Raw genomic sequence first — 55205 nt, forward strand, 5'->3', positions numbered from 1 at the left:
AGAAGGAAGCATGATGAAGAAACTGACGCTGGCCGGACTCGCCGCGGCCGCCGCCCTGACCCTGGCCCCCATCGCGGGAGCCGATGCCACCGACGAATACCCCATCCCCAGCAAGATCCTCAAGACCCCGTGCACCGCCGAGCAGATCCTGGCCGCCACCCGCGACACCAACCCGGTCTACTACGAGCGCTACATGATCGACTACAACAACAAGTCCCCCGAAGTGCACCGCGCCGTGCAGGACCGCATCCACTGGTTCTTCGCCATGGACTACGCCGGACGCCGCCAGTACTCCGAGGACACCGCCACCAACGCCTTCTACGAACAACTGGCCTGGAACTGGCCGAACTGGGCCAAGATCTTCTTCAACAACAAGGGCGTCGTCGCCGCATCGACCGCGGTCTGCATGAACTACCCACCCCACGACATGTCCGTCTGGGTCTGGTAACCCGCACCTGCATGACTTCAGCCTGGTTGGCCGGCCCGCAGCCAGGCTGACACCAGGTAGGCCCCCGGACCGAATCCAGCTCCCTGACGTCAGCATGGCCGCACCTGCGGCAACCAGACTGCAACGACGTAGGTTTCGGCAAGCACCGACCGGTCGGCACGCCGAAGCCTCACGAACACCGCTGTGCGCCTTCGCCTTTGAGCCTGCGGCTGCAGCGGCGACATCGACCTCACGGGCCGGCCCGGCGGAGTTTGCGAGAACTCAAGATCAATGCACAGAACCAGCTGAATATCGGCTCCAAGCAAGGCCGTTCAGAAGGCGATTTGTGAACTGTGCTGGGCTTATATCGAGATGTGAAGGGAGTCACAGAATTTTGCCCCCTTACAAATCGCTCTGTTAACGTCCGTCCGCATGTTTGCTGCTGCTTCACTTCTGGCGCTGGTCACACAGGTGTCGGGAACGCCGTACATCTCCGGCGGAGACTCCCCCGCGGGAACCGATTGTTCGGGCCTGGCATCCTGGGTCAGCAACGCCGCGACCAACCGACCGGTCTTCGGTGACCGGTTCAACACCGGCAATCAGGAAAGCGCGCTGCTGGCGCGCGGCTTCAAGTACGGCACCCAGCCCGGCGCCCTCGTCATCGGGTGGAACAGCGGGCACACCGCCGTGACACTGCCCGACGGCACTGCGGTCTCCTCCGGCGAGGGCGGCGGCGTCAAGATCGGCGGTGGCGGTGCCTATCAGCCGCAGTTCACCAAGCACATGTATCTGCCGGTGCAGCAGGTCGCGCCCGCCCCGCAACCCGGCGCGCCCGTGCCGCCTCCGCCCGGTGCGCCGGTGCCACCGCCGGCCCCGGCCGGATTCGCACCGCCCCCGCCGGCCCAGCTGCCGCCGCCACCTGCCGGCATGGCACCCGTCGATGTTCCTCCGCCCGCACCGGGTGCGCCGGTCCCGCCACCGCCGGGCACCATCCCGGCCTGACGCTGCTCAGACGTACCTGGGCCGCCCGGCCAGGGCGCCCAGGACGATCTGCACCACGTAGACGCCCAAGAGCATGATCCACGGCACCGTCCAGCCGCCGCTGATTTCGTGCAGCAGACCGAATAGAAACGGTCCGACCCCGGCCAGCAGATAGCCCAGGCCCTGCACCATGCCGGACAACCGCGCGGTGTCGGCGGCGGTTCGCGAACGGAGTGCGATCACCGCAAGCGCTAGCGAGAAGACGCTCATGCCCAAACCGAGCAGCAATGTCCACAGCACCGGGGCCGCCATCGGCGCGAACGCCAGCCCCAGCGCGCCACTGAAGCCGAGGACGCCCAGGCCGACAATCCAGCCGCTCTGTCCGGGCCGGCGGGCCGCCATCGGCGCGACCACGATGCTGATGGGCACGGCGATGAGCGCGTTCAGACCCAAGAGCATGCCGGCGTCGCTCTTGCTCATGCCGTTGTCGATGAAAACCTGTGGCAGCCAGCCCATCACGATATAGGCCATACAGGACTGGCAGCCGAAGAATCCGGTCACGATCCAGGCCAGCCTGCTGCGCAGCATCGAGCGGGCTCGGGCTCCTTCGCCGGTCGGCGGCGCGGTCACCGAAGTCGTTGCGCGGCCGCGCATCGCGATCATCCAGAAGGCCAGGGCCGCCGCGGCCAGACCGGCCCATGCGCCCAGTGCCGGCCGCCAGCCGCCCAGCCACTCGTCCAGCGATGGGGTCACCGCCGAACCGGCGGCACCGCCGCCCTGCAACGCGGCGGTGTAGATACCGGTCATCAGCCCGATGCGCGCGGGGAAGGACTCCTTGATGACCACCGGGATGAGCACATTGATCAGCGCGATGCCCGCCGTGGCGATCAGCGTCCCGCCGATGACCACCGCCGGCCCGTCGACCACCCGGATCAGCAGGCCCGCCACCAGTACGACGAGTGCCGTCGCGATCGCACGCCCGAGACCGAGCCGGCGCGAGAGGAACGGTGCGGTCAATCCGGCACCGGCGAAGCACAGCCCCGGCAGGGTGGTCAGCACCCCGGCCCACAGCGCCGAGGTGCCGAGTTCCCCGCGCATGTCCCCGAGCATCGGTCCGACGCTGGTGATGGCGGGACGCAGATTGGCCGCGGTGAGCACCACGGCCAGCGTCAGCAGGACCCCGCCGGCGGCCACCTCGGCCGGACGCAGGTCCGGCCGGCTGTCGAAGCCGTCACCCAGCGGAGTCACTGCCCCGTCCAGGGTTCCGGTGTGGCGGCGACGATTCATCTGCACTAGCCTGCCATACATCCGATGATTGGATGAAAGGGGTGGCGCGTGCCACTGGCGTCGACGCGCCGCACCGGACTGGTGGAGCAGGTCATCGAGCAACTGCGGGATTCGGTAACCACCGGCGAATGGCCGGTCGACACCAAGATCCCTACCGAGCCGGTGTTGGCCGAGTCTCTTGGAGTAGGCCGAAACACGGTCCGCGAGGCGGTGCGCGCCCTGGCGCACAGCGGCATCTTCGAGGTCCGGCAAGGCGACGGCACCTACGTCCGGGCGACCAGCGAGGTGTCGGGCGCGCTGCGCCGGCTCTGCGGAACCGAACTGCGCGAAGTTCTCCAGGTGCGGCGGTGCCTCGAGGTGGAGGGCGCGCGGCTGTCGGCGACCGCACGAACCGATGCCGACCTGACCGAACTGTGGCGACTACTGGAGCGCAGTGATCAGCTGCGCGCCGCCGGCCTCGCCGAGGAGTTCGCGCGCGCCGATGCCGATCTGCATTTCGCGGTGGTGCGCAGCTCGCACAACGCCGTCCTGACCGAGTTGTACCGGGGTCTGACGGAAGTGGTGCTGGCGAGCATCGCGACCAGCACCGTCAGCAATCCCGTGAGCCTGGCCGACAGCCCGCGGCACCGCGGTCTGATCGAGGCGATCGCCGACCGCGACGACCGGCGCGCGGTCGAGGAGGCCGGTGGCTTCCTCGACGAACTCCTGGACCGGCTCCCCGGTCTCTGAACGGCTACTCCGGGGCGAGTGCGTCGGAGTCGACGAACGTCAGCGAGCCGCTGTCGAGCTGCACGGCCCAGCGGCGGGCCGGATCGGCGATGTGATGTTCGCCGATGTCCACGGATTGGCCTGCCGTGTCACCGAAGTCATCGACGACCAGTCCGGTCGCTTCGTTCTCGGTGCCGGGGTGAACGCGCACCCGAACATCGACGGCGATTCCTTGGTCCTGGTTGTCGGGGCCGGCACCGACGGTTCCCTGAGCAGTCACCCGAACTCCCTTGTCATCCGCGGCGACCGCAACTTGCGGTCGCGTTTCGTGCGAGCCAGGGGAACGAATTCCCGTGGCGATCTCACACTGCACGCCCAGCCCCCGACGAGCGTCGGCCGATCCTGTCGTACCGATCGGCGCTCGACCGAACACGCCGATCCTCATTTACCGAATACGGCATTGTCAATCCGCTTGCCGCAACGCCTCGAAACACCGCTGAACGCCCGTCACGACCTCGCTCGATCATCATATGCCCGAAGTCGGGAAAACCAATCCTGGAGGCACCGCGGAATTGCCGTCCGGCATTTGTGTACGGACCCTGGACGCGATTGCGCGGGCAACACCAAATGGCTTGGCAGGGTTGTATTGCGGTGTTTCTCGCCGCCGAAATCATCGGCACCGAATTCGGCGAATTCATCGAAAACAACTGACGGACCGCTATGAGCCGGTCACGAAACCAAGCGCTTGGTCGGCGCCGCGCCTCCGTTGCCGCCCGGCCGACGCTGCTGGGCTAACCTCTGTCGCGTGATCGTGCTGCTGCCGCCCTCGGAGACCAAACGCGCCGGCGGTGACGGTCCTCCGCTACGACTCGATCACCTCAGTTTCGCGGCGCTGACCGAGTTGCGCACGGAGCTCATCGACGAGCTCACCTCGCTGACGGCCGACGTTCCCGCGTGCCGACGCGCACTCGGGCTCAACCCGTCACAAGACGGCGAGATCCAGCGCAACGCCGATCTGACGACGGCACCCACACTGCCGGCGATCGATCGCTACACCGGGGTGCTCTACGACGCCCTGGACATCAACTCGCTGCGCGGGGCGAATGCTGCGCGGGCGCGTTCGCGGCTGGCCGTGGGCTCGGCCTTGTTCGGCCTGATCCGCGCCGATGACCCCATCCCCGCCTACCGGCTCTCGGCGACATCCAAGCTGCCCGGCAAACCGACGCTGGCCGCGCGCTGGCGTCCGGTGCTGGAACCGCAACTCGCTGAGATCGCCGCCGAAGAGTTGGTGGTCGACCTGCGATCGGGTTCCTATGCCGCACTGGGCCGACTACCCGGCGCGGTGCGGGTGAATGTGCTGGCCGAGCACGCCGACGGGCACCGCACAGTCGTCAGCCATTTCAACAAGGCGCACAAGGGTCGGCTGGCCCGCACACTGGCCACCAGCCGCGCCGAACCCGATGATGCGGCCAAGGTCGCGGCGGTCGCGCGCAGGGCCGGAATGCATGTCGAACGCGACGGTGACGATCTCACCATCGTCGTACCCGCGTGAGTCAAAACCGTGACATAACAACGCGATCACAGCGGGCGTCGCAACGGAGGACGGGCTTGCCGCGCTGTTAGCTTGCCGTGCATGAACCCATCGACGAGGGTGCGACGCTGGGCGCGCCGATGCGCATCCGTGCTTCTGACGACGGCGGTGTTGGGTTCGTTGGTCAGTGCACCGACCGCAACCGCTTTCTCCCGTGCGGGTCTGCCGATCGAGATGCTGGACATCCCTTCGCCGTCGATGGGGCGCAACATCCGTGTTCAGTTCCAGGGCGGCGGACCGCATGCGGTGTATCTGCTCGACGGCCTGCGTGCGCAGGACGACTTGAGCGGCTGGGACATCAACACCGCGGCATTCGAGTGGTATCACGACTCCGGGCTGTCGATGGTGATGCCCGTCGGCGGTCAGTCGAGCTTCTACACCGACTGGTACCAGCCGGCCACCGGCAGTGCGGGCACCCTGACCTACAAGTGGGAAACCTTCCTCACCCAGGAACTGCCCGGCTGGCTGGCGGCCAACCGCGGCATCAGCCCGGTGGGCAATGCCGTTGTGGGGCTGTCGATGTCGGGCGGGTCGGCGCTGACGTTGGCGGTCTGGCATCCCACCAAGTTCATCTTCGCGGCGTCACTGTCGGGATTCGTCAACCCGTCACTGGGACTGTGGCCCACCCTGATCGGGCTGGCCATGCGCGACGCGGGTGGCTTCAACGCCACCGATATGTGGGGTCAGACCAACGATCCGGCCTGGCGCCGCAATGATCCCATGGTGCACGTGGCCACCCTGGCCGCCAACCGCACCGCGATCTGGGTGTACTGCGGTGACGGAACGCCCTCGGAACTGGACACCGGTGGCGACTTCGGCGGGATGTTCAGCGCTCAGTTCCTGGAGAACATCACACTGAACACCAACAAGACCTTTCAGCAGCGCTATCTGGCCGCCGGCGGCCGCAACGGCGTCTTCAACTTCCCCAAGGACGGCACGCACAGCTGGGGTTACTGGGGCCAGCAGCTGCTGGCGATGAAGCCGGATCTGCAGCGCGTCTTGGGTGCGGCGCCGCCCGCGCCGCCGGCTCCCCCGGCCCCGCCGGGGGCTGTCCCGCCGGCCCCGGCAGTTGCGGCCCCGGCGCCTGCGGCCGGGGTGCCCGCGGTCGCCGTCGCACCCGCGGCGGTCCCGGCTGTGGTACCGCCCGCGGCCGCCGCTCCCGCCGCGGTCGTGCCCGGTGTCGCCGGTGCAGGTGCGCCGCGCGTCGCCGCCCCCGCGGGGGCGCCTCGCATCGCGGTCCCCCGCGTTGCCACGCCGATGCTTCCGGCCGCGGTACCGCGCGTCGCCCTCCCCCCGGCCTGAGCAATCGGCGACCGGGGTCGACGGCGGTCGGTAGTTTGACCACATGAAGCTGATCTCACCGACCGATGCACTGTTCCTCGTCGGCGAGTCCCGCGAGCATCCGATGCACGTCGGGGGTCTGCAGTTGTTCGAGCCGCCCGCCGATGCCGGGCCGGAGTTCGTGGCCGACCTCTACCACGCGATCACCGGGTTCGACGATTTTCAGCCGACCTTCCGGAAGCACCCGGCGACCCTGTTCGGTGGAATCAGCAATGTGGCATGGACTTTGGACGACGAGGTGGACGTCGACTACCACCTGCGCCGATCGGCGCTGCCACGGCCCGGCCGGGTGCGCGAGCTTCTGGAGCTGACCTCCCGCATCCACGGCAGCCTGCTCGACCGGCACCGCCCGCTGTGGGAGGCGTACTTCGTCGAAGGCCTGAGCGATGGCCGGTTCGCGGTGTACACCAAGATCCACCACTCCCTCATCGACGGTGTCTCAGCGCAGCGCCTGATGATCCGGACGCTGACCACCGACAAGGACGACCGTGAGGTGCGGGTGCCGTGGACGCTGGCTCCCCGCAAGCGCACGGCGTCGACGTCCAAGGGGGCCACCTCGCTGGTGCGGTCGGTGGCAGGCACCGCCGCGTCGGTGGCCGGGCTGGCACCCACCACGTTGGCGCTGGCGCGCGCGGCATTGCTGGAGCAGCAACTGACACTGCCGTTCGGCGCGCCGAGGACCATGTTCAACGTGCCGATCGGAGGCGCTCGACGCTGCGCAGCCCAATCGTGGCCGCTGGAGCGGATCAGGACGGTCAAGACCGCCACCGGCGCCACCGTCAACGACGTGGTGCTGGCCATGTGTGCCGGCGCCTTGCGCGCGTATCTGGAAGAGCAACACGCCCTGCCCGAAACCCCGCTGGTGGCAATGGTTCCGGTGAGCCTGCGCGGCGAGGACGAACAGGACGCCGGCGGCAACATGGTGGGCACCATCCTGTGCAATCTGGCCACCGACACCGCCGATCCCCTGCGCCGGTTGGAGATCATCAGCACCTCGATGCGCGACAACAAGAAGGTCTTCGCCGATCTCCCGCGCACCCAGGCCCTGGCCTTGTCGGGGTTTCTGATCGCCGGGCTCGGGCTGAGTCTGGTGCCCGGCTTCGTGTCCTCGGCTCCGCCACCGTTCAACATCGTGATCTCGAATGTGCCCGGCGCCCGCGAACCGATGTACTGGCACGGCGCCCGCCTGGACGGCAACTATCCGATGTCGATAGCCCTGGACGGGCAGGCGCTGAACATCACCCTGACCAACAACGCGGACAACCTGGACTTCGGCTTGGTCGGCTGCCGCCGCAGCGTGCCGCACCTGCAGAGGTTGCTGGTCCATCTCGAGGATTCGCTGGCGGCGCTGGAGAAGGCCGCGGCCGGATAGCGCCCGGCCGTCCGGGCGCGCGCACCGAAGAAAGCGTCTCCGGCACCGGTGTTTTCGGCGATCGGCGCTGTGCTGCCCCGCCAGGGTCACGGGACAGGCACCTGTTCGTATCGGATCGGTGTCGGCCAAAACCCGCATGTTGTGCAATGGCGGAACCGCGATAAGTTCCCCTCGTCGCCGCGCCACCAGCAGAATCAGGAAACCCATGCCACACACCACAAAACGACTTGCAGTGACGTCTGTTACCGCTGCCGGTCTGTACTGGAGTGTGTTGACACTGAGCCCCGCGGCGGTTGCTGAGCCCGAGATCAGCCCCGGCGTGCCGTGCCTGGACATGGTCACGCATCTGGCCGCCGCGCCGGAGATCATCCCGGAGGCGGTCGACAGCGGCGCAGCGGCGCTGGGCGATGCGCTGGCACCGCCTGCCCCGCCCGTCGAGGCGGCCGCACCGCTGATCGAGGCGGCGGCCGCACCGGTGGCGCCCGAACCGGTCGCGGCCCCGCCGGTGCCTGCTGCCCCGGTCGCACCACCGCCGCCGGCACCCGCGCCTCCGGCCGTGTCGGCACCGGCGCCCATCGCGCCGGCCGCGCCGGTGGCGACCGAAACATTGGATCTCATCTCCCCGGTGCTGGCCGGGCCGCCGGCAGCAGCGCCGGTCGGGGCCGCGCCGGCCGCCGTGCCCGTGGTACCTGTCCCACCGTTGCCCGCCGCGTTGCCGCCGGTGCCCGTACCAGTGCCGGCCGGACTGCCGCCCGCGGCACCGGCCGCCGCGCCCCTGATCCATGCCGCGAGCCCCGTCGCCGCACCGCCGACGGCGGCACCGCCGGTGGAGGCCCCACCGGCTCAAGCCGCGCTGCCGCCCCCGGTCGAGGCACCGCCCGCACCCCCCGCGCCCGCCGCACCGGTCGAGATACCTCCTGCGTCACCGGCTGTCGATGCGCCGCCGGTACCACCGGCGCCCGTGGACGCCGCGCCCACGGCACCGGCGCCCCTGGTCGAGGCCGCCGCGCCCATTCCGGTCCCGGCGGCCGCAGCGCCGCTGGAGGCGGCGGCCGTCGCTGCGCCGGTGGCGATATCCCCGCCCACGGCCGCGGCCCTGGCGGCCGACACCGTGCTACCCGCAATCGCTTCGGCGCCCGCGGTTTTGGCGGCCACCCCGCCACCGCCCATCGCGCTGCCCACCGTGCCCGGCCTGCCGGTCACCCTGCCCAGCGAGATCCCGTTTCCCAGTGATCTGGTCTGCGAGGGCACCGCCTGGTCGGCAGTACCGGAGAACGCACCGGCGCCGCGGGTCGATCCGGCGGCCCAGCGCGAACCCGAGTGGTGATCCGGGCGCTGTCGGCGCCCGCGCCTCAGGCGCTGGGTGCGCGCACCACCACCGGCACGGCCGGGAAGTAGATCGCCATCTCCGAGCGCGACTTGCGAAGCGCCGCAGTGCCGTAGCCCTTCTTCCGGAAGTCCGGCCGGATCCAGATCCGGACCTCGACCTCGTGATCGACGAGCTCGCCGAGAACCAGACCGACCTTGCTGTCGCCCTCCAGGGCGACGAACCATGCCGCTTCCTCGGCGTCGAGACGGTTGAGCGCCGAGGCGATCTCGTCGTCGAGGCTGCCCGCCGGGCCACCACGGCCGTCACCGGCGGTGTGCAGATCATCGAGACGGGCGGCGAAGATGTCGCGGTCGTGCTCGCCGGAGAACGCGCGCAGCACCAGCGTCTCGGCCGAGGACGCGGGCCGCTCGTTCAGCGTGAACGTGAGTTGGCTGTTCAGATCCTCCAACTCGGCGGCGATATTACGGCGGGAGTCCTTGGTCAGCTGGTCGAAGGACAGCCCGAAGACCGCCTCACTGCCGGCACGGGTGGTGCCGAGCAGGTCGGCGATGGCCTGCACGGCGGTATCGCGGTCGGCGGCGTCGACGATGATGTCGAGCACCTCGTGCCGACGGTCGAGCGCCTTCAGCAGGGCTTCGGTGATCTCACGACGGGCTGCGGCACGATCCAGATCGGTCATGCCCCAACCTTAGACCCGAACGAACCGCTTCTCGTCGTATAGCCGGGCCCATTCCTTGCGCGGTCGGATCGAGGTGTCGACGTCGGTCGCGGTGGCGCGTAAGGCGCCTACCGTTGCCTTTTCGCGGGGTGTCAGCTTGAACGGATCCCAGCCGAAGAAGCGGCAGGAGTTCTCCCAGGTGATCTTGTTGATGTCGCTGTCCGAGGCGCCGGCGGCGAGCAGTTCGGCGTGCACCTGTTCGGGGGCGTCGGGCCAGAAACAGTCCGAGTGCGGGTAGTCGCATTCCCAGGCGATGTTGTCGATACCGATCTCGTGCCGCAGCTTCAGCGAGGTCTTGTCGGTGACATAGCAGGCCAGCGAATGTTCGCGGAACACATCGCTGGGCAGCTTGTCGCCGAAGTCGCGACGCAGCCACTTCTGGTTGGTGTAGTGCCGGTCGGAGCGGTCCAGATAGAACGGGATCCAGCCGATTCCGCCCTCGGAGAACGCAAATTTCAGGTCGGGATAGTTGCGCATCGCCGGGCCCCACAGCAGATCCTGGGCACACATCGCCGAGACCTGAGTTGCCAGGATGATCAGGTTGTCGATCGGCGCGTTCGGGGCCATGCTGATGGCGCCGAAGCCGGTGCCGATGTGCAGGCACATCACCACCTGCTCGTCGGACAGCGTCTGGAACACCGGACCCCAGTAGTCCTCGTCGTGATAGCTCGGAAGTCCCTCCAGGTGTGGCAATTCAGGCATCGTCACCGCCCGGCAGCCCTTCGCGGCGACGCGCCGGATCTCCTTGCACATGGCCTCGGGATTCCAGGTCGGCAGCACCGCGATCGGGATGAACCGGTCCGGGTAGCTGCCCGCCCACTCATCGATGTGCCAGTCGTTGTAGGCCGACACCATGATCAGGGTGACGTCCTCGCGGTGCATGTTCAGGTGCCGGGCGGAGAATCCGGTGAAGGTCGGAAAGCACATCGAGGCCAGGATCCCGTTGCGGCTCATGTCCCGGACGCGCTCATGGACGTCGTAGACACCCGGACGCATCTCGGCGAACCCGGCCGGATCGCGGCCCCATTCCTCGGCGGGCCAGGACACCACGGCGTTGAGTCCGCTGACACCCTGCGGCCTGCCCTGGTACATCCACTGGTCCACGCCCTTGTCATCGGTGACGACGATGGGCGCGTCCGCCTTGTACTTGGCGGGCACGTGGTTGAGGAACATGTCGGGCGGCTCCACGACATGGTCGTCGATGCTCACCAGGATCAGGTCGTTGGTGTCCATGTCCTCAACTAGTACCCTCGGATCGCGTGACCGTCTCTGCGTTTTCGGACAGAGGTTTGTCCTTTTCGGCCAACATGGCCGGGCCGGTCGACGCCGCTCGGCCGGCCCGTCCCGTCATCGAGTTGCGCCGCGGTGGACAGGCTTCGGCCGGTAGCTACCTGTACGAGGGGCACGGCCTGATCACGGGTTGGCACTCCCATGAGGTGCACCAGATCGAATACGCCCTGCACGGCGTCGTCGAGGTCGAGACCGATGCGGGTCACCACCTGCTGCCGCCCCAGCAGGCCGCGTGGATTCCGGCGGGTCTGGAGCATCAGGCGGTGATGAACCCCGACGTGAAAACCGTCGCGGTGATGTTCGACGCGACCATGATCCCCGACGGCGGTGACCGGGCCCGCATCATCGCGGTGTCGCCGCTGGTGCGCGAGATGATGATCTACGGACTGCGTTGGCCGATCGACCGGGTGTCATGTGATGCCGAGGATGACCGGGTGTCGCGGGACTTCTTCCGGACGCTGGCCAACCTGGTGATCGAGGCGCTCGACCATGAGGCACCGCTGAGCCTGCCCACCTCCGATCACCCCATCGTGGCGGCCGCGCTCGCCTACACCCGGGCGCATCTCGATTCGGCCACCGCCGAGGATGTCAGCCGCGCGGTCGCGGTGTCGGAGCGCACGCTGCGGCGTCTGTTCGCCGAGACGCTGGGATTGTCGTGGCGCACCTATCTGTTACACGCCCGGATGTTGCGGGCCATGGCCCTGCTGGCGGCACCGGATCAGTCCGTGCAGGCGACATCGTCGGCGGTCGGTTTCGACAGTCTCAGTTCGTTCACCCGGAGCTTCGCCCAATTCTGCGGCGAGACGCCCACCGCGTACCGCAAAAGGGTTGCCGGAAAACAGGATTGACCGGCTAGGCCGGCGGGAAAAGACCCTCTCGCAGCAGGGTGTCGACCGAGTTCTGCCAGCGCTGCAGCTGGGCCGGCGCGGTGAATGGTTCGGGCAGGTGGCGCTCGATGTGCGAGCGCAGACTCACCGCCCCGAGGGCCAGCACCAGGGAGTTGATCGACGCCCACAGCACGTCGATGTCGGGGCGCGCCTCACCGCGGTCGGTGCGCAACTGCCAACGCGCCTGACCCACCTCGAAGAGCCGGTCGAAGACGGTGGCGCCCAGTTGGCTGCCGTCGACCACCGCGCGGCCCAGATAGGCCGCCACATCCGGGTGCTCGGCGATGATGCGGTTCACCCGGTCTCCCACCTCGGCGATCGAATCGGTGGCCCGTTCGGATATCGGCTGCGCCATCGGGGTGATGACGACCTCGATGACATAGTCGTCCACGGCCTTGATCAGACCGGCCTTGGTCGCGAAGTGGTGCTGGACCAACCCCAGCGAGACGCCGGCCGCGGCGGCGACGCCCCGCAGCGTGGTGGCCGCGGCACCGTGCTCGGCGAAGCTGCGCAGCGCAGCACGGCGGATTCGCTCGACGCTGCGGGGTTCTCCCCCGGCCGTTTCGCCTGCCACAGCAGCCACCGTAGTCAACATCACTCCCCGCGCGGTGCAGCGGTAAGGAAGAATTTACGATACAAACGTATTGTCGTGGAGAGAAGGGACGGGGGGACATGCATCCGATAACGACAGACGAAGAGTTCTGGACTGCACCGTGCACGCGCAATCCCGACCGCTGGACCACGATCGCCGACGAGGGCGCCAAGGCGCTGTGTCGCGCCTGCCCGCGACGGTGGCAATGCGCCAAGGAGGCGTGCGTGACCCCGGGCGCGGAGGGGCTGTGGGCCGGTATCGTCCTGCCGCCGGCGGGCCGTAGCCGTCAGTTCGCCCTCAAACAGCTGCGCTCGCTGGCCGAACGCAACGGCGTCGTGGTACGCCGCACCACGACCTGACCCCCGCCTCACCGCAGCGGGGCACCCGAGCAGTCGGGGTCCACCTGCACCGCGTACGACGTGATGGCCGCGATCTTGTCGTCGGCGAACTCGAAGATGTCGCAACCGGCCACCGCCGTCACCCCGTTGGGCCCGGTGTAGCGGGCCATCGTGTCCACGGCCACCACGTCACCCTGCGCCGCGACCACGCAGCGCTGGAGATCGGTCTGCGTCTCGGCCAGGCTCTCCCGCGTCTCCTGGCAGGTGCGCACGACGGCGTCGGCGCCCTCGAGCACCATGTAGCCGACGATCGTCCATCGCACATCCTTGGCCAGATGCGGCAGCGACTCCTCGAAGCGGTGGGTCGAGAACGCCAGCCCCACCTTGCCGCGGTCGAGCGATTCGTCCATGTGGTCCTCCTCGATCACGCGGATGGTGGACACCAAACTAATGCGCGTAAGCAACTTTGGTGGCGGACCCGCATGCGTGTCCCAGGGCAGCATGTTCGGAGCCTGTTCGCCATGACACACTCAGCAGATGGTTCCTCCCATCGCGCGCCCCAAGCTCGAGGGCAATGTCGCCGTCAGCGCTGACCGCCAACTCGGCTTCGCCGAGTTCGGCGATCCACAGGGGCGGGCGATCTTCTGGCTGCACGGCACGCCCGGGGCACGGCGCCAGATCCCGGCCGAGGCCAGGGCCTATGCCGAACTGGAGAAGGTCCGGCTGATCGGCGTGGACCGGCCCGGAATCGGGTCCTCGACACCGCATCAGTACCCGAACGTGCTGGCCTTCGCCGAGGATCTGCGCATCATCGCCGACACCCTGGGGATCGAGAACTTCGCGGTCGTCGGCCTGTCCGGCGGCGGGCCGTACACCCTGGCCGTGGCCGCGGCCATGCCCGAGCGGGTGGTCGCTGCCGGCGTGCTCGGCGGGGTGGCCCCATACGTGGGTCCCGACGGCATCTCCAGCGGACTGATGAATCTCGGATCGACCGTCGCGCCCGTACTGGAGATGGCGGGGGCACCGATCCGGCTGGCCGCCGCCACGCTGATCAAGCTGATCGCCCCGGTCGGCTCCCCCGCACTGGAGGTCTACGCCAGGATCTCCCCCGAGGGCGACCGGCGGCTGCTGGCCCGCCCCGAGTTCAAGGCGATGTTTCTCGACGATCTGCTCAACGGCAGCCGCAAACAGTTGGCGGCACCGTTCTACGACATCGTCGACTTCGTCCGCGACTGGGGTTTCCGCCTCGACGAGGTGAAGGTGCCGGTGCACTGGTGGCACGGCGACAAGGACCACATCGTGCCCTTCGCGCACGGCGCCCACGCGGTGTCCCGGCTGCCGGACGCGCACATGACGGTGCTGCCGGGAGAGAGTCACCTCGGGGGGCTCGGCTGCGCCGAAGAGATCCTCCGTACGATGCTGGATGTCTGGGATCGCGACGGGCGAGGCCCGCGCTGAAAGGAGTTCGGCAGGTGGAACTTTCGGGCACGGGAATCTGGAGCGCCGGTCTGCGCTATGGAGACGCCGGGCGGGCCGCCGAGGCGGCCGCCGAACTGGAGGAGCTCGGCTACCCCGCGTTGTGGATTCCCGACGTGGGCGGACCGGTGATCGACTCGGTCGAGAACCTGTTGACCGCCACCAGCCGGATCACCATCGCCACCGGCATCCTGAACCTCTGGATGCATGACCCGGCCGATGTCGCCGCCGCGCATGCCCGCCTGACGGCCGCGCACGGACGGCGCTTCCTGCTGGGCATCGGCGTCAGCCACGCACCCCTGATCGATTCGAAATCGCCCGGCACCTACCGCAAGCCGCTGGCCGCCACCGCCGCCTTCCTCGACGGTCTGGACGCAGCCGAGCAGCCCGTCGCCGCCGAGGACCGCGTGCTGGCCGCGCTCGGGCCCAAGATGCTGCAGCTGTCCGCCGACCGGTCACGCGGTGCGCATCCGTATCTGGTGACACCCGAGCACACCGCAACCGCGCGCGAGGTGCTGGGCGAAGGGCCGCTGCTGCTGCCCGAGCAGACCGCCGTGCTGACCGACGACGCCGAGCAGGCGCGCACCATCGCCCGCGAATGGGTGCGCAGCTACCTGGCAATGCCCAACTACGCGAACAACCTGCTGCGCTCGGGCTTCACCGAGGACGAGGTGCGCGACGTCAGCGACCGACTGGTCGACGCGATCGTCGTGTGGGGTGATGAGGAAGCCATCCTGGCGCGGGTGAACGAACACAAGTCCGCCGGCGCCGACCATGTCTGTGTGCAGGTGCTCGACGCCGATCCGTCGGCGCTGCCGCTGGAGCAGTGGCGGCGACTGGCGCCCGCGCTGAACTGAGGACGTCACCGGTGGCGAGCCTGGACATCGGCGTCTACGTGCCGCAGATGGCCTTCTCCTATGCGGAGGTGCTGCACCGGGCGGAGCGGTGCGAGGAACTGGGCATCGGATCGCTGTGGCTCTACGACCACCTCTACGGCCCGGGCATGCCGGAGGTCGACTCGCTGGAGGCCTGGACGCTGGCGACCGCGCTGCTGAGCCGGACGCAGCGGCTGCGTGTCGGGCATATGGTGCTGTGCAACCAGTTCCGGCATCCCGTGGTGCTGGCCAAGATGGCGGCCACGCTCGACCAGATCTCGGACGGACGCCTGCAGCTGGGGCTGGGCAGCGGGTCGATCGAGGACGAACACCGGCGCGCCGGCCTGGAATGGGGCAGCTTCGCCGACCGTTCGGCGCGACTGGGTGAGACGCTGGAGATCCTCGCCCAGGCCTTCGACACCGGCACCGTTTCGTTCACCGGTGAGCACTACACCGTGGGGGACATGGCGTTCCGGCCGCTGCCGGTCCAGCGGCCACGACCACCGATCGTGGTCGGCGGCGTCGGTGAGAGATACACGTTGCCGCTCGTCGCCCGCTTCGCCGATGTATGGAACGTACCCACCTACGCACTGGGCGAATTGGCCCACAAGCAGTCGGTGCTGCGCGGACTGTGCGACCAGATCGGCCGCGACCCCGACACGATCGTGATGTCGGTGGAGGCCGTCATGGCACTGGCGCCGGATGAGAAGTCCCTGCCGAGTGTCCGCACCTTCGCCGAGAAGCGGTTCGGCGGGCCGGGTTTCGGTCTACACGAGGGCGGGCTGATCGGAACCGCGCCGATGATCGTCGAGCGCCTGGAGCAGTGGCGGCAGATGGGGTTCGGGCAGGTGGTGTTGTTCACCCACGACCGCGCCTCGGATGAGACGTTGGAGAATCTGGCCGCCGGAGTGATATCCCGGTTCACCGACTAGGAGCGGCGCAGTTCCTGGCGCAGCAGGTGCATGGCGACCGTCGTCGACCGCTCGCGGACATCACTGCGGTTGCCCGGTAGCCGCAGTGTGCGCACCAGGGTGTCGCGACCGGCCACCGCCAGACCGAAACAGACTGTGCCGACCGGCTTTTCTTCCGATCCCCCGCCGGGCCCGGCGATGCCGGTGATCCCCACGGCGGTGTCGGCGCCGAACCGGCGCAACGCCCCTTCCGCCATCGCGCGCGCCACCGGTTCGGAGACCGCGCCGAACTGCTCGATCAGCGCCGCGTCGACCCCGAGCAGTTCGACCTTGGCCTCGTTCGAGTACGACACCACGCCACCGGCCAGATACGCCGATGATCCGGCCCGGTCGGCCAACCGCGCCGCGAGCAGGCCGGCGGTGCAGGATTCGGCGGTCGCGACCGTCCGGCCGGCGAGCAGTGCGGCGACCTGGTCGTCGATCAGCGAGCCGTCCTCGGAGAAGAGTTCGCGCGGATACCGGTCCCGCAGCATGTCGACCAGCGCGGCGTAGCTGTCGGCCGCGGCCGGCTCATAGCGCGTGACGATCTCCAGCTCGCCGCGGCGCAGGCAGGTGGTGATCTCCAGCTGCTGGAAACCGGTCACCCGAATCTCGGCCTCGCGCAGCGCTTCTGCCAGGCCCGACTCCGCCAGACCGAACATCCGCAGCGTCTCCTGGCGGTATACGGTGCGCCCGGCGATCGCCCGCTGCACGCCGGTGGTCGCCACGGCGGCCGTCCACATCGGTTGCAGCTCCCGGGGTGGGCCGGGCAGCACCACGACGGTCGGCAGGTTCTCGGTCGTCACGACGACCCCCGGCGCGGTGCCGACCGGGTCCAGGATCTCCGCACCCGCGGGCACCATCGCCTGTTTACGGTTGGCGGCCAGCACGGCGCCGAAGTCGACATCCGGTCTACCCGCGGTGAGCCTGCGCAAGATGTCGGCGATGCGCTGCTCCAGCTCCGCATCGAGGACGAGCTCGGCACCGCAGAAGTCGGCCACCGTGGCGACGGTCAGATCGTCGGCGGTGGGCCCGAGTCCGCCGCTGGTGATGATGAGGTCGACGCCCTGGCCGGCCAGAAAGCTCAGCTGCGCCGTGAGGTCGGCGGCCCGGTCGCCGCACTGCGTGATGTGCGCCAGTTCGACCCCCAGCTCCAGCAGGCGGTCGGCCAGCCACGGACCGTTGAGATCGCGCACGCGTCCGGTCAGTACCTCTGTCCCGGTCACCACGATGCCGGCGCGCACGCTCATGCCGTGAGCCTATGCAGCGGCGCGGTCAGTGCGACAGCCAGCCCTTCACCGTGGCCAGTTCGCGGGTGTACTGCTCCATGATGTCGTCCACGTAGCGCGAACTGCCCGACAGGGCGTCGCCGGCCCAGATCACCCGGATCCGGGTGGCGCCGCGCAGGTAGATGTCGACGCGGTCGGCCTGCCGCCGGTTCCATCCCTTGTCGGCGGTGAAGTCGGCGAGCGCCTGCCGTTCTGTTTCGTCGGGCGTCGTCTTGTCGGCCACTGTGTCCTCCTGTGCTGGGCTGCCCCCATCCTGCCCTGCCGCCGCACGCGGCCCGGCGACCGGTGCCGCCTAGAACAGATCCTTGTGCGGCACGTCGGTGACCAGGCCGCCGTCGACGACGAACTCGGCGCCGGTCGAGAACGAGGACTCATCGCTGGTCAGGAAGACGATGAAGGTCGCCACCTCTTCCGAGGTTCCCGGCCGGCCCAACGGCGAGGTGACCATGTCGTCGGGGAAGTGCTTGGTCATGGGTGTGCGGATGAAGCCGGGATGCACCGAGTTGATCCGGATGTTGAACTTGCCCAGTTCGATGGCCGCCGATTTCGCCAGCCCGCGGACGGCCCACTTGGAGGCCACGTATGGGTGCACCATGGGGGCACCGCGCAGACCCTCGATCGAGGACACGTTGATGATCGACCCGCCGCCGGCGGCCTTCATCTGCTCGACGACGGCCTGCATGCCCAGGAAGGTGCCGGTCAGATTGACGTCGATCACCTTCTGCCACTTGGCCATATCGAACTGGCCGATCTTGCCCAATGCCACGATGCCGGCGTTGTTCACCAGCGTGGTCAGCTTGCCGTAGGTGTCGACGGCCAGGTTCACCGCGGCCTCCCACTGGTCGGCCTGGGTGACGTCGAGCGCGATGTAGCGCGCCGAGTCACCGATCTCTTCGGCCAGCGCCTGTCCCTTCTCGTCCAGGATGTCGCCGATCACGACCTTGGCGCCCTCGGCCACCAACATCCGGGCGTGCGCCGCGCCCATTCCCTGTGCGCCGCCGCTGATCAGTACCACTTTGTCGTCCACGCGTCCCATGGGCGCACAGGCTACCGCACCCCGATCAGCGACTAGAACCTGTTCCAATTCGAGGTCGCAGCACGCATACTGCCAGCAGACCGAACACCGTGAGGAGACCCGTATGGCCATTCGCGTGGCACTCGTCGGCACCGGAAACTGCGGCCGACTGGCCCTGATCCAGCTCATCGAGGATCCTCGGTTCGAGCTGGTGGCCGTCGGCACCTCGACCGACGCGAAGATCGGTCAGGACGCCGGCGAACTGGCCGGTCTCGGCACCGTCACCGGTGTCGTCGCGACCGCGGGTATGGACGCCGTGCTGGCGAGCAAGCCGGACTGCCTGGTGTACTGCGCGATGGGCGACACCCGGCCGGTGGAGGCCACCCGCGATGTGATGGCGGCCCTGTCGGCGGGCATCGATGTGGTCGGATCGGCGCCCGGCGGGTTGCAGTTCCCCTGGGGAGCGATGCCGCAGAAGGCCATCGACCGCGTCGAAGAGGCTGCGCGCCTCGGCGACTCCAGCGTGTACATCACCGGCGTCGATCCCGGGTTCGCCACCGACCTGGTGCCGTTCGCGATCGCCAGCACCTGCCAGCGCATCGATCAGATCAAGACGATGGAGATCGCCGACTACGCCACCTACGACGGTACGGAGGTGATGTCGATCGTCATGGGCTTCGGCAACCCGATGGATCAGCCGGGCATGCTGTTCCTGCCCGGGATCCTGTCCGCCGCCTGGGGAACCGCCATCCGCATGCTGGCGGCCGGCCTCGGCGTGCAGGTCGACGAGATCACCGAGAGCTACGAGTTGGAGCCCGCGCCGGAGGACATCGAGACCGCCACCGGCGTCATCGCCGAGGGCACCGTGGCGGCCATGCGGTTCGAGATCAACGGCATGGTCGGCGGCCGGCCGGTGATCGTCGTCGAACACATCACCCGGGTGCGCGAGGACCTGCGGCCGGACTGGGCGCAGCCCGCCCAACCCGGGGGCTCGTATCGCGTCGAGATCATCGGCGAGCCCTCCTATGTCGTGGACATCTGCCCCACCAGCGATCGCGGCGACCACAACTACGCGGCGATTCTGGCCGCTGCCGGGCGCATCGTGAACGCCATCCCGGATGTGGTGGCCGCACCGGCGGGCATCCGCACCACCTTGGATCTGCCACTGGGCACCGGTAAGGGATTGGTCTATCGGACCTGATCGCGGTGTCGGCGCACAATGGTGGGGTGACCGACCCGCTAGCCGCCATCGCCGCGAGTCCGCCCGGCCCTCAGATCGCTGCGTTCTTCGACCTCGACGGCACCCTGGTGCGCGGGTTCACCGCGACCGTCCACGCCGGGCACCGGTTTCGCAACCGCCAGTCCGGGTTCGGCGAGCTGACCGGGATCCTGGAGGCCAGCGTCCGCTACAAGATCGGCCGGATGGAATTCGCGCGGCTGCTGCAACGGGCGGCCGGCTACCTCAAGGGTGACTCGCTGGCCGAACTCGAGGCCCTGGGCGAAGCCTTGTTCAACGAACGCATCATCGGCCGGTTGTTTCCGCTGATGACGAAGGTGGTTGCCGCACACCAGGAACACGGGCACACCGTCGCCATGAGCTCGTCGGCGCTGACCATGCACGCGGGGCCGGTGGCGCGCCATCTCGGCATCGAACACATGCTGTGCAACCACTTCGAGGTCGACGACGCCGGACGGCTCACCGGCCAGATCGTCCGCCCGATCATCTGGGGCCGCAACAAGGCTCGCGCGGTGACGGAGTTCAGCGTCGCCAACGACATCGAGCTGGGCCAGAGCTTCTGCTATGCCGACGGGACCGAGGACCTGCCGGTGCTGGGGGCGGTGGGGCATCCGAATGCGGTGAATCCGCGTCCCGGGCTGGCGGCGGCGGCCGCCCGCAACGGCTGGCCGGTGTTGCGGGTCAATTCCGAGGAGGAACGCCGTTGGTGGTCCCGCGGCCAGCGCCTCGGGACTCGATGATGGCGCGCACCGTGCGCCGACACCGTCCACAGTCCGCGCCGGCACCACAGGCCGCGGCCACCTGATTGGTGGTGCACGCGCCCGCGTCGACCGCGTCGAGCACCTGGTGGCTGGTGATGCCCTGGCACAGGCATACGAACATCAGCGTGGCTCGATGGTCATCATCTGCTGGAACTGACCGATGAACACCGGCGGATAGGCACCCACCCCGGCCTCTTCGAGCCATTCGGCGGCGTCATCGGAGTCGTGCAACCAGCGCCGCGCGCTGGCCTCGTCGTCGATCTGCTGCAGGATCAGCACCTCGTGCGGATCGTCGAAGGCCCGGAAGCTCCAGAACCGCTGCACCCCGGAGGCATGGAACGCGCGCGACTCCTCGCGCACCCGCGCGTTCAGGGCGGCGATATCGGCGACCGGGGTGATCATCGAGACCATGACCGGCGGGGCCGGGTGGGTGTCATGGTCGAAGTCGATGCGCTCGATGAGCGCACCGGCGAAGACGGCAGGCAGATCCTGCACACCGACGGCGTCGAACCAGTCGAAGAACACCCGCGACCGCAGCAGGTCCCGTACGGGTTCGTGAGCGCGGATCCCGAGGATCACCAGAACCCGCTCGGAATCCGTCGTCGAGGTGTAGACCAGTACGTGGTGCACTCCCATGTCCGCCAGGGCCTCGGTGCGGCGCTGCAGCAGCGGCCACACCTGGGTGGGATCGGGCACCCGGTAGTCCGACACGAGCACCAGTGAGTTCGCCAGCCAGTCCTTCATCGCGTCGGCTCCCCTGGGGTGATGACGGCTGCTAAAGCCATTTTCCTAAAACGGTAATGACATTCTCGCACGATGACGCTCTTCATGCCGACGAAAGTGGGCATGGCCATTGCGCAGATCAACGGCTGGGATACTAAACTAGAACACGTTTCAGTCTGCGATTCCGGATCGCCCAACCAAGGAGCATGTGTGCACACTCCCCTCTGCGACCAGCTCGGGATCGATCTCCCGATCTTCGCGTTCACCCATTGCCGCGACGTCGTGGTGGCGGTCAGCAAGGCCGGCGGGTTCGGCGTGCTGGGCGCCGTCGGATTCAGCCCGGAACAGCTCGAGATCGAGCTGAACTGGATCGATGAGCACATCGGCGACCACACCTACGGCGTGGACATCGTGATCCCGAACAAGTACGAGGGCATGGATTCCGTCGACATGGACCCCGAGGTCCTGAAAAAGACGCTCAACGACCTCGTCCCGCAGGAACACATCGACTTCGCCAAGAAGTTGCTGGCCGACCACGGTGTGCCGGTCGAGCACAGCGATGACGATGCTTTGCAGCTGCTCGGCTGGACCGAGGCCACCGCCACCCCCCAGGTCGAGATTGCGCTGAAACACCCCAAGATGACGTTGATCGCCAACGCACTGGGCACCCCGCCGAGGGACATGATCGAGCACATCCACGCCGAGGGCCGCAAGGTCGCCGCGCTGTGTGGATCTCCGTCGCAGGCCCGCAAGCACGCCGATGCCGGCGTCGACATCATCATCGCCCAGGGCGGTGAGGCCGGCGGTCACAGCGGTGAGATCGGCTCGATCGTGCTGTGGCCGCAGGTGGTCAAGGAGGTCGCCCCGGTGCCGGTGCTGGCCGCCGGCGGTATCGGCAGCGGCCAGCAGATCGCGGCCGCGCTGGCGTTGGGCGCCCAAGGCGCCTGGACGGGTTCGCAGTGGGTGATGGTCGAGGAATCCGAGCACACCGAGCAGCAGCACGCCGCCTACGCCAAGGCCACCAGCAAGGACACCGTGCGCAGCCGGTCCTTCACCGGCAAGCCCGCGCGCATGCTGCGCAACGAGTGGACCGAGGCGTGGGAGAAGCCGGAGAACCCGAAGCCGCTGGGCATGCCGCTGCAGTACATGGTCTCGGGCATGGCCGTGGCGGCCACGCACAAGTACCCGAACGAGTCCGTCGACGTCGCGTTCAACCCGGTCGGCCAGGTCGTCGGCCAGTTCGCCAAGGTCGAGAAGACCTCGGCCGTCATCGAGCGGTGGGTGCAGGAATACCTGGAGGCCACCAACACCCTCAATGAGCTCAACGAGGCGGCCAGCGTGTAAACGTGGCCGCCAAGTAGCAGACCAGCGAATCCCGCCGGCCTCCGTTCTCCCGGACCGGCGGGATTCGCGTTTTCCCGTGTTGACCGGCCCGCCTGCCCGTTATGTATGCTGCTCTACATAATTTCGGAAGGATGGCCCCTCATGCCGAGCCCCCGCGACCGCATGGTCGCCTCCGCCGCCCTGTTGATCCGCGAGCGCGGAGCGCATTCGACCGCCATCTCCGACGTGCTGGAGCACAGTGGCGCGCCGCGCGGATCGGCCTACCATTACTTCCCCGGCGGACGGACTCAATTACTCTGCGAAGCAGTTGATTTCGCCAGCGATCACATCTCCCGCCAGATATCGCAGGCGTCCGATGCCCTGGCCGCACTCGACATGGTGGCCGATGGTTTTCGTGGCCAGCTGTCGGCGACCGGGTTCCGGGCCGGTTGCCCGGTGGTGGCCGTGGCCGTGGAGGCCGACAACCCTGAGGTGACCGAGCGCGCCGGCGCGGCCTTCACCCGCTGGATCGGCCAGATCGAACAGTTGATGGTCGCGGACGGAGTCGACGCCGAGCGTGCCGCCGAATTGGCCGTGCTGGTCACCGCCTCCATCGAGGGCGCCATCCTGGTGTGCCGCACCACCGGCGCGACCACCGCACTGGATCTCGTCCATCGGCAGCTACGCGCCCTCGTCACTGCCGCAACCGGGGATGGAAAGGCCTGAGATGACCGATACGACCGACTGGCAACCGACCGCGTGCATCCTCTGCGAATGCAACTGCGGAATCGTGTTGCAGGTACAGGACCGCACGATCGCCAAGATCCGCGGCGACAAGGCCCATCCGGCCTCGCAGGGTTACACCTGCAACAAGGCTTTGCGACTGGACCACTATCAGAACAATCGTAACCGGCTGACCTCTCCCCTGCGCCGGCGCGACGACGGCACATACGAGCAGATCGACTGGGAAACCGCTATTTCCGAGATCGCGGCGAAGTTCGCCGGTATCCGCGACGAGTACGGCGGAGACAAGATCTTCTACTACGGCGGCGGGGGGCAGGGCAACCATCTGGGCGGCGCCTACAGCGGGGCATTCCTCAAGGCGATCGGATCGCGGTACCGCTCGAATGCGTTGGCGCAGGAGAAGACCGGGGAGTTCTGGGTCGACGCCCAGCTCTACGGAGGCCACACCCGCGGCGAGTTCGAACACGCCGAGGTGTCGGTGTTCATCGGCAAGAACCCGTGGATGTCGCAGAGCTTCCCGCGGGCGCGGGTGGTGCTCAACGAGATCGCCAAGGACCCGGCGCGCTCGATGATCGTCATCGACCCGGTGGTCACCGACACCGCCGACCTCGCCGACTTCCACCTGCGGGTCAGACCCGGTACCGACGCCTGGTGCCTGGCCGCGCTGGCCGCCGTGCTGGTGCAGGAGAACCTGTGCGACGAGGACTTCCTCGCCACCCACGTCACCGGCGTCGAGGCCGTGCGCGCCGTGCTCGCCGACGTGCCGATCGGCGAGTACGCCCGCAGGTGCGGTGTCGACGAGGCGCTCATCCGGGCGGCGTCCCGCAGGATGGCGGCGGCCCACAGCGTCTCGGTGTTCGAGGATCTGGGCATCCAGCAGGCGCCCAACAGCACGCTGTGCTCATACCTGAACAAGCTGTTGTGGATCCTGACCGGTAATTTCGCCAAACGCGGTGCCCAGCACCTGCACTCGTCGTTCGCACCGTTGTTCAGTGCCAGTGGTGTCGGCCGGACCCCGGTGACGGGAGCCCCGATCATCTCGGGTCTGGTGCCCTCGAACGTGGTGCCCGACGAGATCCTCACCGACCACCCCGACCGGTTACGCGCGATGATCGTCGAGAGCAGCAACCCGGCGCATTCGGTGGCGGACTCGGCGCGGGTCCGCGCTGCGCTGTCGGCGCTTGAGCTGGTGGTGGTCATCGACGTCGCGATGACCGAAACCGCGCGGCTGGCGCACTATGTGTTGCCCGCCGCCAGCCAGTTCGAGAAGCCGGAGGCGACGTTCTTCAATCTGGAATTCCCGCACAACACCTTTCACCTGCGCCATCCCGTGCTCGATCCGCTGCCCGGCACCCTGCCCGAACCGGAGATCTGGGCCCGGCTGGTGCGTGCGCTCGGTGTGGTCGGCGAGCAGGACCTGCATCCGCTGCGGGTGGCGGCGCGTCAGGGGCTGGAGGCCTACACGGCGACGTTCCTGGCGACGGTCGGCTCCAATCCCGCGCTGGGGCGGGTGCTTCCGTTCGTCCTGTACGACACGCTGGGACCGACCCTGCCCGACGGGCTGGCCGGTGCGGCAGCCCTGTGGGGCCTGGCACAGAAGACCGCGATGGCGTATCCGGATGCGGTGCGCCGGGCCGGTTACGCCGATGGCAACGCGCTGTTCCGCGCGATCCTGCAGAGCCGATCCGGAGTCACCTTCACCGAACACCGGTACGCCGATGACTTCGCACTGATCAGCCACGACGACAAGCGGATCGCGCTGGCCATCCCCGAGATGCTGGCAGACACGGCGGCGCTGGCTGCCGCGCCTTCCGCTTTGACCAGTGTGGAGTTCCCGCTCGTGCTGTCGGCCGGCGAACGTCGCGCCTACACCGCCAATGACATCCTGCGTGACCCGTCGTGGCGTAAACGCGACCCCGACGGCGCGTTGCGGATCAGCGTCGCCGATGCCGCATCGGCCGGGGTGGTCGCGGGCGACCGGGTGCGCATCACGACCGCGACCGGGTCGGCGGAGGCCGTCGTGGAGGTCAGCGCGGCCATGCAGGCCGGTCACATCTCACTGCCCAACGGGTTCGGGGTCGACCATGTGGGCGCCGATGGGCGCGCCGTCACCCCGGGTGTCGCGCCCAACGAACTCACCGCCTCGCAGTGGCGCGACGCCTATGCCGGTACCCCGTGGCACAAGCATGTGCCGGCCCGGGTGGAGCGGGTGGCGGTGTCCCAGACCGGCTAAGGCAGCGGCGCGGGGGCCGGCGGTAGCGGCGCGGCCGGTGGCAGCGGGGCCCCCGGCGGTACCGGAGTCGGCGCGGCCGCCGGATTACGCGGGTACTGGATCGGCACGTTCGGCCCCGGCGCCTGGGCCGGCATGGGGGTGTTCATACCGCGCTGCGAGAGGCCGAGGATCAGCGCTTCCTTGCCGCTGATCTCCTGATTCTGCACGGCTTGCCAGAGGTCACGCAGATAGCTCGTGTTGGGCGTCGCGTCGCGGTTGGCCAGGGCGGGGTCCATGGTGGTTCCCACCGGCAGCGCGTCCGGGCTCGGCAGATGCGGGGTGCCGTCCGGGCCGGGCGCTGCCACGACCGCGGGGCCGGCGGCCGGCGCGAGTGCCGCGACGGCGGGGCCGGGTGCGGGCGCGGGTGCGGCGACGACGGCCGGGCCGGGTGCCGGCGCGGCGGGAGCCGGAAGAACCGGTGCAGGGGCCGGGACGACGGGCGCCGGTGGTGCCGGTTCGGCGAGCGCGGTCGCCGGAGTCGCCAGCGCGATGATCGCGCCCGCGGCGCACAAACCCGTCGTGGTCAGAAACCGTCGGACATCGACACTCATCGCGGCTGCCTCTCACTGTTACCCAAGGGACTGTTGGTTCGCAGAAAATGTATCTCCAACTGGGGGGTGCGCGTTACTCGAGCGGAATGAGAACAGGTTCCTCTCAGGACTTTGTACGAGTTTGGGAAAGCTCCTCCGAGCAGGCCCGGGCGTGGTGTAGCAATGCGTTAGGCCACTAGACCACTTCGTCGTGAGGAGTGCCGACGCCATGACCGACACAGCACCAGCGCCCCGACCCAACCTGCCCGCGGGTTTCGATTTCACCGATCCGGACATCTACGCCGAGCGCCTGCCGGTCGAGGAATTCGCCGAGATGCGCCGCGTCGCGCCGATCTGGTGGAACGAGCAGCCCGCGGATGTCGGCGGCTTCGGCGACGGCGGGTACTGGGTGATCACCAAGCACAAGGACGTCAAGGAGGTGTCGCGGCGCAGCGATGTGTTCTCCAGCCTGGAGAAGACCGCGCTGCCCCGCTACGCCGACGGCACTGTCCAAAACCACATCGACACCGGCAAGTTCGTGCTGCTCAACATGGACGCTCCGCACCACACGCATCTGCGCAAGATCATCTCGCGGGCTTTCACCCCGCGGGCGATCGAGCTGCTGCGCGCCGACCTGGCCGACCGCGCCCGCGATATCGCCGAAAAGGCCGCCGCCGAGGGGTCCGGCGACTTCGTCGAGCAGGTTTCGTGTGAGCTGCCGCTGCAGGCGATCGCCGGGTTGATGGGCGTGCCGCAGGAAGACCGGATGAAGCTGTTCCACTGGTCGAATCAGATGGTCGGCGACATGGACCCGGAGTTCGCCGACAACGACGCCATCAGTGCGTCGGTGGAACTGATCGGCTACGGCATGAAACTGGCCGCCGAACGGGCCGACGCGCCCGGCGAGGATCTGGTGACCAAGTTGGTGCAGGCCGATGTGGAGGGCCACAAGCTCTCCGATGACGAGCTGGGGTTCTTCGTCGTACTGCTGGCCGTGGCCGGTAACGAGACGACGCGCAATTCGATCACCCAGGGCATGATGGCGTTCACCGATTTCCCGGATCAATGGGAGCTGTTCAAGCGCGAACGGCCGGCCACCACCGCCGACGAGATCGTCCGCTGGGCCACGCCGGTGACCTCGTTCCAGCGCACCGCCCTGCAGGACACCGAACTGTCCGGTGTCCAGATCAAGAAGGGTCAGCGCGTCGTGATGATGTACCGCGCAGCCAATTTCGACGAGGACGTGTTCGACGACCCGTACACGTTCAACATCCTGCGCGACCCAAATCCGCATGTCGGGTTCGGCGGCACCGGCGCGCACTACTGCATCGGCACCAACCTCGCCCGGATGACGATCGACCTGATGTTCAACGCGATCGCCGATGCGATGCCCGATATCACCTCGCTGGCTCAGCCCGAGCGACTGCGCTCGGGCTGGCTCAACGGCATCAAACACTGGCAGGTCGACTACCTGGGCGCATCGAAACAGAGGGCCGGTCAGTAACTCTCGCGTTGTCGCGATAGTCCAGGATCGAGCGCCAATAGTCCTCGTCGATCTCGCCGTTGCGTCGTAGCACCAACGCGAGGCCGGTGGCCATCGCGATGCCCAGCAGTCCCAGCCACAGACCTGCCAGCGCGATCAGCACCCACAGCACCGTGGTGACCGCCGGCCACGGCGACACCACCGCCAGCACCGGCGCGAAGAAGAATCCGGTACCGATGTACCAGGATGAGCCGGCCCGGTCACAGCGCAACACCAACCGCAACCACCGGGGAATCGTGGGATCCGAGGCGTATGTCGTTGTCATGTCTTCACCGTCCTCGCCACGGGTGCGCAGCTCAATTACCCGCAAGGTAATGGTGTGGCCGCAGGATCTGTCCGAGACTGAGCGGGTGACCGTCGTACAGGTACCGAACCCGCCGTTCGGCTCATTGATGAAGTCGTGGCGGCAGCGCCGACGCCTGAGCCAGCTCGATCTGGCCCTGGAGGCCGACGTGTCCGCGCGTCATGTCAGCTTCATCGAGACCGGGCGGTCGGCGCCCAGCCGCGCCATGGTGCTGCGGCTCGCCCAGGCGCTGGAGGTTCCCGCCCGCGAGCAGAACCAGCTGTTGCTGGCGGCCGGGCTGGCGCCGGCATACTCCGAGCGGAGTCTCGACGATCCGGGGATGTCGGCCGTGCGCACCGGCGTCGGACGCGTGCTGGACGCCTACAACCCGTATCCGTGCCTGGCCGTCGACCGGACCTGGAATGTGTTGCAGGTCAACACCGGTGCCGGAGTACTGATGGATCAGGTGGCGCCGCACCTGCTGGCCGAACCGAATGCACTGCGCATCTCCTTGCACCCCGATGGCCTGGCGCCGCGCATCCGCAATCTCGCGCAGTGGCGCCATCACGTGATCGGGCGGCTGCGCCGCGAAACCGCGCTGAGCGGATCGGAGGAGTCGGCGGCGCTGCTGGCCGAGATCGAGTCCTACCCGGGTGGCCAGGCCGAGACCACCGACCTCGGCGGCGTGGTCGTCCCACTGGAACTCGCCGGCCCCGACGAACAGGTGCTGACCTTCCTGAGCACCGTCACCACGTTCGGCACCGCGCTGGATCTGACGGCGGCCGAGCTCAGCATCGAGGCGTTTCTGCCCGCGGATCAGGCGACGGCCGACGCGCTGCGCTGAACGAACAGCTCCGGTGCCGACTGATGCCCTTGTTGCTCAGGCAACGTCGCGTAGGCCGATCCCTGCCGCGGCGGCCATCGAGGCGTAGCGGTCGGCGTCCGCGGTCAGGTGTGACAGCACATCATCGCCGGGGATCTCCATCGGTGTGAGGCTGTTGAGCTAGTTGAAGCGCTGGTAGGACCCGGTGGCGAAGGTGGCCTTCAGACCAGCGATGAGCGCGCCTTTGACCGCCTCCGACGTGCCCTTGGGCGCCGTGAGGAAGCGGTACTGCGACACCGTGACATCGAACCCGAGCTCGGTGGCCGTGGGCACCTCGGGCAGGTATCTGATCCGTTCCGGGCTGAACACCGCGAGCGGCATCAGCTTTGCCGACCTGATGTTCTCGATCGCCTCTCCGACATGGACGACGGCGACGTCGACATCATCGGCGAGCACTGCCGCGAGGTTGGGCGCTCCGCCGGCGAACGGCACCGGCTCTGCCGTGACGCCGGCCCCCTGCATGAGCAGCGCGCCGGCGAGCTGAGATCCGGTGCCGGCACCGGCCGTGCCGTACCTGACGGTCCGATCGGTGCGTTGGAGTTCGTCGATGGTGCGAAAGCCGTTGGCGGGGTTGGCGACCAGCACATAGTCCTCACTGGAGATGCCGTAGACCACGTCGACATCTGCGATGTGGCTGGCCTGGTCGGGGCCGACCGCCAGTGGTGTGAGGACATACAGCGATGCGTTCTCGATGGCGATCACCGATCCATCCGCCGGGGCGGCAGCCACCTGCGCGGCGGCGACCGCACCGTTGCCGCCCCCGCGATTGGAGACCCGAACCGGGACGTCGAGGTCGGCACTGAGCCCCTTGGCCACGGCGCGGCCGATCACATCGCTCGAGCCACCGACGGTATGGCCGACCAGCAGTTCGACAGTTTCCGCCGGCCACGTGCCCGACGCGTGGACAGAGGCATCGGCCCGGCTGCCATCGCAGGCAGTGAGCACCAATGCGGCGGCGGCCGCCAGTGCGGCCAGGGAACGGGTGGCCGACATCGCCATGAGAACTCTCCCTTGAGTCACCACCGCCGAGGTATTGACGGTTACGTCAGCAACGGTACGTCACCTACAGCAATGAACAAAGCTGTACTATGTGTGGCTTACAGCACGTTGACTCGCATCGCCCTACCGGATCAGCAAACTCGAACCTGTTGCCGACCTCAGCAGCCCACCGGTGTAGCCACTCCCCTGACCTGCGCAGTTGCGAGGCCCGCCGACCATCTCCCGATCCGGCGAAGTCATAAGATCGATCGCCCGCCAGCAGCGCCCGCCGGCTCGCGCGGACATGCTCGCGCATGACGAGTTCTGCGCTGTCACCGTCCTTAGCCAGGATCGGTTCCCGCACGTCATGGTGGTGTTCGCGGTCGGACTGCAGTGACCGCCCAGGCTGGCTCAGCGATGTGTGTACCAGCCGCGTATGCGCTAGTCGGTTCATCTGCGTCCGGTAGTGCGCCTTCAACTCGCTGTTGTCGGCCCCGATGATGAGCAGGTGTGGAACTCCTCGATCAGTTCGGCGTAGCGCGCGACACAGAACGTCCGCCCGCCACACGCCTCTGAGCGACAAGCGTCACGACGTTGCACGCGCTGAATGCGCTCTTCCAGTGACCGGTCCAGAGGATCTGAAAGTAGCTAATTGTGAGAACATCTCGACCGTCGTCGGCAAGCACAAGGGTCAGATCTACGCGTGGGACGTGGTCACCGAGCCGCTGTCGGATCCCTTCCCGCTTGGTCCGATGAATCCCTCGCTGGATAACGGCACTGCGGCTGCTAGATCTTGGTCAGATCACGTCCGCGCGTCTCGGTCAGGCGCGACACCGCCGTGACGGTGACCAATCCGCATCCGGCGGCAAGCAGCACCAGCGGCCCACGCGAGACACTTTGCGCGTGCAAGCTGCTGGCGATCAAAGGGGTGAAGCCCGCGCCGAGCAGAGCTGCCAGCTGATAGCCCATCGAAGCTCCTGTGTACCGAACGCTGGTACCGAACATCTCAGAGAACAGCGCCCCGAGAGGGGCGTACATCATGGACTGGATGATCTGTGCAACCACCATAGCCAGAGTGAGGTACGCCTGAGATCGAAGATCGACCAGTGCATAGAACGGCCAGGCGTAGACCATGATTCCGAAGGCACCGGCGAGCACTACCGGGCGGCGACCGACGAAATCAGACAGGGCAGAGAACAGAGGAATGGTTACCAGTCCGGTCAGCGAGGTGAAGATCAAAGCAGTCATCACGTCGGTGCGGTGGTAGCCGATCGCGGTCGCATAGCTGATCATGTAGGTGCTGATGAGCGCCGTCAGCGCGAACGGACCGATACCAACTGCACAGGCAACTATCAGCGTTCGCGGCATTTTGAGAACCTCAACGAATGGAAGTCGAGGCTGGACGACGCGGGCACGTTCGGACGCGGCTGCGAAGACCGGGCTCTCGGTGATCGAGAGCCGCACATACACTCCGACACCGAGCAATAGCAGACTCAGTAGGAACGGTACGCGCCAACCCCACGACAAGAGGTCGTGTTCGGGTAGCAAGGTGATGACAGTGACCACGCCGACCGACAACAAGGATCCGATCGGCGACCCCATCTGCATCAGGCCGTTCCAGAAACCACGCCTGCCGGCGTCGGCGTGCTCAGTGACCATCAATGTGGCACCGCCCCATTCACCGCCGATCGCAACCCCTTGGACGACTCGCAGCAATATAAGCAGGATTGGTGCCGCTACACCGATGGCGGCATACGTAGGCAGGACACCGATCAGGAAACTCGCCGACCCCATCAGCGCCATCGTCAAGATCAGCATCGACTTCCGGCCCAAACGATCACCGAAGTGACCGAAGAGAATCCCTCCCACCGGGCGCGCAATGTATCCAGCAGCCAATGTGCCGAAAGCTGCGATGGTCGCCACGGCGGGATTCGACTCTGGAAAGAAGACCAGACCAAAGACAAGCGCACTCATCGTTCCGTACACGAGGAAGTCGTAGTACTCGATGGCCGTGCCCAATAGGCTGGAAAGCGCGACGCGACGCAGCAGCGTCGGGTCGGTCGCCGATGTTTGATTCACCGCGCCTCCTGGTGTCGTGACTTTCAGCGACATCGTTAAGCGTGGTGATCCTCTTGAAGCGGTTCTGTCTCGCAGACTGGGACGGAGTCTGTACAACGTCGCACCAGTACCGTGCGAATGCTCCCATCTATCTCGATGGAGAGGGCACGTACCCGTGTTCCGGTGACCGAGAGACCGCCGATCGATCAGAGGCACTCGGGCTTATCGTGTGCTCGCGAGTCCGCGGCGGCATGCCGTCACTTCGGTCGATATCACGACGGCAGCGACGCCGAGTGACGTGTCGGAGCGAGTCATTGTAGGGAGATGCTTTGCTGCGAAGCTTATTTGACGGTCACACGGCAGATCCATCATTCCCGCACGACTGTGCCGGGCCGGCTTACCTGCCGAAGACCGAGCTGCACCGTGGAGGAGACGGTGTCATCACCCGGCAGACTGCCGCTGAAGCGAAGACTCGCCCATCGGCCGATCGCATCCTCGGGGCCGCACTGGAAATGACCGATCAGCGATACGACACCTTTCAGATCCGAGCGGTCGCGCATCGCGCGCATGTGTCGCCCGGAACTCTGTATCGGTACTTTCCCTCCAAGGACGAACTCCTGGTGGCATGCCTCCACCTGTGGCTGACCGAACTGGTTCCCTACGTCCGAGGTGAACTGAATCGAATCAAAGATCCGGTCGAGCGGATCAGGCATACCGTCGCGCGGATCACCCGAGGAATTACCGAAAGACCCTTGCTGGCAGCGGCGTTCGTACGCTCATACCTCATCGCCAACGCTGCCTCATCGGGACCAGACATCGTACGTACCCAATTGTGCTCGCTGTTTGCCCACGCCGCTGGCTGTCATCAGAGCGATCGCAACGATGCGAGTGAATTGTTGACCGACATCTGGTCAGTGAACATGCCGGCCCTGCTACAGGGCAGAATTGGCTTCGCTGACCTCCAATCGAGGATGGACCGCAGTGTCACCGCAGTCGGTCTCGGACTACCAGTATCGACCGCTGAGGTCGAACCCAGCTCGCCAAGCCTCAACGCCAGGACCTGACGCAAATGCGAGATATTCGAGGTCGAGTAGCCGTTATCACCGGTGGAGAGAATGGTATCGGCCTGGTACTTGCCCGCCGGTTCCTCAGCGAAGGCTGAAGGTCGTCATTGCGGACAACGATGTGCATGATCTCGCCACAGAAAAATAGGATCTGGCAGCGGTTGGCGACGTCGAAGCAGTTCACACCGACGTCGCCGACGAGAGGTCCGTGGGGGATCTCGGCGTCCAGTCACTCGAGCGTTTCGGTGCGGTACATGTGCTCTGCAACAACGCAGGTGTCGGCGGAATGCAGCGCTTCGCTACTACGAGCCTCGCAACCTGGCGGTGGACGGTCGGGTGAACCTGTGGGGCGTCGTCAACGGCTGCAACATCTTTCTGCCGATACTTGCTGAACAGCCCGAGGCTTGCATCATCAACACCGCGTCGACGGCCGGATTCCTCACCACTGCTCCCCTCCATCCCTACGCGGCGACCAAGGCTGCGGTGGTCGCCCTTTCCGAGACGATGGCGCACGAGTTCGCCACCGAGTACCCGCACATCGGCGTCGCGGTGCTCTGCCCGGCTTACAACGCCACGGCGATCCGCGATGACGAGCGAAACGCCCCGCCGGACCATACTCCCCGATCGGTGGCGGATCCGCAGTCGGAGGACCTGCGCGGTTCGGTCAACGCCAGCATCGACGAGGGTGTGACCACGGAGTTCGTCGCCGATCTGGTGGCTCGAGCCATGACGGAACGCCGCACGCACATCTTCCCGTCCCCGGAGTGGCTGCAGTTCTGGCGTGACCAGGTGGAACGTGTTGCGGCACAAGTGGCTGCCACACGACTGAACGAGTTCGGCGCGCTCACCCGCGCCGAGCTGAGGTGAGCGCGCCGAAATCGATTAAACGCCGGCTTGCTCGCGTTTGATCTCGAGGGCGATGTCGATGAGTTGGTCTTCCTGGCCGCCGATCAGTTTGCGCTGCCCGGCGCGGTGCAGCAGCTGGTGTGCGGGTACGCCGTAGCGTTCGGATTGGCGGATGGCGTGCTTGAGGAAGCTGGAGTACACCCCGGAGTAGCCCATGATCAGGGCGTTGCGGTCCAGCAGGCACTCGGCCGGCATCGCGGGCGCGACGACCTCTTCGGCGGCATCGGCGATGTCGAAGAAGTCGATACCGGTCTTGACGCCGATCTTGTCGAACACCCCGATCAACGCCTCCACCGGGGCGTTGCCCGCACCGGCACCGAAGCGGCGGCACGACCCGTCGATCTGCTTGGCCCCGGCGCGCACGGCCTCGATCGAGTTTGCGACGCCGAGCCCGAGGTTCTCGTGCCCGTGGAACCCGACCTGGGCGTCATCACCGAGTTCGGCCACCAGTGCGGCCACCCGGTCGGCCACCCCGTCGAGGACCAGCGCGCCGGCCGAATCCACCACGCACACGCACTGACAGCCGGCATCGGCCATGATGCGGGCCTGGGCGGCCAGCTTCTCCGGGGAGATGGTGTGGCTCATCATCAGAAACCCGACGGTCTCCAGGCCGAGTTCGCGGGCCAACCCGAAATGCTGGATCGACACGTCGGCCTCGGTGCAGTGGGTGGCGATCCGGCAGATCTCCCCACCATTGTTCTGCGCCGCCTTGATGTCCTCCTTGGTGCCCACCCCAGGCAGCATCAAAAAGGCGATCTTGGCGTCTTTGGCGGTCTGCGCCGCGAGCTTGATCAGTTCCTGCTCAGGGGTTTTGGAGAACCCGTAGTTGAACGACGACCCACCCAGGCCGTCGCCGTGGGTCACCTCGATGACCGGCACCCCCGCGGTGTCCAACGCGGCCACGATGGAGCGGACCTCATCGGCGGTGAACTGGTGACGCTTGTGATGGGACCCGTCGCGCAGCGACGTATCGGTCATCCGGACATCCCACACCGGGTTGAAGAAAATCTCGCCTGTACTCATGCCTGTGCTCCCGCTCCGACGCGTTCCTTGGCGATCTCCTCGCCGACCTTGGTCGCCGCCGCGGTCATGATGTCCAAATTCCCGGCATACGGCGGCAGATAATCCCCGGCACCCTCCACCTCGACGAACGTGGTCACCACATGCCGACCACCATTGACCACCGACGGCTCATCAAACTGCGGCTCGTTGAGCAGGCGATAACCGGGCACATAGCTCTGCACCTGCGCGACGACCTCCTTGATCGACGCGGTGATCGCGCCGTGATCGGCATCCTCGGGGATCGCGCAGAAAATGGTGTCGCGCATGATCATCGGCGGCTCGGCCGGGTTCAAGATGATGATCGCCTTCCCGCGCGCCGCCCCACCGATATCACGCACACCGGCGCTGGTGGTCTTGGTGAACTCATCGATATTGGCCCGCGTCCCCGGACCCGCCGACGCCGAAGACACCGACGCCACAATCTCGGCATACGGCACATCCACCACACGACTGACCGCATACACCATCGGAATCGTCGCCTGCCCACCGCAGGTCACCATGTTCACGTTCGGCGCATCCAGATGCGCCCGCAGATTCGCCGGCGGGATCACCCCCGGGCCCACCGCGGCCGGGGTCAAATCGATCGCGGTAATCCCGGCCGCCTCGTAGCGCGGCGCGGCATCCCGATGCACATACGCCGAGGTGGCCTCGAACACGATGTCGGGCTTCTCGGCCTGGCCCAACAACCAGTCCACCCCCTCATGGGAGGTCTCCAACCCCAACTTGCGCGCCCGCGCCAACCCCTCCGACGCCGGGTCGATCCCGATCATCCACCGAGGCTCCAACCAGTCCGACCGCAACAACTTGTACAACAGGTCGGTACTGATATTGCCCGACCCCACAATCGCCACCGACAACTTCTCGGCCATAACAGGCTCCCTACTCGAACGACAGACGGACCGAACCCAGCCCATCGAAATCAGCAACAAACTCATCCCCCGGCCGCGCATCGACCGCCCGCATACACGCCCCCGGCAACACGATGTCCCCGGCCCGCAACCGCACCCCGAACGAATCGACCTTGCGCGCCAACCACGCCACCGAGGTCACCGGATTACCCAACACCGCATCACTGCGCCCCTCGGCCACCCCCTCACCATTACGCTTCAGGGTCGCATTGATGTTCTTGATGTCAATGTCCTTGGGCGACACCCGTTCCCGCCCCAACACCCACCCCGCCGAGGACGCATTATCGGCGATCGTGTCGCACAACTTGATCTTCCAATCGGTGATCCGGGTATCGATCAACTCGATCGAGGGCGCATACGCCGCCGTCGCGGCCAACACGTCATCCTCGGTGCACCCCGCGCCCGGCAGATCATCGGCCAAGATGAACCCCACCTCGACCTCCACCCGCGGATACAAAAACCGCCCCGCCGCCACCGGCTTGTCCTCGAAAACCTCCATATCGGCCAGCAGATGACCGTAATCGGGCTCATCGACACCCATCATCTTCTGCATCGCCTCCGAGGACAGACCCACCTTGTGCCCCACCACCCGAGCACCCTCAGCCACCCGCTGACGAATATTGATCAACTGGATCTCATAGGCATCCACCACATCGATATCCGGATACCGATCCGTCAACGGCATCGTCGCAACCCTGCTGCGCTCGGCCTCAGCCAGAACGGCCGCGAGTTCCGTGCGCACGTCGGCCGGCAGCATGTGTCCTCACCTTCTCCAGAACTGCACCGCCCTCGCCGGGCGGTATCGGCACCATTGTGCGACGTGCACAAGTGCGGAAAAGGTCCGAGTCCACTGAACGGAAGTTCTCTGGCTCACAAGTTGTGTGGAGCATCCCGCTCTACGGCATCCGGGGTGTATTTGCGATGCCGATCGTGTGGAATCACATCATGACAGTCGACTACACCGATAGCCAGCGTGAAATCAGCACTCCCTCCGGGGTCTTGCGCTATCACGAGGCCGGCGACGGTCCCCCGCTGCTGCTGCTGCACGGATCCGGCCCCGGGGTCACGGGTTGGCGTAATTACCGCGGCAACCTGGGGGTGTTCGCCGAGCATTTCCGCTGCCTGGTGTTGGAGTTCCCGGGATTCGGAGTCAGCGACGATTTCGGCGGCCACCCGATGCTGGACGCGCAGGGCGCCGCCGTGCAGTTCGTGGATGCGCTGGGCCTGGACAAGGTCGACGTGATCGGTAACTCGATGGGCGGCGGCGTCGGAATCAACTTCGCCACCAAGCATCCCGACCGGATCGGCAAGCTGGTGACGATCGGCGGCATCGGCACCAACATCTACAGCCCGGGCCCCAGCGAGGGCATCCGGCTGCTGCAGGAGTTCACCGAGGACCCCACCCGGCAGCGGCTCATCGACTGGTTGCGCTCGATGGTCTACAGCGAGTCGCTGGTGACCGAGGAGTTGATCGAGGAGCGCTGGACGCTGGCCACCGATCCGGAGACGCTCGCGGCGGCGCGACGCATGTACGGCAAGGCGGCCTTCGCAGCGATGATGGAGATGATGCGCAACGCCGACTTCCCGCTGCCGTGGGCGACGATGCACAAGGTCGCCGCGCCCACGCTGCTGACCTGGGGCCGTGATGACCGCGTCAGCCCGCTGGACATGTCGCTGGTGCCAATGCGGACCATTCCCAACGCCGAACTGCACGTGTTCCCCAACTGCGGGCACTGGGTCATGATCGAAGCGAAGGCGGCGTTCGAGCGGACGGTGCTGGCGTTCCTCACCGACGGCGCATGAAGCGCCGATAACCGAGGAATCGTGCGGTGTACCGCGGCAACATCGCCGCGGGCAACCGCGCCGGCCACGAGTCGGCGCGGAAGTAGGCGTCCGAGCCGCCGTCAACGAAAATGATGCTGCCGCAGAGAAAATCGGCGGCGTCCGAGAGCATGAACAGCATCCAGTCCGCGAGGTGACCGGCGTCGCCGAAACCGCCGATCGGCACCGGGAACGCGCTGATCGCCTTGGCTTCGTCCGGATTGGTCAACTGCTCGGCCAGTAGCGGGGTCATGACGGCGCCCGGGGCGATCGCGTTCAGCCGTATCCCCGCACCCGCCCAGTCCGGGGTTACCGCGTGTCGCCGCACCCAGCGCGACAGCGCGATCTTCGATGCGGCGTAGATCATCGGCGCAGACCGTTTCCCGAAGACACCTACCGCGCGCAGCGCCCGCTCCGCATCACCGTTCAACAGCGCGCGCACCGCGCGCCGCGGCACCAGCGGGGTCACGGTGGTCGAGTTGCTCGATACGACCACGATCTTGGCCCGCCCGGAGCGGGCCAACGCCTGCCGTAGGCCGGTCAGCAGGTCGGTGACACCGAAGTAGTTGACCTCGGCGATCAACCGCTCCCGTCCAGGAATCGGTCCCAAACCGGCGGCCAGCACCGCGCCGTCGAGGACGCCGTCACAGCGCTGCAGGACAGCGTCGATTGCTGTACGACGACCGATTCCGGTGGACAGGTCGGCCACCACATCGGCGTCCTTGATGTCTACACCGATCACGACATGACCTGCGGCACGGAGCCTTTCCGCGGCGGCGTGCCCCATGCCCGAAGCCGACCCACTCACCACGTACGTACCCATGCACCTCTGCCCTTCGTTGCTGTTGAACGCTGCGCGTCGGCTGCAGCCCTGATTTTTGACACGGTACGACAAAAATGCTTCGATGGAAAGCATGCCAGCTTCGGCACCACAACCAGGACGCGGCCGCCCGACCGTGCTCGACCCGGTCGCGGTCGCCGAAGCCGCGCTGCAACTGTGGGCCCGCGACGGCTACGCCGGCACCGGCTGGCGCGAACTCGCCGAGGCCACCGGCATCAGCGCCCGAACCCTGATGCGCCACTTTCCGTCCCGCGCCGATATCGCCTGGTTGGGTGTCTCCGAGGCGACGACGCGGCTACGTGACGCCCTGGTCGAGACGGACCCCGCGCAACCGCTGGCCGCTGCTGTGACGGCGGCGGTGGTGGAGTCGGTATCGCACGGCGCGCTGGTACGTCGCCTGACCCCCGACTGGCTCACGGTGATGCAACGCGAACCCGAGTTGGTGGCGGCCGCGACCGCCGCGCACGCCACCTGGATCGACACCGTCGGCGCCTACATCGCCGACCGCGCCCCCGATCTGCCCGAGCCGGTATGCCGTGCCTTCGCCACTGCCTACCACCAGGTTTCCTTCGCCGCCCTGCTCGCGTGGGCACAGTCCGGCGCCGAGGGAAGCCCCGCCGACGCCGTCGAGCGCACCCTGCGCTGGCTCACCATCGAAGACCCGGACACAGCCCAGTAACCGGCAACCATCAAGGAGGCACACATGTTGGACGTCGAGACCGTCCCCGACCCACTGGCACCGGCCCAGCTCGGGCCAATCACCCTGCGCAACCGAGTCATCAAATCGGCAACCTTCGAGGGCTATACCCCCGGAGCGTTGGTCAGCGACAAACTCATCGACTTCCACACCGCCGTCGGTCGTGGCGGTGTCGGGATGACGACGGTGGCCTACCTCGCAGTGGCCCCCGAGGGCCGCACCGAGCGCGACCAGATTTATTGGCGGCCCGAGGCATTGGAGGGACTGCAGCGTCTCACCGACGCGGTGCACGCCACCGGCGCCAAGGTCTCCGCGCAGATCGGCCACGCCGGGCCGGTGGCCAATGCCCGATCCAACGGGCTGCCGTCCCTGGCGCCGTCGACCCGGCCGAACCCGCTGTCGATGAGCTTGGACCGCGCGGCCACCCGCGCCGACATCGACCGCATCACCGCCGCGCACGGACAGGCCACCCGCTACGCCCGGGAAGTCGGGTTCGACGCGGTCGAGGTGCACCTCGGCCACAACTATCTGGTCAGCTCGTTCCTCAGCCCGAACGTCAACCGCCGCCGCGACGAATGGGGCGGGTCACTGGCCAACCGGGCCAGGTTCGCCCGCGAGACACTGCAGGCCGTTCGCGAGAGCGCCGACGGCAAGATCGCGGTGATCGCCAAGATGAACATGACCGACGGTGTGCCCGGCGGTCTGTGGCTGGATGAATCGCTGGAGTTCGCGCGCATGCTGCAGGCCGACGGCACGGTCGACGCGCTGGAACTGACCGGCGGTTCGTCCTTGCTCAATCCGATGTACCTGTTCCGCGGTGACGTTCCGCTCAACGAGATGGCCGAATCCCAGTCCCCGCTGTTGAAATTGGGGATCAAGATGTTCGGTCGAGCGGTCTTCAAGTCCTACCCATACCAGCCGCTGTACTTCCTGGACTATGCGCGGCAGTTCCGCGATGCGCTGACCCTGCCGCTGATCCTGCTCGGCGGAGTCACCGACCTCGACGGCATGACCACCGCCATGCGGGACGGGTTCGAGTTCGTCGCCATGGCGCGTGCGCTGCTGCGCGAACCCGATCTGATCAATCAGATTCAGCGCGAAGCGAATACCAAGTCGCTGTGCATCCACTGCAACATTTGTGCGGCAACCATCTTCACCGGAACGCGCTGCCCGATCGCGCCGCCGACCGCAACTCCGCTGACGGTGGTCACCAGTCCTGCCACGGGATGATTGTCCGTAGCGGACTGTCGATCACCACGTCGCCGGTGGCCGGGCCCGATTGCGCGAGTTCTGCGCTGCGGGCCCGGACCCGGGCAGTGGTGGCGACCGGATCGTCGTCGAGGTAGAGCAGTCGCAGGCGCAGCCCGCCCGGGGCGTCGTCGGCGTCCTGCGAGCGCAGCCGCATCCCGTTCTGTTGATGATGGTCCAGCGCAAACGTCCACGCCCCGGCGACACCCGGCAACTCCAGTAGTGCCGGGATCACCGTGCGGTCCTCCCACTGGTACGCGGCGTGAGTGTCCAATCCCAACGGGTCTGCGTAGCGGGTCAGTGTCACGCACAGGCCTCGGTTGGGTCGGTAGGGGATGATCTCCGGCGCCACCAGTGCCGAAGCTGCGGAATAGCCCTTCACCGGCCGGAAGAACGCCAGCAGTGTGCGACGGACACCCGGAATCAGTGGTCCGCGGCCCCATTGGAAGGAGTCCGCTCCCAACTGCTCCCACTCCAGAATCGACCGCTCGACGGGATCTCGAAACCAGTACATGGCAACGTAGTCGGTATCGTCCTGCTCGGTTGAGCCAATCGAAGCCGCCTTACAATCCGCCGGACGTGCCCAACGGTCGCCCCAGGCGATCCCCGGCAGTGCCAGATTCTCCGGGCGATGATCGAGTTGGTGCCATTCGTTGTAGCGACGGTGCCCGTCGGGATCGGCCTCGGCCAGGCTGACGAACGAGAAGAAGACCAGCGGACAATTCTTCACCGGGGCTCCTAGCGCTGCGTGCTGCCGGCGTCCACCGGCAGGGTGACCGCGGTAATGTAACGCGCCTCATCGGAGGCCAGGAACAGGCTGGCATTCGCGACATCGATCGGATCGACCCACGCGATGTCGAGCATGTTCATCGGGCGCGCGGCCGCGGCGAACTCCGCGCGGGTGGGCGGCCGGTCCAGGTCCGGCCGGAACGCGCTGCTGACTGCGTCGTTCTGGATCAACGGTGTGTCCACGTTGGTGGGGTGCACGGTGTTGACCCGGACCCGGTGCGGGGCGAGCTCATTGGCCAGGCTGCGCATCAACCCCACCATCCCATGCTTGGCCGCCGTGTAGTGGGCGACCCCGACCAGACCGCGCAGCCCGGCGATCGAACTCACCAACACCACCGACCCGCCGCCGCGGGCGATCAGGTGTGGCACCGTGACCTGGCAGGTGTGGAACACCCCGGTGAGGTTGACGTCCAGCATGGTCTGCCAGGTGTCCTCGGCCATCTCCACCGCGGTGGCACGGGAGGTGATACCTGCTGTCGCACAGACGATGTCGATACCGCCCAGCTGCGCGGCCCCGGCATCGACCGCAGCGCGCAGAATATCGACGTCACGCACGTCGGCGACCGCGGACACCATCTGCCCACCGGCGGCCCGCACCAGGCGCTGCGTCTCGGCCAGGTCCTCGTGGGTGGCGGGCGGAATGATTACGGTGCCCACCGGCCCGCACAGGTCGACGCCGATGATGTCGGCGCCCTCCTCGGCAAACCGCACCGCCTGGGCACGACCGATTCCGCGTGCGGCACCGGTGATCACAGCAACCTTGCCGCTGATCCTGCCCACCGCTACGCCTTCTGCGTCAGACCGGCATCGACAACCAGCTGGGTGCCGGTGATGTAGCGCGCCTCATCCGAGCACAAGAAGCACACCGCGTTGGCCACATCGACCGGTTCCACCCAGGGAATGGGCAGCAGGTTGCGGGCGGTCAGGACCCGCGCCGCGTCGGCCTCGGTGGGGTTCTCGATGTCCGGGCACAGCCGGCGGTAGGTCGCCTCGTTGCGGACCATCGCGGTGCCGACGGCACCCGGATGCACCACGTTGACGCGGATGTTGCGCGGCCCGAGTTCGTTGGCCAGGCTTCGTGCCAGTCCGACGATCGCGTGCTTGCTGGCCGTGTAGTGCGCGGTGTTCGCGGTCCCACGAACACCATTGGTGGAGCCGATGATCACGATCGACCCGCCGGCCGGGCCGAGGTGACCGACGGTGGCCTTGACGGTGTGCCAGACACCGGTGAGGTTGACGTCCAGGGTGTCTGCCCACGCCTGGGCGCTCAGTTCCCAGGTCGGCGCGCCGGCGATGTGTATCCCCGCGTTGGCCACCACGAGGTCCAGGCGACCCAGTTCGGCGACACCGGCCGCCACCACCGCCTGCAGCGCGTCCAGGTCACGGACGTCGGCCGCACCGCTGAAGCACCGCCTCCCCCGGCTGGTCACTGCGTCAGCGGTGGCGGCCAACTCGCTCGGGTCACCGGTATCCACGGCGATCACGTCGGCGCCGGCGTCGGCCAGGCGTTCACAATGCACCCGGCCGGTGCCGCGCGCCGCGCCCGTGACGACCGCGACCCTGTCGGCTAGGTCCGGCATCACGAACCCTTGTGCAGGCTGAATCCCTTGTAGCCGGCGTTCGCCACGTCGGCGCAGATCCCCAGGTAGGTGGCGAACCCGCCGATGAAGAGCATGAATACCCGGGGTTTACCGGGCACATTGGCGCCCATGTACCAGGAGTTGGCCTTGGGGAACAGCGTCGCGTCGGCGCGCTTGTTGCATTCGGCGACCCAGTCGTCGACCGCGTCGGCGGTCGCCTCGATGGCGTCCACATCGTGCTCGTCGAGGTAGTCGATGGCGTCGGCGATCCAATTGATGTGCGCTTCGGCGTGCAGCACCATGTTGGCCAGCACCGCGGGCGCACCCGGGCCGGACACCAGGAACAGGTTCGGGAACCCGTCCACACCCAGGCCGAGGTACGTGCGCGGGCCGTCGGCCCAGTCCTCGACGAGCTTCTGACCGTTGCGGCCGACGATGTCGATCTTGGCCAGCGTGCCGGTCATGGCGTCGAAACCCGTTGCGAGCACGATCGCGTCGACGTCGAAATGGTCGGCGGTGGTGTTGATCCCGGTGGCGTCGATCGATTCGATCGGCGTCTTGCGGACGCTGACCAATGTGACGTTGGACCGGTTGAAGGTCTGGAAGTAGTTGGTGTCGGTGCAGATCCGCTTGGTGCCGATCGGATGATCGTTCGGGATCAGCAGTTCGGCGACCTCGGGATCGTCGATGATCGCGCGGATCTTCTCCTCGTAGAACTTGCGCGCCTCTTCGTTGGCCTCCATGTCGATCATCTGATCGGCGAAGGTCTTCGAGAACAACACACCGCCCAGCTGCCAACGCTTCTCGAACGCATCGCGACGCTCGTCGGGGCTGGCCTCCATGGTCATCTTCGGATGTGCCACGTGCGGCGATCCACCACCGCTGCGCCACGACATCCGCCTGCGCTCATCGTAGGTGGCCTTGGCCTGGGTGATCTCGTCGGCGCTGAGCGGCCGGTTGCCCGCGGGCACACTGTAGTTCGGGGTGCGCTGGAAGACGTAGAGCTGCGACGCCTGCTCAGCGATGATCGGGATCGACTGAATGCCCGAGGAACCGGTGCCGATCACCGCAACCCGCTTGCCGGTGAAGTCGACACCCTCGTGTGGCCAGTGCGCAGTGTGGTAAACCTCACCACCAAAGTCGTCGAGCCCATTGATGTTCGGCTTCAGCGGCGAGGACAGCGGACCGGTGGCCATCACCACGAAGCGGGCCGTGACAGTCTCACCGGTGTCGGTGGTCACCGTCCACTGCAGCGCGTCCTCGTCGAAGACCGCCGAGATGACCCGCGTGTTGAATGTGATGCCCGACCGCAGATCCAGCTTGTCGGCGACCCACTTGATGTAGTCGAGGATCTCGCTCTGGGTGGCGTACTTCTCCGTCCAGGTCCATTCCTGCTGCAGTTCCTCGGAGAACGAGTAGCAGTAGTCCAGGCTCTCGACATCGCATCGGGCACCGGGATACCTGTTGAAGTACCAGGTGCCGCCGACCTCGGGCGCCGCCTCTAACACCCGCACCGACCGGCCCTGTTGCCGGAACTTGTGCAGGGCGTAGAGGCCGCCGAATCCGGCACCAACCACAACAACGTCGACATGGTCTGCACTCTCACTCACACCGTGAACGCTAGGACCTGCGCGGACACCAGGTCCGATCTTCTCCCGGTCAATGGTCATCGGAATCTGAGTTTCGTCCCGTCCACTGGTAGCGCCGGCGCATCCGAGTCCCGGTATGGGTCACACTGCAGACCATGAGCGACGTCGAAACCGGCAGCCGCCCCCCGGCCGCCCCCCGCGCAGTGCCCCTCACCGTCACCGACGTGATCGAGGAGAGCCGCGATGCCAAATCCCTGGTCTTTGCCGTACCGGGCGAACACCAGACGCGGTTCGACTATCGCCCGGGCCAGTTCCTGACCCTGCGGATTCCCAGCGATCAGACCGGTTCGGTGGCGCGGTGCTACTCGTTGGCCAGTTCCCCGCACACCAACGACGCACCAAAGGTGACCGTCAAGCGCACCGACGGCGGGTACGGCTCGAACTGGTTGTGCGACAACGTCTCCGTCGGCGACACCATCGAGTCGCTGCCACCGTCGGGCATCTTCACCCCGCGCGATCTCGACGGTGACTTCCTGCTGTGGGCCGCCGGCAGCGGTATCACGCCGGTGATGTCCATCCTCAAATCGGTGCTGGTCGCCGGCACCGGACGGGTCGTGCTGTGCTACGCCAACCGCGACGAGGCCTCGGTGATCTTCGCCGCCGAACTGCGCGAGCTCGCGGCGCGGTACGCCGGCCGGCTCACCGTGCTGCACTGGCTGGAGTCCATCCAAGGCCTGCCCACGCTCGCGCAGCTGGGCAACTTCGCCCGGCTCTTCTCGGGATACCAATCCTTCATCTGCGGTCCGGCGCCGTTCATGTCGGTGGTCAAGGAATCGCTCACCGAGGCCGGAATCCCACGGGAGCACGTCCATTTGGAGGTGTTCCAGTCCCTGGACGGTGACCCGTTCGCCGAGGTGGCGGTCGAGGATCTGCCTGCTGACGGGGAGGGGGCCGACGCCGAGATCTCCATCGACGGTGAGGTCCATCACCTGACGTGGCCGGTGGGACGCAACCTCGTCGACACCATGATGGCCGCCGGTATCGAGGTGCCCTACTCCTGCCGGGAGGGCAACTGCGGGTCCTGCGCGGCCACCGTTGTCGAGGGCCAGGTCGACCTCGGGAATGCGGCAATCCTGGAGGAGGAGGACATCGCCGACGGGTTGTTCCTCGCCTGCCAGGCCTGCCCGCTGTCGGACACCATCAAGGTCGAGTTCTAGAGCCGCTGCCACCATAAACGTGGCCCCGATTCACTTCCGCTCACTGGGACGGCACCTGCGGGTCGAGGCCGCCAGGCGCGACCATCGTAGGTATGACACAACGGGTGATCGACAGCCTTGCCGACGTCGCAGACCAACTGCGTGGACAGGCTGAGGAGGCCGAGAAGATCGGCAAGTTGACCGATGACACGGTCAAGACGATGAAGCAGCTCGGCAACATCCGTCTGCTGCAACCGAAGAAGCACGGCGGCCTGGAGGTCCATCCGCGCGAGTTCGCCGAGACCGTGATGGCCACCGCGGCGCTCGACCCGGCCGCGGGCTGGATCAACGGTGTGGTCGGGGTCCACCCCTATCAGCTCGCGTACGCCGACCCGCGCGTCGGCGCCGAGATCTGGGCCGACGATGTCGATACCTGGGTTGCCTCGCCGTACGCCCCGCAGGGTGTCGCCAAACCGGTGGACGGCGGCTACATCTTCAACGGCCGTTGGCAGTTCAGCTCGGGCACCGACCACTGCGACTGGATCTTCCTGGGTGCCATGATCGGTGACGCCGAGGGCAAGCCGCTGATGCCGCCGCAGATGCTGCACATGATCCTGCCGCGCAAGGACTACGAGATCGTCGAGGATTCCTGGGATGTCGTGGGCCTGCGCGGCACCGGGTCCAAGGACGTCATCGTCAAGGATGCGTTCGTGCCGTCCTACCGGACCATGGACGCCATGAAGGTGATGGACGGCACCGCCCAGCGCGAGGCCGGCATGACCGAGACGCTGTACCTGATGCCGTGGTCGACGATGTTCCCGTTGGGCATCTCCTCGGCCACCATCGGTATCGCCGAGGGTGCACTGGCCGCCGCGCTGGATTACCAGCGCCAGCGGGTGAATTCCAGCGGTGTAGCCATCAAGGACGATCCGTACGTGATGTACGCGATCGGTGAGGCGGCCGCCGACATCAACGCCGCCCGCCAGGAACTGCTGGCCAACGTCGACCGGATCTACGACATGGTCGACGCAGGCAAGGAGGTGTCCTTCGAGGATCGTGCGGCCGGTCGGCGCACCCAGGTCCGCGCGGTGTGGCGCGCGGTGTCCGCGGTCGACGAGATCTTCGCCCGCTGCGGCGGTAACGGCACCCGGATGGACAAGCCGCTGCAGCGGTACTGGCGCGATGTGCACGTGGGTCAGGCGCACGCCATCCACGTCCCCAGCACCGTCTATCACGCATCGGCACTCAGTTCGCTCGGGGTGGACCCGCAGGGCCCGCTGCGGGCGATGATCTAGGAAAGGTCGACACATGAGTTTGATCAAGAGTCTTGGGTATGTCACCGTGCAGGCCACGGACATCCCGCGCTGGCGCCAATTCGCTTTCGACGCACTGGGTTTCGCGACCGGCAGTGGACCCGATCCGGATTCGCTGTATCTGCGGATGGACGAGCGGGCCGCCCGCATCATCGTCTCCCCCGGTGACACCGACAGGATCGTCACGGTCGGCTGGGAGGTGCGTGACTCGGCGGATCTCAATGAGGTCAAGCGCAGGCTGGAAGCGGCGGGTACCCCGTACAAGGAGCTGTCCCTGGCCGAGGCCGACAGCCGTCGGGTCGAAGAGGTCATCGCCTTCGAAGATCCGGCCGGGACCTCGCTGGAGGTCTTCCACGGCGCGGTGCTCGACCACAGCCCGATCGTGACGCCGTTCGGTGCGAAGTTCGTGACCGGCGAGCAGGGGCTGGGCCACGTGGTGCTGCCCGCGCTGGACGTGCCGGGCATGTTCGACTTCTACACCGAGGTCCTTGGATTCAAGTCCCGCGGCGCATTCCGGGTGCCGGTGCCGCCGGAGTTCGGCCCGGTGCGGGTGCGCTTCCTCGGTGTCAACCAGCGCCATCACAGCCTGGCGCTGTGCCCCGCCGCGACCTTGCGCGATCCCGGCCTCATCCACCTGATGGTCGAGGTCGACACGCTCGACGCGGTCGGCCAGGCGCTGGACCGCATCAACTCCGATGGCTTCCAGCTGTCCTCGACGCTGGGCAGGCACACCAACGACAAGATGGTGTCCTTCTACGTCCGGGCCCCCGGCGACTGGGATATCGAGTTCGGCACCGAGGGCATGCGGGTCGACGAGAACTACTACACCGCTGAGGAAATCACCGCCGACAGCTACTGGGGCCACCAGTGGGTCGACGACCTGCCTGCCGCGATGCGCCCGTGACAAGCGATATCGTCCCGGTCGCCGAAGCCGAGATCTCCCGCTGGGACCACGAGGCCGACGTCGTCATCGCCGGCTACGGCGTGGCGGGTGCTTCGGCGGCCGTGGAGGCCGCGCGCGCCGGTGCCGATGTGCTCGTGCTCGAGCGCACCGGTTCCTGGGGCGGCGCGGCCTCGATGGCCGGTGGCTTCATCTACCTGGGCGGTGGCACCTCGGTCCAGAAGGCCTGCGGTTTCGAGGATTCCGTCGACAACATGGCCGCCTTTCTCAAGATCGCCATGGGACCGGGCGCCGACGAGAAGCGCATCGACGACTACTGCGCGGGCAGCGTCGCGCACTTCGACTGGCTCGTCGGCTGCGGGGTGACGTTCAAGGAGGAGTTCTTCGGCGAGCCCGGCTGGGAGCCGATGGGCGATCAGGGCTTGATGTATTCCGGTGGCGAGAATTCGTTCCCGTTCAACACCATCGCCACCCCCGCCCCGCGCGGCCACGTCCCGCAGATGTCGAACAAGAAGCAGGGCGAGGCTTCCGCCGGATACATGCTGATGAAGCCACTCGTCGAGACGGCGACCGCGGCCGGTGCCCGCGCACTGTATGACGTTCGGGCGCAACGGCTTGTCGTCTCGGCCGACGGTCGGGTCGTGGGTGTGGTCGCGCGCCAGTACGGCGACGAGGTCGCCATCCGGGCTCGGCGCGGTGTGGTGCTGGCCACCGGCAGCTTCGCCTACAACGAGGCGATGGTGGCGCAGTACGCCCCGCGGATCGCCGGCCGACCGGCCGCCTCGATCGAGCAGCACGACGGCCGCGCCATCCAGATGGCCCAGGCACTCGGAGCCGACCTGGCCCACATGGACGCCACCGAGGTCGCCATCTTCGCCGACCCGCAGCAGTTGGTGCGCGGCATCCTGGTCAACGCCAGGGGGCAACGCTATGTCGCCGAGGACACCTATCCGGGCCGCATCGGCCAGCTGACGCTGTACCACCAGGACAACACGGCGTATCTGATCATCGACGGCGACGCGCAGGAAGAGGCGATGGCCTCGCTGTCGCCGCAGTTGATGTTGCGGCCGCCGACCTGGGTCGCCGACACCGTCGCCGAACTCGAGACCGAGATCGGTTTGGCTCCGGGCTCGCTGCAGGCCACCGTCGCGGCCTACAACGAGGGCGCGGCGCGCGGCGAGGATCCGCTGCTGCACAAGAAGCCGCAGTGGATCAAGCCGATCGGTTCCCCCGTCGGCGCCATCGATCTGCGGGAAAGCACCGGCGGGTTCACTCTCGGCGGTCTGGCCACCACGCTCGATGCCGAGGTGCTGCACGTCAGCGGTGACCCCATTCCCGGCCTGTTCGCCGCGGGGCGGTCGGCCGCCGGACTCGCCGCCTGGGGCTACGCCAGCGGCGTATCGCTCGGGGACGGCAGCTTCTACGGGCGGCGGGCCGGTCGCAGCGCGGCGTCGGCCTGACGGAGGCGACACGCCGAGGCAATCAATTTGTAACCGAACTGGGTTCATAAAGCCTCAGGTCAAGCCGGGTTGTGCGGTAGCACACCCGGCTTTCGGCGTTGTTCGCTACCTGAGAATCGGCCGATCTATGTGACAGCAGCCACAGCGGTGTGATACTCCTATATGAGCATTAGGTATATGACTAATAGAAATATGAACAGCCCCGGAGGACCACGATGACCGTGACCATCGAAAGCCCGCTCGCACCCGCCACCAAGGCAGCCGCCGAGACCCCGAGCGCTGTCATCGACCGGGTCTCTCTAGTGCTGGACGCGTTCGACGGCCCCGGCCGGCTGACGCTGGCCCAGATCGTCCGGCGCACCGGGCTGCCGCGCTCCTCCGCACATCGCATGCTCGAGCGGCTGGTCCAGCTGCGCTGGCTGCGCCGCTCCGGCCGTGACTACGAGCTGGGCATGCGGCTGGTCGAGCTCGGTTCGCTGGCCGTTCACCAGGACCGGCTACACAAGGCTGCGATCCCGATGCTGCACGAACTGCACGCCGCCACCGGCCTGGTCGTCCACCTGGCGGTGCTGGAGGGCTCGGATGTGGTGTACATGGAAAAGGTGGGCAACCGCCTGACCGCCGCCATCCCGACCCGCGTCGGCGGACGCCAGCCCGCGCACTGCGCCGCCGTCGGCAAGGCGATGCTGGCCTTCGCCGGCGAGCCGGACCTCGACGCGTCGACCGCCTCGGCCCTGCCCCGTCGCACCAAGTACTCAATCTCCACGCCCGCACAGCTGCGCGCCGAACTAGCGAAGGTCCGTTCCCACGGCGTTGCCTTCGACCGCGAGGAGTCGGTCCCCGGATTCGGCTGTGTCGCAGCCCCTATCGGCGATCCGGGTCAGGCCGTCGCCGCGGTGTCGGTGTGTGGACCCATGAATCAGATGAAGTTCGACCAGCAGCTCGTGGCGCCGGTGCGGATGGCCGCCATGGGTATCTGGCGTGCCGTTGAGGGCGGCCCGATGCGGGTGACACCGACTCTGCAGCAGATGCGTCCGTTGCGCGGTGGCCCGATCAACCGCACGGTGATGCGCAAACCCGGCCTGCAGCCGGCATGAGCGACGCTTGCGGAGTGAATCGACCGGCCATGAGCGACAGCGAGACCCTCGATCCACAGATCGCCGCCATGATCGAGGTACTGGATGGGGGATTCCCACCGGTCCACACCATGACCGGTGACGAGGCCCGTGCCGCGATCCGGTCGCGGATGGTGGCGGTGGCCGATCCCGAGCCGGTCGCCTCGGTCGAGGATCGCGAGATACCCGGTCCGGATGGTCCGGTGACCGTGCGTATCTACCGGCCCGAAGCCGCGGTCGGCAACGCAGTGCCTACCCTGGTGTACGCCCACGGCGGCGGCTGGGTGTTCTGCGACTTGGACAGCCATGACGGCTTGTGCCGGGACTTCGCCAATCGTCTTCCCGCCGTGCTGGTTTCGGTGCACTACCGGCGGGCGGCCGAGGAAGGCCAGTGGCCGGCAGCGGCCGAGGATGTCTTTGCCGCGACCATGTGGGCGGCCGAGCACATCGCCGAACTCGGCGACGACGCGGAGGCTCTGGTGGTCGGCGGGGACAGCGCCGGCGGGAACCTCGCCGCCGTCACCGCGCTGATGGCGCGCGACCGCCGCGGCCCCAAACTGGCCGGTCAACTCTTGCTGTATCCGGTCATCGCCGCCGACTTCGACACCCCGTCCTACCGGCAGTTCGGCCACGGCTACTACAACCCGCTGCCCGCGCTGCAGTGGTATTGGGACCAGTACGTGCCCGCCGTGACCGATCGGATCGATCCCTACGCCTCACCGCTGCACGCCGAGGACCTGTCCGGGCTGCCGCCGACGGTGGCCGTGGTGGCCGGTCATGATCCGCTGCGCGACGAGGGAATCGCCTACGCCGAGGCCCTGCAGCGGGCCGGGGTGCCGGTGGTGCAGCGCTACTTCGAGGGCGGCGTGCACGGTTTCATGACCATGCCGAGCCTGGCGATCTGCGAGGAGGCCCGCGCCCAGGCGTGCGCCTACCTCACCGGCGTGATCAGCGGTCCGGTCAACCCATGAGCCACGTCACCGCCGGATGGTTCCGCCGGCGGTGACGTCCATGGATTCGGCAGACCCATAACGCTGCTGCGGGTCCAGCACGCAGTGCGTGCGACCGAACACCGTCACCATGCACCTGTTGTTGTGGTTGCAGCGGCTCCGCGTCCCGGCATCGGCGACCATCTTGTCCACCAGGTCCGGCTCGCGCAGGAGCGCCCGGCCCATGGCGACGAAGTCGAATCCCTCGCGCATGCCCGTCTCGACGTGCTGACGGTTCGTGATGCCGCCGAGCAGGATCAACTTGGTGTTCTTCATGATCGGTACGAACTGCCGCGCGGCAGGCAGCATGTACAGATCTTCATAGGGGTAACTGCCCATCACGCCCTTGCCCAGCAGCCGCACGCCGGGGCGAAGCATCGGCGGCATCACCTTGGCGAACTCGCGGACCGGCACGTCACCGCGGAACAGGTACAGCGGCCGGTACACCGAAGAACCCTGGGTCAGTTCGATGGCGTCCAGTGTGGCGTCGGCGTCCAGCAGCTGCACCGTCCGCAGGGCCTCATCGATCCAGATGCCGCCCGGCATGCCGTCGTCCATATCCAACTTGGCGATCAGCGCGATGCTGTCCCCGACCACTTCACGCACCCGCTGCGCGATCTCACGGACCAGTCGTGATCGGTTGTCGATATCGCCGCCGTACTCATCCTTGCGACGGTTGATCAGCGGGCTGAGAAATGAACTGGGCAGATATAGATGCCCGAAGTGGAGTTCCACCGCGTCGAATCCGGCGTCGACGGCCACCCGCGCCGCCGCACCGAATTGATCGATGACCGCGGCGATCTCGCTGCGACTGATCTCCCGGCAATAAGCAAACGATGTCGGGTTGATGAACCTGCTGGGCGCCAGCGGGGTGACACCCGTAAGCCGTTTGTGCGCAACAACCCCGGCGTGCCCGAGTTGCGCCGAGATGGCGGCGCCCGCGGCGTGGACGGCATCGGTGAGCTTGCGCAGGCCGGGCAGCGCCTCGTCGTTCATCACGATCTGGCCGGGAGCACTCGCCGCCTGCGCCGAGACACAGCAGTAGGCGACGGTGGTCATCCCGACACCGCCCTCGGCGAAGCTGAGGTGGAAGTCGATCAGATCATCGGTGACCAACCCCTGGGGCGATCGCCCCTCGGAGGTGGCGGCTTTGATGATCCTGTTGCGCAGTCGGACGGGTCCGATCTGTACCGGACTGAAGGCATCGGTCATGAAGCCACCGTCCTTTCACGGCCCGATCGCGTCAATGAGCGCTCCCGATGGTCGGGAACGACCGACTCCCGAGATAACACCGAACTCTAAAGTCGTCGCCATGGCAGACGGTGAGGTCTTCGTCATCGACCGGGTGATCACCCGGCCAGGATGCGCCCGGCAGTTCATCGACAACTATCTGTCCGGGTACGCCCCGGGCGCCCGCGAACGCGGCATGACGTTGGTCAATGTGCTGATCTCGCCCCCGATCTGGTATGACACCGAGCCCAACACGGTCACCGTCACCTGGACTCTGCCCAGCGCGCAGGCGTGGTGGGAGATGACCTGGAAGGGCCGACCCGACCCCGCCGTCGGCGCCTGGTGGGACAGCGTCGCCGACCTCGTGCTAGATCGGGAACGCAGCGCGGCCGCCGCCCACGATGATGTCGAAGGGCTCTGCGATGTTTAATGTCACCCGGCTCGTCGACGTCGCGGAGGCCCATCGCGACCGCATCCGACAGGCGCTCACCGACGCGGCGCAGCGCAGCGGCGCCGCCCGGACGCTGGTGTCCCCCACACTGGCGGGCAGCCGCAACGGCGGTGATCTGCTTCTGCACCTGCGTTTTGCCGACAGCAAAGGATGGGCCGAGGCAGCCTCGGCGGTCGACGCCGTCCTGGCCGACCCCGCCGTCACCCGCGTCAACGGAGCGAACTACCACGGCTCACCCGTCGCCATCGACGACCGCCCGACCGGCAGCGTCTACCGCGCGCTGTTGTTGCGGGTCTCCGACGGCACCGATGCCGACACGATGGCCCGCTTCGAGGCCGACCTACGACTCTTGCCGCGCTACGTGTCCACCATCAGCGCCTGGCAGCTGAGCCGACCCGAACACACCGTCGGGAACACCTGGACGCACGTTTTCGAGCAGGAGTTCAGCGATGCCGACGGCATCATGGGTGCCTACCTGATGCACCCGATCCATTGGGCGGTGGTCGACCAATGGTTCGATCCGGAATGTCCGAAAGCCATTGTGCGCGAACGGGTCTGTCACAGCTTCTGCACCGACAGCGACCGCGTGCTCCGCTGACGGCGCGTACCGCAGGGCCTCAGAGCCCGTGGGGCAGGATGTTCGGGTTCGCGGCGGCCGGCGGCTCCAACGGCGGCAGTTCCGTGGAGCCGTCGAGGCTGTGCACCGTCAGCTTCTGCGACCACGGGTAGTGCAGGCTGAACGCGACCAGACCGGTGCGCTCGGCCGCCGGCAGGTGACACATCGCCAGCACCGTCTCGGCCAAGTACTCGACCGGTTCGGTCGGAAACGTGTCCGGGATCAGGCTGGCCGCACCGGGTGTGCGCACCGCGCTGGACGGGCCGACCACGTTGACCGCGATGTTCGAGTCGAGCAGCTCGGCGGCGACCCCCTGGGTGAAACGGTGCAGTGCCGCCTTCATCGAGGCGTAGATGACGTCACCCGAGGTCTTGTTGTACTCGCGGTAGGGCCGCGCGGGCGCCAGGCCGGTGACCGAGCCGATGTTGACGATCCACCCGGCGCCCTGCTTGCGCATGTGCGGAACGGCCTGCTGGGTCAGCACGAACGGGGTGCGGACATAGTGCTCCACGGTCCGTTCGAAGGTCGCCATCGGCATGTCTCCGATGATCGAGTAGTCGGCGTATCCGGCGTTGTTGACCAGGATGTCCAACCGGCCGGTGCGCTCGGCAACCTGGTCGATCAGCCGCGCCCGCTGGTCGGCGTCCTCCAGATCGCAGGCGATGCCGAAGGCTTTGCCGCCGGCGGCCTCGATCAACTCGATGGTCTCCCCGATGGTTCCGGGCAGTTCGGCCGTGGTTCCGGCCCTGGTCGACGCCGAGGGTTGATAGGACCGGGCGGTCACCGCCACGGTTGCGCCCTCGGCGGCCAGCCGCTGGGCGATGGCCCGCCCGATGCCCCGGCTGCTGCCGGTGACCAAAGCCGTCTTACCGTGCAGGATTTCACTCATCCGACGACGAGATCCTCTTCGTTGGGGGCGCGGTGGCTCTGCCACACCTCGATCAATTTGAATGGGAACGCCGTGACGATGCGGCCGCCGGACCGGTAGTAGGTGTGCGCGGTCGGGGTGTGGCACCACACCGTCCGCGCCATCGCGTCATCGATGGAGCGGACATAGGTCTCGAACGCCTCCGGTTTGACTTCCAGGGTCTGCGCACCCCGCTCGGCCATCAGCTGCAGGCACTCCATCACGTAGTGCACCATGACCTCGACGCCAAAGTTGTGGCCGGCACCGTGGCCCGGGCTGTAGTTGGGGGCCGAGGAGATGAACATGTTCGGGAAACCGGGTACCAGGCCACCGCGGTAGGCACTGGGGCTGTCACCCCAGACGTCGGCGAGTTTGATCCCGTCGCGGCCGACGATGTCCACCGTGGACAGGAAGTCCAGGTAGTAACCGGTGGCGTAGATGATGACGTCCAGGTCGATCTGGCGGCCGTCCTGGGTGACGATGCCGCGCTCGTTGACGCTGGCCGGCTCGCTGGCCTCCACGTCGACATGGTCACGCGCCAGCGCCGCGTAGTAGCCGCCCGGATCGCGGATGATGCGCTTGCCATACGGCGCGAAGTCCGGTGTCACCTTCGCGGCCAGCTCGGAACCGGCGCCGAAGACACGGTCGATGTACTCCAGGCACATCTGCAGCAGCACGTCATTGGCCGGAGAGATGGACAGATGCTCGGCCGCCCACTCG

General features: G+C 67.2%; 59 protein-coding genes (1 of these 59 running past the window's edge). 33 read left to right on the plus strand and 26 right to left on the minus strand.

The features are described 5' to 3' along the window. Positions 1 to 13 precede the first annotated feature (13 nt). Both ACWDUN_RS28070 and ACWDUN_RS28075 read left to right on the plus strand, forming a co-directional pair. The gene (locus tag ACWDUN_RS28070) at positions 14 to 448 is read left to right on the plus strand and encodes a DUF5078 domain-containing protein (protein ID WP_449934024.1); all 435 of its coding nucleotides are present in this window, start codon (positions 14 to 16) and stop codon (positions 446 to 448) included. 411 nt (positions 449 to 859) lie between these two features. Continuing rightward, positions 860 to 1429 carry a peptidoglycan endopeptidase gene (locus ACWDUN_RS28075; RefSeq protein WP_449933901.1) on the plus strand — a complete coding sequence of 190 codons (570 nt, stop codon included), beginning with the start codon at positions 860 to 862 and terminating at the stop codon, positions 1427 to 1429. A gap of 6 nt (positions 1430 to 1435) precedes the next feature. On the opposite strand, the gene ACWDUN_RS28080 is transcribed toward ACWDUN_RS28075, so the two are convergent. Beyond that, positions 1436 to 2695, minus strand: coding sequence for a CynX/NimT family MFS transporter (locus ACWDUN_RS28080; protein WP_449933903.1), 1260 nt, complete (start codon positions 2693 to 2695; stop codon positions 1436 to 1438). A 48-nt stretch (positions 2696 to 2743) separates the two neighbouring features. Between ACWDUN_RS28080 and ACWDUN_RS28085 the strand changes: the two genes are divergently transcribed. Further along, positions 2744 to 3424 (plus strand): FadR/GntR family transcriptional regulator, encoded by a 681-nt coding sequence (locus ACWDUN_RS28085; RefSeq protein WP_449933905.1) that lies wholly within the window; start codon positions 2744 to 2746, stop codon positions 3422 to 3424. A gap of 4 nt (positions 3425 to 3428) precedes the next feature. On the opposite strand, the gene ACWDUN_RS28090 is transcribed toward ACWDUN_RS28085, so the two are convergent. Further along, positions 3429 to 3683, minus strand: coding sequence for a hypothetical protein (locus tag ACWDUN_RS28090; RefSeq protein ID WP_449933907.1), 255 nt, complete (start codon positions 3681 to 3683; stop codon positions 3429 to 3431). Between the two features lie 525 nt (positions 3684 to 4208). On the opposite strand from ACWDUN_RS28090, the gene yaaA reads away from it, so the two are divergent. The 4 genes from yaaA to ACWDUN_RS28110 all read left to right on the plus strand — a co-directional run bounded on the left by yaaA (position 4209) and on the right by ACWDUN_RS28110 (position 9034). After that, a complete protein-coding gene (yaaA, locus tag ACWDUN_RS28095; RefSeq protein WP_449933909.1) occupies positions 4209 to 4955 on the plus strand; it encodes a peroxide stress protein YaaA in 747 nt (248 codons plus the stop codon). An 81-nt stretch (positions 4956 to 5036) separates the two neighbouring features. Further along, positions 5037 to 6296: an esterase family protein gene (locus tag ACWDUN_RS28100; protein ID WP_449933911.1), complete on the plus strand. Its 1260-nt coding sequence runs from the start codon at positions 5037 to 5039 to the stop codon at positions 6294 to 6296. A 43-nt stretch (positions 6297 to 6339) separates the two neighbouring features. Then, positions 6340 to 7707: a WS/DGAT/MGAT family O-acyltransferase gene (locus ACWDUN_RS28105; RefSeq protein WP_449933913.1), complete on the plus strand. Its 1368-nt coding sequence runs from the start codon at positions 6340 to 6342 to the stop codon at positions 7705 to 7707. Between the two features lie 232 nt (positions 7708 to 7939). After that, complete coding sequence (locus ACWDUN_RS28110; RefSeq protein ID WP_449933914.1) at positions 7940 to 9034, plus strand: hypothetical protein; 1095 nt, start codon at positions 7940 to 7942, stop codon at positions 9032 to 9034. Between the two features lie 25 nt (positions 9035 to 9059). Here the strand turns inward: ACWDUN_RS28110 and ACWDUN_RS28115 are convergent, their stop codons facing one another. Together ACWDUN_RS28115 and ACWDUN_RS28120 are read right to left on the minus strand one after the other, a co-directional pair. Beyond that, positions 9060 to 9716 (minus strand): GNAT family N-acetyltransferase, encoded by a 657-nt coding sequence (locus ACWDUN_RS28115; RefSeq protein WP_449933916.1) that lies wholly within the window; start codon positions 9714 to 9716, stop codon positions 9060 to 9062. Positions 9717 to 9725: 9 nt separating this feature from the next. Beyond that, positions 9726 to 10988 carry an amidohydrolase family protein gene (locus ACWDUN_RS28120; RefSeq protein ID WP_449933918.1) on the minus strand — a complete coding sequence of 421 codons (1263 nt, stop codon included), beginning with the start codon at positions 10986 to 10988 and terminating at the stop codon, positions 9726 to 9728. Positions 10989 to 11014: 26 nt separating this feature from the next. Between ACWDUN_RS28120 and ACWDUN_RS28125 the strand changes: the two genes are divergently transcribed. Continuing rightward, the gene (locus ACWDUN_RS28125) at positions 11015 to 11893 is read left to right on the plus strand and encodes an AraC family transcriptional regulator (RefSeq protein ID WP_449933920.1); all 879 of its coding nucleotides are present in this window, start codon (positions 11015 to 11017) and stop codon (positions 11891 to 11893) included. 4 nt (positions 11894 to 11897) lie between these two features. On the opposite strand, the gene ACWDUN_RS28130 is transcribed toward ACWDUN_RS28125, so the two are convergent. Continuing rightward, positions 11898 to 12527 carry a TetR/AcrR family transcriptional regulator gene (locus ACWDUN_RS28130; protein ID WP_449933922.1) on the minus strand — a complete coding sequence of 210 codons (630 nt, stop codon included), beginning with the start codon at positions 12525 to 12527 and terminating at the stop codon, positions 11898 to 11900. Positions 12528 to 12604: 77 nt separating this feature from the next. Here ACWDUN_RS28130 and ACWDUN_RS28135 point away from each other — a divergent pair, with 77 nt between their 5' ends. Next, positions 12605 to 12883 (plus strand): WhiB family transcriptional regulator, encoded by a 279-nt coding sequence (locus ACWDUN_RS28135; RefSeq protein ID WP_449933924.1) that lies wholly within the window; start codon positions 12605 to 12607, stop codon positions 12881 to 12883. 8 nt (positions 12884 to 12891) lie between these two features. Here the strand turns inward: ACWDUN_RS28135 and ACWDUN_RS28140 are convergent, their stop codons facing one another. Next, positions 12892 to 13272 carry a nuclear transport factor 2 family protein gene (locus tag ACWDUN_RS28140; RefSeq protein ID WP_449933925.1) on the minus strand — a complete coding sequence of 127 codons (381 nt, stop codon included), beginning with the start codon at positions 13270 to 13272 and terminating at the stop codon, positions 12892 to 12894. A 127-nt stretch (positions 13273 to 13399) separates the two neighbouring features. On the opposite strand from ACWDUN_RS28140, the gene ACWDUN_RS28145 reads away from it, so the two are divergent. The 3 genes from ACWDUN_RS28145 to ACWDUN_RS28155 are packed head-to-tail and all read left to right on the plus strand — an operon-like array spanning position 13400 to position 16145. Further along, positions 13400 to 14320, plus strand: a complete 921-nt coding sequence (locus ACWDUN_RS28145; protein ID WP_449933926.1) for an alpha/beta fold hydrolase — start codon at positions 13400 to 13402, stop codon at positions 14318 to 14320. 14 nt (positions 14321 to 14334) lie between these two features. Beyond that, positions 14335 to 15195: an LLM class F420-dependent oxidoreductase gene (locus ACWDUN_RS28150; protein WP_449933928.1), complete on the plus strand. Its 861-nt coding sequence runs from the start codon at positions 14335 to 14337 to the stop codon at positions 15193 to 15195. Between the two features lie 47 nt (positions 15196 to 15242). Then, positions 15243 to 16145: an LLM class flavin-dependent oxidoreductase gene (locus ACWDUN_RS28155; RefSeq protein ID WP_449934026.1), complete on the plus strand. Its 903-nt coding sequence runs from the start codon at positions 15243 to 15245 to the stop codon at positions 16143 to 16145. Here ACWDUN_RS28155 and ACWDUN_RS28160 read toward each other — a convergent pair. From ACWDUN_RS28160 to ACWDUN_RS28170, 3 genes are all read right to left on the minus strand, one after another. Then, the gene (locus ACWDUN_RS28160) at positions 16142 to 17413 is read right to left on the minus strand and encodes a competence/damage-inducible protein A (RefSeq protein WP_449933930.1); all 1272 of its coding nucleotides are present in this window, start codon (positions 17411 to 17413) and stop codon (positions 16142 to 16144) included. The genes ACWDUN_RS28155 and ACWDUN_RS28160 overlap by 4 nt on opposite strands. A gap of 25 nt (positions 17414 to 17438) precedes the next feature. After that, positions 17439 to 17675: a hypothetical protein gene (locus ACWDUN_RS28165; protein WP_449933932.1), complete on the minus strand. Its 237-nt coding sequence runs from the start codon at positions 17673 to 17675 to the stop codon at positions 17439 to 17441. A gap of 69 nt (positions 17676 to 17744) precedes the next feature. Beyond that, positions 17745 to 18488, minus strand: coding sequence for a glucose 1-dehydrogenase (locus ACWDUN_RS28170; RefSeq protein WP_449933933.1), 744 nt, complete (start codon positions 18486 to 18488; stop codon positions 17745 to 17747). A gap of 103 nt (positions 18489 to 18591) precedes the next feature. Here ACWDUN_RS28170 and ACWDUN_RS28175 point away from each other — a divergent pair, with 103 nt between their 5' ends. Beyond that, on the plus strand, positions 18592 to 19668 hold the full coding sequence (locus ACWDUN_RS28175) for an NAD(P)H-dependent amine dehydrogenase family protein (protein WP_449933935.1): 1077 nt from the start codon (positions 18592 to 18594) through the stop codon (positions 19666 to 19668). Between the two features lie 26 nt (positions 19669 to 19694). Beyond that, the gene (locus ACWDUN_RS28180; protein ID WP_449933937.1) at positions 19695 to 20444 is read left to right on the plus strand and encodes an HAD family hydrolase; all 750 of its coding nucleotides are present in this window, start codon (positions 19695 to 19697) and stop codon (positions 20442 to 20444) included. Here the strand turns inward: ACWDUN_RS28180 and ACWDUN_RS28185 are convergent. After that, entirely contained in the window at positions 20386 to 20586 is a 201-nt protein-coding gene (locus ACWDUN_RS28185) for a (2Fe-2S)-binding protein (protein ID WP_449933939.1), read from the minus strand. The two genes, ACWDUN_RS28180 and ACWDUN_RS28185, sit on opposite strands and share 59 nt — an antisense overlap. Further along, positions 20586 to 21209: a fatty-acid--CoA ligase gene (locus ACWDUN_RS28190; protein WP_449933941.1), complete on the minus strand. Its 624-nt coding sequence runs from the start codon at positions 21207 to 21209 to the stop codon at positions 20586 to 20588. Before ACWDUN_RS28190 ends, ACWDUN_RS28185 begins: the two co-directional genes overlap by 1 nt. Before the next feature lie 189 nt (positions 21210 to 21398). Between ACWDUN_RS28190 and ACWDUN_RS28195 the strand changes: the two genes are divergently transcribed. The 3 genes from ACWDUN_RS28195 (at position 21399) to ACWDUN_RS28205 (ending at position 25488) form a co-directional block, all read left to right on the plus strand. After that, on the plus strand, positions 21399 to 22532 hold the full coding sequence (locus tag ACWDUN_RS28195; RefSeq protein WP_449933942.1) for a nitronate monooxygenase: 1134 nt from the start codon (positions 21399 to 21401) through the stop codon (positions 22530 to 22532). A gap of 141 nt (positions 22533 to 22673) precedes the next feature. Then, positions 22674 to 23237: a TetR/AcrR family transcriptional regulator gene (locus ACWDUN_RS28200; protein WP_449933944.1), complete on the plus strand. Its 564-nt coding sequence runs from the start codon at positions 22674 to 22676 to the stop codon at positions 23235 to 23237. A gap of 1 nt (position 23238) precedes the next feature. After that, entirely contained in the window at positions 23239 to 25488 is a 2250-nt protein-coding gene (locus tag ACWDUN_RS28205; protein ID WP_449933946.1) for a molybdopterin-dependent oxidoreductase, read from the plus strand. Here the strand turns inward: ACWDUN_RS28205 and ACWDUN_RS28210 are convergent. Next, the gene (locus ACWDUN_RS28210) at positions 25485 to 26078 is read right to left on the minus strand and encodes a hypothetical protein (RefSeq protein ID WP_449933948.1); all 594 of its coding nucleotides are present in this window, start codon (positions 26076 to 26078) and stop codon (positions 25485 to 25487) included. The two genes, ACWDUN_RS28205 and ACWDUN_RS28210, sit on opposite strands and share 4 nt — an antisense overlap. A gap of 208 nt (positions 26079 to 26286) precedes the next feature. On the opposite strand from ACWDUN_RS28210, the gene ACWDUN_RS28215 reads away from it, so the two are divergent. Further along, positions 26287 to 27561, plus strand: coding sequence for a cytochrome P450 (locus ACWDUN_RS28215; RefSeq protein ID WP_449933950.1), 1275 nt, complete (start codon positions 26287 to 26289; stop codon positions 27559 to 27561). Here the strand turns inward: ACWDUN_RS28215 and ACWDUN_RS28220 are convergent. Further along, the gene (locus tag ACWDUN_RS28220) at positions 27506 to 27865 is read right to left on the minus strand and encodes a hypothetical protein (RefSeq protein ID WP_449933952.1); all 360 of its coding nucleotides are present in this window, start codon (positions 27863 to 27865) and stop codon (positions 27506 to 27508) included. The genes ACWDUN_RS28215 and ACWDUN_RS28220 overlap by 56 nt on opposite strands. A 127-nt stretch (positions 27866 to 27992) precedes the next feature. On the opposite strand from ACWDUN_RS28220, the gene ACWDUN_RS28225 reads away from it, so the two are divergent. Continuing rightward, entirely contained in the window at positions 27993 to 28727 is a 735-nt protein-coding gene (locus tag ACWDUN_RS28225) for an MmyB family transcriptional regulator (protein ID WP_449934028.1), read from the plus strand. 159 nt (positions 28728 to 28886) lie between these two features. On the opposite strand, the gene ACWDUN_RS28230 is transcribed toward ACWDUN_RS28225, so the two are convergent. Further along, positions 28887 to 29765, minus strand: coding sequence for a tripartite tricarboxylate transporter substrate-binding protein (locus ACWDUN_RS28230; RefSeq protein ID WP_449933954.1), 879 nt, complete (start codon positions 29763 to 29765; stop codon positions 28887 to 28889). Between the two features lie 765 nt (positions 29766 to 30530). Further along, entirely contained in the window at positions 30531 to 31856 is a 1326-nt protein-coding gene (locus ACWDUN_RS28235; RefSeq protein ID WP_449933956.1) for an MFS transporter, read from the minus strand. 275 nt (positions 31857 to 32131) lie between these two features. Here ACWDUN_RS28235 and ACWDUN_RS28240 point away from each other — a divergent pair, with 275 nt between their 5' ends. The 3 genes from ACWDUN_RS28240 (at position 32132) to ACWDUN_RS28250 (ending at position 33733) form a co-directional block, all read left to right on the plus strand. After that, on the plus strand, positions 32132 to 32866 hold the full coding sequence (locus tag ACWDUN_RS28240) for a TetR/AcrR family transcriptional regulator (protein ID WP_449933957.1): 735 nt from the start codon (positions 32132 to 32134) through the stop codon (positions 32864 to 32866). 208 nt (positions 32867 to 33074) lie between these two features. Then, a complete protein-coding gene (locus tag ACWDUN_RS28245; protein ID WP_449933958.1) occupies positions 33075 to 33206 on the plus strand; it encodes a hypothetical protein in 132 nt (43 codons plus the stop codon). After that, positions 33203 to 33733 carry an SDR family NAD(P)-dependent oxidoreductase gene (locus ACWDUN_RS28250; protein WP_449933960.1) on the plus strand — a complete coding sequence of 177 codons (531 nt, stop codon included), beginning with the start codon at positions 33203 to 33205 and terminating at the stop codon, positions 33731 to 33733. Before ACWDUN_RS28245 ends, ACWDUN_RS28250 begins: the two co-directional genes overlap by 4 nt. A 15-nt stretch (positions 33734 to 33748) precedes the next feature. Here ACWDUN_RS28250 and dmpG read toward each other — a convergent pair whose 3' ends face one another. Genes dmpG through ACWDUN_RS28265 form a run of 3 tightly spaced genes read right to left on the minus strand, consistent with a single transcriptional unit; the run spans position 33749 to position 36499 of the window. Continuing rightward, positions 33749 to 34795, minus strand: a complete 1047-nt coding sequence (gene dmpG / locus ACWDUN_RS28255; protein ID WP_449933962.1) for a 4-hydroxy-2-oxovalerate aldolase — start codon at positions 34793 to 34795, stop codon at positions 33749 to 33751. Next, positions 34792 to 35703 (minus strand): acetaldehyde dehydrogenase (acetylating), encoded by a 912-nt coding sequence (locus tag ACWDUN_RS28260; protein WP_449933963.1) that lies wholly within the window; start codon positions 35701 to 35703, stop codon positions 34792 to 34794. Before ACWDUN_RS28260 ends, dmpG begins: the two co-directional genes overlap by 4 nt. Before the next feature lie 10 nt (positions 35704 to 35713). Beyond that, positions 35714 to 36499, minus strand: coding sequence for a 2-keto-4-pentenoate hydratase (locus ACWDUN_RS28265; protein WP_449933965.1), 786 nt, complete (start codon positions 36497 to 36499; stop codon positions 35714 to 35716). Positions 36500 to 36687: 188 nt separating this feature from the next. On the opposite strand from ACWDUN_RS28265, the gene ACWDUN_RS28270 reads away from it, so the two are divergent. Next, complete coding sequence (locus ACWDUN_RS28270) at positions 36688 to 37545, plus strand: alpha/beta fold hydrolase (RefSeq protein WP_449933966.1); 858 nt, start codon at positions 36688 to 36690, stop codon at positions 37543 to 37545. Here ACWDUN_RS28270 and ACWDUN_RS28275 read toward each other — a convergent pair. After that, positions 37529 to 38386 (minus strand): SDR family oxidoreductase, encoded by an 858-nt coding sequence (locus ACWDUN_RS28275; protein ID WP_449933968.1) that lies wholly within the window; start codon positions 38384 to 38386, stop codon positions 37529 to 37531. The two genes, ACWDUN_RS28270 and ACWDUN_RS28275, sit on opposite strands and share 17 nt — an antisense overlap. Before the next feature lie 82 nt (positions 38387 to 38468). On the opposite strand from ACWDUN_RS28275, the gene ACWDUN_RS28280 reads away from it, so the two are divergent. Then, the gene (locus tag ACWDUN_RS28280; protein WP_449933970.1) at positions 38469 to 39083 is read left to right on the plus strand and encodes a TetR/AcrR family transcriptional regulator; all 615 of its coding nucleotides are present in this window, start codon (positions 38469 to 38471) and stop codon (positions 39081 to 39083) included. A gap of 24 nt (positions 39084 to 39107) precedes the next feature. Continuing rightward, positions 39108 to 40331: an NADH:flavin oxidoreductase gene (locus ACWDUN_RS28285; protein ID WP_449933972.1), complete on the plus strand. Its 1224-nt coding sequence runs from the start codon at positions 39108 to 39110 to the stop codon at positions 40329 to 40331. Here ACWDUN_RS28285 and ACWDUN_RS28290 read toward each other — a convergent pair. From ACWDUN_RS28290 to ACWDUN_RS28305, 4 genes are read right to left on the minus strand one after another with little or no spacing between them, the layout of a single operon-like run. Further along, complete coding sequence (locus ACWDUN_RS28290) at positions 40309 to 41079, minus strand: hypothetical protein (protein WP_449933973.1); 771 nt, start codon at positions 41077 to 41079, stop codon at positions 40309 to 40311. The two genes, ACWDUN_RS28285 and ACWDUN_RS28290, sit on opposite strands and share 23 nt — an antisense overlap. Positions 41080 to 41087: 8 nt before the next feature. Continuing rightward, positions 41088 to 41918, minus strand: a complete 831-nt coding sequence (locus ACWDUN_RS28295) for a mycofactocin-coupled SDR family oxidoreductase (protein ID WP_449933975.1) — start codon at positions 41916 to 41918, stop codon at positions 41088 to 41090. 2 nt (positions 41919 to 41920) lie between these two features. Then, positions 41921 to 42718, minus strand: coding sequence for a mycofactocin-coupled SDR family oxidoreductase (locus ACWDUN_RS28300; protein ID WP_449933976.1), 798 nt, complete (start codon positions 42716 to 42718; stop codon positions 41921 to 41923). Further along, the gene (locus tag ACWDUN_RS28305) at positions 42718 to 44328 is read right to left on the minus strand and encodes a flavin-containing monooxygenase (protein ID WP_449933978.1); all 1611 of its coding nucleotides are present in this window, start codon (positions 44326 to 44328) and stop codon (positions 42718 to 42720) included. The genes ACWDUN_RS28300 and ACWDUN_RS28305 overlap by 1 nt, the downstream gene beginning before the upstream one ends. 134 nt (positions 44329 to 44462) lie before the next feature. On the opposite strand from ACWDUN_RS28305, the gene ACWDUN_RS28310 reads away from it, so the two are divergent. The 6 genes from ACWDUN_RS28310 to ACWDUN_RS28335 all read left to right on the plus strand — a co-directional run bounded on the left by ACWDUN_RS28310 (position 44463) and on the right by ACWDUN_RS28335 (position 51263). Continuing rightward, positions 44463 to 45524, plus strand: a complete 1062-nt coding sequence (locus tag ACWDUN_RS28310) for a 2Fe-2S iron-sulfur cluster-binding protein (RefSeq protein WP_449933980.1) — start codon at positions 44463 to 44465, stop codon at positions 45522 to 45524. Between the two features lie 92 nt (positions 45525 to 45616). Then, a complete protein-coding gene (locus ACWDUN_RS28315; protein ID WP_449933982.1) occupies positions 45617 to 46798 on the plus strand; it encodes an acyl-CoA dehydrogenase family protein in 1182 nt (393 codons plus the stop codon). A gap of 13 nt (positions 46799 to 46811) precedes the next feature. Beyond that, the gene (bphC, locus tag ACWDUN_RS28320) at positions 46812 to 47720 is read left to right on the plus strand and encodes a biphenyl-2,3-diol 1,2-dioxygenase (RefSeq protein ID WP_449933983.1); all 909 of its coding nucleotides are present in this window, start codon (positions 46812 to 46814) and stop codon (positions 47718 to 47720) included. After that, positions 47717 to 49177, plus strand: a complete 1461-nt coding sequence (locus tag ACWDUN_RS28325; RefSeq protein ID WP_449933984.1) for an FAD-dependent oxidoreductase — start codon at positions 47717 to 47719, stop codon at positions 49175 to 49177. The genes bphC and ACWDUN_RS28325 overlap by 4 nt, the downstream gene beginning before the upstream one ends. A 215-nt stretch (positions 49178 to 49392) precedes the next feature. After that, positions 49393 to 50274: an IclR family transcriptional regulator gene (locus tag ACWDUN_RS28330; RefSeq protein ID WP_449933986.1), complete on the plus strand. Its 882-nt coding sequence runs from the start codon at positions 49393 to 49395 to the stop codon at positions 50272 to 50274. Between the two features lie 29 nt (positions 50275 to 50303). Next, positions 50304 to 51263 (plus strand): alpha/beta hydrolase, encoded by a 960-nt coding sequence (locus tag ACWDUN_RS28335; RefSeq protein ID WP_449933988.1) that lies wholly within the window; start codon positions 50304 to 50306, stop codon positions 51261 to 51263. A gap of 6 nt (positions 51264 to 51269) precedes the next feature. On the opposite strand, the gene ACWDUN_RS28340 is transcribed toward ACWDUN_RS28335, so the two are convergent. After that, positions 51270 to 52493 (minus strand): NADH:flavin oxidoreductase, encoded by a 1224-nt coding sequence (locus ACWDUN_RS28340; RefSeq protein ID WP_449933990.1) that lies wholly within the window; start codon positions 52491 to 52493, stop codon positions 51270 to 51272. Positions 52494 to 52593: 100 nt separating this feature from the next. On the opposite strand from ACWDUN_RS28340, the gene ACWDUN_RS28345 reads away from it, so the two are divergent. Beyond that, positions 52594 to 52941: a hypothetical protein gene (locus tag ACWDUN_RS28345; protein ID WP_449933991.1), complete on the plus strand. Its 348-nt coding sequence runs from the start codon at positions 52594 to 52596 to the stop codon at positions 52939 to 52941. Further along, positions 52934 to 53560, plus strand: a complete 627-nt coding sequence (locus ACWDUN_RS28350; protein ID WP_449933992.1) for a Dabb family protein — start codon at positions 52934 to 52936, stop codon at positions 53558 to 53560. Before ACWDUN_RS28345 ends, ACWDUN_RS28350 begins: the two co-directional genes overlap by 8 nt. A 19-nt stretch (positions 53561 to 53579) precedes the next feature. Here the strand turns inward: ACWDUN_RS28350 and ACWDUN_RS28355 are convergent, their stop codons facing one another. Beyond that, complete coding sequence (locus ACWDUN_RS28355) at positions 53580 to 54467, minus strand: SDR family NAD(P)-dependent oxidoreductase (RefSeq protein ID WP_449933993.1); 888 nt, start codon at positions 54465 to 54467, stop codon at positions 53580 to 53582. Further along, positions 54464 to 55205, minus strand: the 3' portion of a protein-coding gene (locus tag ACWDUN_RS28360) for a flavin-containing monooxygenase (RefSeq protein ID WP_449933995.1). 1178 nt of this gene lie beyond the right edge of the window; only the last 742 of its 1920 coding nucleotides appear in the window; its start codon lies beyond the right edge, outside the window; it ends in the stop codon at positions 54464 to 54466. Before ACWDUN_RS28360 ends, ACWDUN_RS28355 begins: the two co-directional genes overlap by 4 nt.

Source organism: Mycobacterium sp. NPDC003323 (assembly GCF_053589535.1).

Bases quoted from the DNA above. Each gene is read 5' to 3' on its own strand.
- ACWDUN_RS28070 (WP_449934024.1), top strand. From the start codon at position 14: ATGAAGAAACTGACGCTGGCCGGACTCGCCGCGGCCGCCGCCCTGACC.
- ACWDUN_RS28075 (WP_449933901.1), top strand. From the start codon at position 860: ATGTTTGCTGCTGCTTCACTTCTGGCGCTGGTCACACAGGTGTCGGGA.
- ACWDUN_RS28080 (WP_449933903.1), bottom strand. From the start codon at position 2,695: ATGAATCGTCGCCGCCACACCGGAACCCTGGACGGGGCAGTGACTCCG.
- ACWDUN_RS28100 (WP_449933911.1), top strand. From the start codon at position 5,037: ATGAACCCATCGACGAGGGTGCGACGCTGGGCGCGCCGATGCGCATCC.
- ACWDUN_RS28105 (WP_449933913.1), top strand. From the start codon at position 6,340: ATGAAGCTGATCTCACCGACCGATGCACTGTTCCTCGTCGGCGAGTCC.
- ACWDUN_RS28115 (WP_449933916.1), bottom strand. From the start codon at position 9,716: ATGACCGATCTGGATCGTGCCGCAGCCCGTCGTGAGATCACCGAAGCC.
- ACWDUN_RS28120 (WP_449933918.1), bottom strand. From the start codon at position 10,988: ATGGACACCAACGACCTGATCCTGGTGAGCATCGACGACCATGTCGTG.
- ACWDUN_RS28130 (WP_449933922.1), bottom strand. From the start codon at position 12,527: ATGTTGACTACGGTGGCTGCTGTGGCAGGCGAAACGGCCGGGGGAGAA.
- ACWDUN_RS28135 (WP_449933924.1), top strand. From the start codon at position 12,605: ATGCATCCGATAACGACAGACGAAGAGTTCTGGACTGCACCGTGCACG.
- ACWDUN_RS28140 (WP_449933925.1), bottom strand. From the start codon at position 13,272: ATGGACGAATCGCTCGACCGCGGCAAGGTGGGGCTGGCGTTCTCGACC.
- ACWDUN_RS28145 (WP_449933926.1), top strand. From the start codon at position 13,400: ATGGTTCCTCCCATCGCGCGCCCCAAGCTCGAGGGCAATGTCGCCGTC.
- ACWDUN_RS28155 (WP_449934026.1), top strand. From the start codon at position 15,243: ATGGCCTTCTCCTATGCGGAGGTGCTGCACCGGGCGGAGCGGTGCGAG.
- ACWDUN_RS28160 (WP_449933930.1), bottom strand. From the start codon at position 17,413: ATGAGCGTGCGCGCCGGCATCGTGGTGACCGGGACAGAGGTACTGACC.
- ACWDUN_RS28170 (WP_449933933.1), bottom strand. From the start codon at position 18,488: ATGGGACGCGTGGACGACAAAGTGGTACTGATCAGCGGCGGCGCACAG.
- ACWDUN_RS28175 (WP_449933935.1), top strand. From the start codon at position 18,592: ATGGCCATTCGCGTGGCACTCGTCGGCACCGGAAACTGCGGCCGACTG.
- ACWDUN_RS28185 (WP_449933939.1), bottom strand. From the start codon at position 20,586: ATGTTCGTATGCCTGTGCCAGGGCATCACCAGCCACCAGGTGCTCGAC.
- ACWDUN_RS28190 (WP_449933941.1), bottom strand. From the start codon at position 21,209: ATGAAGGACTGGCTGGCGAACTCACTGGTGCTCGTGTCGGACTACCGG.
- ACWDUN_RS28200 (WP_449933944.1), top strand. From the start codon at position 22,674: ATGCCGAGCCCCCGCGACCGCATGGTCGCCTCCGCCGCCCTGTTGATC.
- ACWDUN_RS28205 (WP_449933946.1), top strand. From the start codon at position 23,239: ATGACCGATACGACCGACTGGCAACCGACCGCGTGCATCCTCTGCGAA.
- ACWDUN_RS28210 (WP_449933948.1), bottom strand. From the start codon at position 26,078: ATGAGTGTCGATGTCCGACGGTTTCTGACCACGACGGGTTTGTGCGCC.
- ACWDUN_RS28215 (WP_449933950.1), top strand. From the start codon at position 26,287: ATGACCGACACAGCACCAGCGCCCCGACCCAACCTGCCCGCGGGTTTC.
- ACWDUN_RS28220 (WP_449933952.1), bottom strand. From the start codon at position 27,865: ATGACAACGACATACGCCTCGGATCCCACGATTCCCCGGTGGTTGCGG.
- ACWDUN_RS28225 (WP_449934028.1), top strand. From the start codon at position 27,993: ATGAAGTCGTGGCGGCAGCGCCGACGCCTGAGCCAGCTCGATCTGGCC.
- ACWDUN_RS28230 (WP_449933954.1), bottom strand. From the start codon at position 29,765: ATGGCGATGTCGGCCACCCGTTCCCTGGCCGCACTGGCGGCCGCCGCC.
- ACWDUN_RS28235 (WP_449933956.1), bottom strand. From the start codon at position 31,856: ATGTCGCTGAAAGTCACGACACCAGGAGGCGCGGTGAATCAAACATCG.
- dmpG (WP_449933962.1), bottom strand. From the start codon at position 34,795: ATGAGTACAGGCGAGATTTTCTTCAACCCGGTGTGGGATGTCCGGATG.
- ACWDUN_RS28260 (WP_449933963.1), bottom strand. From the start codon at position 35,703: ATGGCCGAGAAGTTGTCGGTGGCGATTGTGGGGTCGGGCAATATCAGT.
- ACWDUN_RS28265 (WP_449933965.1), bottom strand. From the start codon at position 36,499: ATGCTGCCGGCCGACGTGCGCACGGAACTCGCGGCCGTTCTGGCTGAG.
- ACWDUN_RS28270 (WP_449933966.1), top strand. From the start codon at position 36,688: ATGACAGTCGACTACACCGATAGCCAGCGTGAAATCAGCACTCCCTCC.
- ACWDUN_RS28275 (WP_449933968.1), bottom strand. From the start codon at position 38,386: ATGGGTACGTACGTGGTGAGTGGGTCGGCTTCGGGCATGGGGCACGCC.
- ACWDUN_RS28280 (WP_449933970.1), top strand. From the start codon at position 38,469: ATGGAAAGCATGCCAGCTTCGGCACCACAACCAGGACGCGGCCGCCCG.
- ACWDUN_RS28285 (WP_449933972.1), top strand. From the start codon at position 39,108: ATGTTGGACGTCGAGACCGTCCCCGACCCACTGGCACCGGCCCAGCTC.
- ACWDUN_RS28300 (WP_449933976.1), bottom strand. From the start codon at position 42,718: ATGCCGGACCTAGCCGACAGGGTCGCGGTCGTCACGGGCGCGGCGCGC.
- ACWDUN_RS28310 (WP_449933980.1), top strand. From the start codon at position 44,463: ATGAGCGACGTCGAAACCGGCAGCCGCCCCCCGGCCGCCCCCCGCGCA.
- ACWDUN_RS28315 (WP_449933982.1), top strand. From the start codon at position 45,617: ATGACACAACGGGTGATCGACAGCCTTGCCGACGTCGCAGACCAACTG.
- bphC (WP_449933983.1), top strand. From the start codon at position 46,812: ATGAGTTTGATCAAGAGTCTTGGGTATGTCACCGTGCAGGCCACGGAC.
- ACWDUN_RS28330 (WP_449933986.1), top strand. From the start codon at position 49,393: ATGACCGTGACCATCGAAAGCCCGCTCGCACCCGCCACCAAGGCAGCC.
- ACWDUN_RS28335 (WP_449933988.1), top strand. From the start codon at position 50,304: ATGAGCGACAGCGAGACCCTCGATCCACAGATCGCCGCCATGATCGAG.
- ACWDUN_RS28340 (WP_449933990.1), bottom strand. From the start codon at position 52,493: ATGACCGATGCCTTCAGTCCGGTACAGATCGGACCCGTCCGACTGCGC.
- ACWDUN_RS28345 (WP_449933991.1), top strand. From the start codon at position 52,594: ATGGCAGACGGTGAGGTCTTCGTCATCGACCGGGTGATCACCCGGCCA.
- ACWDUN_RS28350 (WP_449933992.1), top strand. From the start codon at position 52,934: ATGTTTAATGTCACCCGGCTCGTCGACGTCGCGGAGGCCCATCGCGAC.
- ACWDUN_RS28355 (WP_449933993.1), bottom strand. From the start codon at position 54,467: ATGAGTGAAATCCTGCACGGTAAGACGGCTTTGGTCACCGGCAGCAGC.